The sequence below is a fragment of the Kitasatospora sp. NPDC054939 genome (genome assembly GCF_053610105.1).
The window spans coordinates 1-51,773 of record NZ_JBSGXP010000049.1 but is presented as its reverse complement, the minus strand read 5'-3'; the positions used below and the strand labels follow the sequence as shown (position 1 = coordinate 51,773).

Annotated in this window: 49 protein-coding genes; 25 read left to right on the top strand and 24 right to left on the bottom strand. The window is 73.8% G+C overall.

Annotated features, from left to right (window positions below; translation table 11 throughout):
* Positions 1 to 18: 18 nt before the first annotated feature.
* The 6 genes from ACWGB8_RS16540 to nagA all read right to left on the bottom strand — a co-directional run bounded on the left by ACWGB8_RS16540 (position 19) and on the right by nagA (position 8,238).
* Complete coding sequence (locus ACWGB8_RS16540) at positions 19 to 2,847, bottom strand: TIM-barrel domain-containing protein (RefSeq protein ID WP_452214186.1); 2,829 nt, start codon at positions 2,845 to 2,847, stop codon at positions 19 to 21.
* Positions 2,848 to 3,105: 258 nt separating this feature from the next.
* Positions 3,106 to 3,966, bottom strand: a complete 861-nt coding sequence (locus tag ACWGB8_RS16535) for a class II fructose-bisphosphate aldolase (RefSeq protein WP_452214185.1) — start codon at positions 3,964 to 3,966, stop codon at positions 3,106 to 3,108.
* A 146-nt stretch (positions 3,967 to 4,112) separates the two neighbouring features.
* Positions 4,113 to 5,042, bottom strand: coding sequence for a 1-phosphofructokinase family hexose kinase (locus ACWGB8_RS16530; protein ID WP_452214184.1), 930 nt, complete (start codon positions 5,040 to 5,042; stop codon positions 4,113 to 4,115).
* On the bottom strand, positions 5,039 to 5,956 hold the full coding sequence (locus tag ACWGB8_RS16525; RefSeq protein ID WP_452214183.1) for an ROK family protein: 918 nt from the start codon (positions 5,954 to 5,956) through the stop codon (positions 5,039 to 5,041). Before ACWGB8_RS16525 ends, ACWGB8_RS16530 begins: the two co-directional genes overlap by 4 nt.
* A 43-nt stretch (positions 5,957 to 5,999) precedes the next feature.
* Positions 6,000 to 6,872: an SIS domain-containing protein gene (locus ACWGB8_RS16520; RefSeq protein WP_452214182.1), complete on the bottom strand. Its 873-nt coding sequence runs from the start codon at positions 6,870 to 6,872 to the stop codon at positions 6,000 to 6,002.
* Positions 6,873 to 7,065: 193 nt separating this feature from the next.
* On the bottom strand, positions 7,066 to 8,238 hold the full coding sequence (nagA, locus tag ACWGB8_RS16515; protein WP_452214181.1) for an N-acetylglucosamine-6-phosphate deacetylase: 1,173 nt from the start codon (positions 8,236 to 8,238) through the stop codon (positions 7,066 to 7,068).
* Between the two features lie 254 nt (positions 8,239 to 8,492).
* Between nagA and ACWGB8_RS16510 the strand changes: the two genes are divergently transcribed.
* The 4 genes from ACWGB8_RS16510 (at position 8,493) to ACWGB8_RS16495 (ending at position 13,110) form a co-directional block, all read left to right on the top strand.
* Positions 8,493 to 9,251, top strand: coding sequence for a DeoR/GlpR family DNA-binding transcription regulator (locus ACWGB8_RS16510; protein WP_452214180.1), 759 nt, complete (start codon positions 8,493 to 8,495; stop codon positions 9,249 to 9,251).
* A gap of 606 nt (positions 9,252 to 9,857) precedes the next feature.
* Positions 9,858 to 11,126 (top strand): extracellular solute-binding protein, encoded by a 1,269-nt coding sequence (locus ACWGB8_RS16505; protein ID WP_452214179.1) that lies wholly within the window; start codon positions 9,858 to 9,860, stop codon positions 11,124 to 11,126.
* A gap of 197 nt (positions 11,127 to 11,323) precedes the next feature.
* On the top strand, positions 11,324 to 12,253 hold the full coding sequence (locus ACWGB8_RS16500; protein ID WP_452214178.1) for a carbohydrate ABC transporter permease: 930 nt from the start codon (positions 11,324 to 11,326) through the stop codon (positions 12,251 to 12,253).
* Positions 12,253 to 13,110 carry a carbohydrate ABC transporter permease gene (locus ACWGB8_RS16495; RefSeq protein ID WP_452214177.1) on the top strand — a complete coding sequence of 286 codons (858 nt, stop codon included), beginning with the start codon at positions 12,253 to 12,255 and terminating at the stop codon, positions 13,108 to 13,110. Before ACWGB8_RS16500 ends, ACWGB8_RS16495 begins: the two co-directional genes overlap by 1 nt.
* Before the next feature lie 185 nt (positions 13,111 to 13,295).
* Here ACWGB8_RS16495 and fdxA read toward each other — a convergent pair whose 3' ends face one another.
* Positions 13,296 to 13,619, bottom strand: a complete 324-nt coding sequence (gene fdxA / locus ACWGB8_RS16490) for a ferredoxin (protein ID WP_452214176.1) — start codon at positions 13,617 to 13,619, stop codon at positions 13,296 to 13,298.
* Positions 13,620 to 13,719: 100 nt separating this feature from the next.
* Here fdxA and ACWGB8_RS16485 point away from each other — a divergent pair, with 100 nt between their 5' ends.
* On the top strand, positions 13,720 to 14,010 hold the full coding sequence (locus ACWGB8_RS16485) for a MerR family DNA-binding transcriptional regulator (RefSeq protein ID WP_452214175.1): 291 nt from the start codon (positions 13,720 to 13,722) through the stop codon (positions 14,008 to 14,010).
* Here ACWGB8_RS16485 and ACWGB8_RS16480 read toward each other — a convergent pair.
* Both ACWGB8_RS16480 and ACWGB8_RS16475 read right to left on the bottom strand, forming a co-directional pair.
* On the bottom strand, positions 13,998 to 14,420 hold the full coding sequence (locus ACWGB8_RS16480; RefSeq protein ID WP_452214174.1) for a hypothetical protein: 423 nt from the start codon (positions 14,418 to 14,420) through the stop codon (positions 13,998 to 14,000). The genes ACWGB8_RS16485 and ACWGB8_RS16480 overlap by 13 nt on opposite strands.
* Before the next feature lie 255 nt (positions 14,421 to 14,675).
* Positions 14,676 to 15,563 (bottom strand): LysR substrate-binding domain-containing protein, encoded by an 888-nt coding sequence (locus ACWGB8_RS16475; protein WP_452214173.1) that lies wholly within the window; start codon positions 15,561 to 15,563, stop codon positions 14,676 to 14,678.
* A 397-nt stretch (positions 15,564 to 15,960) separates the two neighbouring features.
* Here ACWGB8_RS16475 and ACWGB8_RS16470 point away from each other — a divergent pair, with 397 nt between their 5' ends.
* From ACWGB8_RS16470 to ACWGB8_RS16460, 3 genes are read left to right on the top strand one after another with little or no spacing between them, the layout of a single operon-like run.
* Positions 15,961 to 16,710, top strand: a complete 750-nt coding sequence (locus ACWGB8_RS16470) for an ABC transporter ATP-binding protein (protein ID WP_452214172.1) — start codon at positions 15,961 to 15,963, stop codon at positions 16,708 to 16,710.
* 1 nt (position 16,711) lies between these two features.
* A complete protein-coding gene (locus ACWGB8_RS16465; RefSeq protein ID WP_452214171.1) occupies positions 16,712 to 18,088 on the top strand; it encodes an FtsX-like permease family protein in 1,377 nt (458 codons plus the stop codon).
* On the top strand, positions 18,081 to 19,427 hold the full coding sequence (locus ACWGB8_RS16460; RefSeq protein WP_452214170.1) for a sensor histidine kinase: 1,347 nt from the start codon (positions 18,081 to 18,083) through the stop codon (positions 19,425 to 19,427). Before ACWGB8_RS16465 ends, ACWGB8_RS16460 begins: the two co-directional genes overlap by 8 nt.
* 67 nt (positions 19,428 to 19,494) lie before the next feature.
* Here the strand turns inward: ACWGB8_RS16460 and ACWGB8_RS16455 are convergent, their stop codons facing one another.
* Positions 19,495 to 20,169, bottom strand: a complete 675-nt coding sequence (locus ACWGB8_RS16455; protein ID WP_452214169.1) for a response regulator — start codon at positions 20,167 to 20,169, stop codon at positions 19,495 to 19,497.
* 165 nt (positions 20,170 to 20,334) lie between these two features.
* On the opposite strand from ACWGB8_RS16455, the gene ACWGB8_RS16450 reads away from it, so the two are divergent.
* The 3 genes from ACWGB8_RS16450 to ACWGB8_RS16440 all read left to right on the top strand — a co-directional run bounded on the left by ACWGB8_RS16450 (position 20,335) and on the right by ACWGB8_RS16440 (position 22,819).
* A complete protein-coding gene (locus ACWGB8_RS16450; protein WP_452214168.1) occupies positions 20,335 to 20,706 on the top strand; it encodes a PadR family transcriptional regulator in 372 nt (123 codons plus the stop codon).
* Complete coding sequence (locus tag ACWGB8_RS16445) at positions 20,703 to 21,272, top strand: hypothetical protein (protein ID WP_452214167.1); 570 nt, start codon at positions 20,703 to 20,705, stop codon at positions 21,270 to 21,272. The genes ACWGB8_RS16450 and ACWGB8_RS16445 overlap by 4 nt, the downstream gene beginning before the upstream one ends.
* A gap of 200 nt (positions 21,273 to 21,472) precedes the next feature.
* A complete protein-coding gene (locus ACWGB8_RS16440; protein ID WP_452214166.1) occupies positions 21,473 to 22,819 on the top strand; it encodes a phospholipase D-like domain-containing protein in 1,347 nt (448 codons plus the stop codon).
* Positions 22,820 to 22,921: 102 nt separating this feature from the next.
* Here the strand turns inward: ACWGB8_RS16440 and ACWGB8_RS16435 are convergent, their stop codons facing one another.
* Positions 22,922 to 23,698: a DJ-1/PfpI family protein gene (locus ACWGB8_RS16435; RefSeq protein ID WP_452214165.1), complete on the bottom strand. Its 777-nt coding sequence runs from the start codon at positions 23,696 to 23,698 to the stop codon at positions 22,922 to 22,924.
* Between the two features lie 163 nt (positions 23,699 to 23,861).
* Positions 23,862 to 24,809, bottom strand: coding sequence for a GlxA family transcriptional regulator (locus ACWGB8_RS16430; RefSeq protein ID WP_452214164.1), 948 nt, complete (start codon positions 24,807 to 24,809; stop codon positions 23,862 to 23,864).
* Positions 24,810 to 25,085: 276 nt separating this feature from the next.
* Between ACWGB8_RS16430 and ACWGB8_RS16425 the strand changes: the two genes are divergently transcribed.
* The 3 genes from ACWGB8_RS16425 to ACWGB8_RS16415 all read left to right on the top strand — a co-directional run bounded on the left by ACWGB8_RS16425 (position 25,086) and on the right by ACWGB8_RS16415 (position 28,048).
* Positions 25,086 to 25,592, top strand: a complete 507-nt coding sequence (locus ACWGB8_RS16425) for a SigE family RNA polymerase sigma factor (protein ID WP_452214163.1) — start codon at positions 25,086 to 25,088, stop codon at positions 25,590 to 25,592.
* Between the two features lie 90 nt (positions 25,593 to 25,682).
* Complete coding sequence (locus tag ACWGB8_RS16420; RefSeq protein ID WP_452214162.1) at positions 25,683 to 26,528, top strand: hypothetical protein; 846 nt, start codon at positions 25,683 to 25,685, stop codon at positions 26,526 to 26,528.
* 290 nt (positions 26,529 to 26,818) lie between these two features.
* Positions 26,819 to 28,048 carry an FAD-dependent oxidoreductase gene (locus ACWGB8_RS16415; RefSeq protein ID WP_452214161.1) on the top strand — a complete coding sequence of 410 codons (1,230 nt, stop codon included), beginning with the start codon at positions 26,819 to 26,821 and terminating at the stop codon, positions 28,046 to 28,048.
* 84 nt (positions 28,049 to 28,132) lie between these two features.
* On the opposite strand, the gene ACWGB8_RS16410 is transcribed toward ACWGB8_RS16415, so the two are convergent.
* Together ACWGB8_RS16410 and ACWGB8_RS16405 are read right to left on the bottom strand one after the other, a co-directional pair.
* Positions 28,133 to 28,972, bottom strand: coding sequence for a patatin-like phospholipase family protein (locus ACWGB8_RS16410; protein WP_452214160.1), 840 nt, complete (start codon positions 28,970 to 28,972; stop codon positions 28,133 to 28,135).
* Positions 28,973 to 29,178: 206 nt separating this feature from the next.
* Positions 29,179 to 29,988, bottom strand: coding sequence for an MBL fold metallo-hydrolase (locus ACWGB8_RS16405; RefSeq protein WP_452214159.1), 810 nt, complete (start codon positions 29,986 to 29,988; stop codon positions 29,179 to 29,181).
* Between the two features lie 292 nt (positions 29,989 to 30,280).
* On the opposite strand from ACWGB8_RS16405, the gene ACWGB8_RS16400 reads away from it, so the two are divergent.
* Positions 30,281 to 30,544, top strand: coding sequence for a hypothetical protein (locus tag ACWGB8_RS16400; protein ID WP_452214158.1), 264 nt, complete (start codon positions 30,281 to 30,283; stop codon positions 30,542 to 30,544).
* 24 nt (positions 30,545 to 30,568) lie between these two features.
* Here ACWGB8_RS16400 and ACWGB8_RS16395 read toward each other — a convergent pair whose 3' ends face one another.
* The gene (locus ACWGB8_RS16395; protein ID WP_452214157.1) at positions 30,569 to 31,543 is read right to left on the bottom strand and encodes an SDR family NAD(P)-dependent oxidoreductase; all 975 of its coding nucleotides are present in this window, start codon (positions 31,541 to 31,543) and stop codon (positions 30,569 to 30,571) included.
* Positions 31,544 to 31,679: 136 nt separating this feature from the next.
* Positions 31,680 to 32,105 carry a MarR family winged helix-turn-helix transcriptional regulator gene (locus ACWGB8_RS16390; protein WP_452214156.1) on the bottom strand — a complete coding sequence of 142 codons (426 nt, stop codon included), beginning with the start codon at positions 32,103 to 32,105 and terminating at the stop codon, positions 31,680 to 31,682.
* Between the two features lie 187 nt (positions 32,106 to 32,292).
* Between ACWGB8_RS16390 and eno the strand changes: the two genes are divergently transcribed.
* Both eno and ACWGB8_RS16380 read left to right on the top strand, forming a co-directional pair.
* Positions 32,293 to 33,600, top strand: coding sequence for a phosphopyruvate hydratase (eno, locus tag ACWGB8_RS16385; protein ID WP_452214155.1), 1,308 nt, complete (start codon positions 32,293 to 32,295; stop codon positions 33,598 to 33,600).
* A gap of 366 nt (positions 33,601 to 33,966) precedes the next feature.
* Complete coding sequence (locus tag ACWGB8_RS16380) at positions 33,967 to 34,611, top strand: dihydrofolate reductase family protein (RefSeq protein ID WP_452214154.1); 645 nt, start codon at positions 33,967 to 33,969, stop codon at positions 34,609 to 34,611.
* A 369-nt stretch (positions 34,612 to 34,980) separates the two neighbouring features.
* Here the strand turns inward: ACWGB8_RS16380 and ACWGB8_RS16375 are convergent, their stop codons facing one another.
* Complete coding sequence (locus ACWGB8_RS16375) at positions 34,981 to 35,739, bottom strand: DUF4232 domain-containing protein (RefSeq protein WP_452214153.1); 759 nt, start codon at positions 35,737 to 35,739, stop codon at positions 34,981 to 34,983.
* Between the two features lie 213 nt (positions 35,740 to 35,952).
* Here ACWGB8_RS16375 and ACWGB8_RS16370 point away from each other — a divergent pair, with 213 nt between their 5' ends.
* From ACWGB8_RS16370 to ACWGB8_RS16360, 3 genes are all read left to right on the top strand, one after another.
* Entirely contained in the window at positions 35,953 to 37,230 is a 1,278-nt protein-coding gene (locus ACWGB8_RS16370; protein ID WP_452214152.1) for a helix-turn-helix domain-containing protein, read from the top strand.
* A 47-nt stretch (positions 37,231 to 37,277) separates the two neighbouring features.
* Positions 37,278 to 37,571, top strand: a complete 294-nt coding sequence (locus tag ACWGB8_RS16365; protein ID WP_452214151.1) for a hypothetical protein — start codon at positions 37,278 to 37,280, stop codon at positions 37,569 to 37,571.
* A gap of 144 nt (positions 37,572 to 37,715) precedes the next feature.
* Positions 37,716 to 39,077 carry a serine hydrolase domain-containing protein gene (locus tag ACWGB8_RS16360; RefSeq protein ID WP_452214150.1) on the top strand — a complete coding sequence of 454 codons (1,362 nt, stop codon included), beginning with the start codon at positions 37,716 to 37,718 and terminating at the stop codon, positions 39,075 to 39,077.
* Between the two features lie 144 nt (positions 39,078 to 39,221).
* Here the strand turns inward: ACWGB8_RS16360 and ACWGB8_RS16355 are convergent, their stop codons facing one another.
* The 3 genes from ACWGB8_RS16355 to ACWGB8_RS16345 all read right to left on the bottom strand — a co-directional run bounded on the left by ACWGB8_RS16355 (position 39,222) and on the right by ACWGB8_RS16345 (position 43,347).
* The gene (locus ACWGB8_RS16355) at positions 39,222 to 40,541 is read right to left on the bottom strand and encodes an RNA polymerase sigma factor (protein WP_452214149.1); all 1,320 of its coding nucleotides are present in this window, start codon (positions 40,539 to 40,541) and stop codon (positions 39,222 to 39,224) included.
* A 1-nt stretch (position 40,542) separates the two neighbouring features.
* The gene (locus ACWGB8_RS16350) at positions 40,543 to 40,893 is read right to left on the bottom strand and encodes a YciI family protein (RefSeq protein WP_452214148.1); all 351 of its coding nucleotides are present in this window, start codon (positions 40,891 to 40,893) and stop codon (positions 40,543 to 40,545) included.
* A gap of 192 nt (positions 40,894 to 41,085) precedes the next feature.
* Positions 41,086 to 43,347, bottom strand: a complete 2,262-nt coding sequence (locus tag ACWGB8_RS16345; protein ID WP_452214147.1) for an MMPL family transporter — start codon at positions 43,345 to 43,347, stop codon at positions 41,086 to 41,088.
* Between the two features lie 177 nt (positions 43,348 to 43,524).
* Here ACWGB8_RS16345 and ACWGB8_RS16340 point away from each other — a divergent pair, with 177 nt between their 5' ends.
* Together ACWGB8_RS16340 and ACWGB8_RS16335 are read left to right on the top strand one after the other, a co-directional pair.
* Positions 43,525 to 44,697 (top strand): sensor histidine kinase, encoded by a 1,173-nt coding sequence (locus ACWGB8_RS16340; RefSeq protein ID WP_452214146.1) that lies wholly within the window; start codon positions 43,525 to 43,527, stop codon positions 44,695 to 44,697.
* Positions 44,672 to 45,334, top strand: coding sequence for a response regulator (locus tag ACWGB8_RS16335; RefSeq protein WP_452214145.1), 663 nt, complete (start codon positions 44,672 to 44,674; stop codon positions 45,332 to 45,334). Before ACWGB8_RS16340 ends, ACWGB8_RS16335 begins: the two co-directional genes overlap by 26 nt.
* 211 nt (positions 45,335 to 45,545) lie before the next feature.
* On the opposite strand, the gene ACWGB8_RS16330 is transcribed toward ACWGB8_RS16335, so the two are convergent.
* Positions 45,546 to 46,070 carry a hypothetical protein gene (locus ACWGB8_RS16330; protein WP_452214144.1) on the bottom strand — a complete coding sequence of 175 codons (525 nt, stop codon included), beginning with the start codon at positions 46,068 to 46,070 and terminating at the stop codon, positions 45,546 to 45,548.
* A gap of 209 nt (positions 46,071 to 46,279) precedes the next feature.
* Entirely contained in the window at positions 46,280 to 47,179 is a 900-nt protein-coding gene (locus tag ACWGB8_RS16325; protein ID WP_452214143.1) for a DMT family transporter, read from the bottom strand.
* A 134-nt stretch (positions 47,180 to 47,313) separates the two neighbouring features.
* Between ACWGB8_RS16325 and ACWGB8_RS16320 the strand changes: the two genes are divergently transcribed.
* The gene (locus tag ACWGB8_RS16320) at positions 47,314 to 48,198 is read left to right on the top strand and encodes an isocitrate lyase/PEP mutase family protein (RefSeq protein WP_452214142.1); all 885 of its coding nucleotides are present in this window, start codon (positions 47,314 to 47,316) and stop codon (positions 48,196 to 48,198) included.
* Between the two features lie 11 nt (positions 48,199 to 48,209).
* Here the strand turns inward: ACWGB8_RS16320 and ACWGB8_RS16315 are convergent, their stop codons facing one another.
* Together ACWGB8_RS16315 and ACWGB8_RS16310 are read right to left on the bottom strand one after the other, a co-directional pair.
* Positions 48,210 to 49,211 carry a terpene synthase family protein gene (locus tag ACWGB8_RS16315; RefSeq protein ID WP_452214141.1) on the bottom strand — a complete coding sequence of 334 codons (1,002 nt, stop codon included), beginning with the start codon at positions 49,209 to 49,211 and terminating at the stop codon, positions 48,210 to 48,212.
* Between the two features lie 45 nt (positions 49,212 to 49,256).
* Complete coding sequence (locus tag ACWGB8_RS16310) at positions 49,257 to 49,406, bottom strand: hypothetical protein (protein ID WP_452214140.1); 150 nt, start codon at positions 49,404 to 49,406, stop codon at positions 49,257 to 49,259.
* A gap of 543 nt (positions 49,407 to 49,949) precedes the next feature.
* On the opposite strand from ACWGB8_RS16310, the gene ACWGB8_RS16305 reads away from it, so the two are divergent.
* Both ACWGB8_RS16305 and ACWGB8_RS16300 read left to right on the top strand, forming a co-directional pair.
* Complete coding sequence (locus ACWGB8_RS16305; protein WP_452214139.1) at positions 49,950 to 51,113, top strand: PP2C family protein-serine/threonine phosphatase; 1,164 nt, start codon at positions 49,950 to 49,952, stop codon at positions 51,111 to 51,113.
* Positions 51,114 to 51,501: 388 nt separating this feature from the next.
* Positions 51,502 to 51,714, top strand: coding sequence for a cold-shock protein (locus tag ACWGB8_RS16300; RefSeq protein ID WP_452214138.1), 213 nt, complete (start codon positions 51,502 to 51,504; stop codon positions 51,712 to 51,714).
* Positions 51,715 to 51,773: the final 59 nt, after the last annotated feature.

Here is a 51,773-nt window from a genome sequence, read left to right as displayed (position 1 = left end):
GAATCGGTCGGCCGGTGGTCAGCCGCCGGCGCCGGCCGGTGACAGCAGCCGGGTGCCGGTGGCCGAGATCTCGGCCGCGCTGGTCCACGGGCCGCGGCCGCCTGCCTCGCTCAGCACGCGCAGCCTGAGGTAGCGGCCGGACGCCGCGGTGAAGGACACCCGTTGCGCGGCGGCGGTGTCGGCGAAGGAGCCGGTGGCCACCGGGGTGCCCCACTCGGTGGTGGAGTCGGAGACGTGCACCTCGTACCGGCCCACCCGGCCGTTGACGCCGCCGTCCTGCCGGGGCAGGTAGCCGAGGCCGTCGACGGCGTGCCGGGCTCCGAGGTCGATCCGGATCTCGTGCGGCAGCGGGTCGGCGCCGCCGGACCACTTGGTGTGCCAGATCGTCGCCGGGTTGCCGTCGATCGCGTTGGCGGCGGCGCCGTTCTCGCCGGCGGTCTCCTGGCTGTCGGCGCCGACGACCTTCCAGTCGGTCTGCGGGATCGGGGCGGACCCCGGGGTGACCGGGGTGCCGGACGGGACGGTGATCCCGGCCGCCGTCACGGTGAACGCCTCGGCCCGGTTCCCGGCCTTGATCCACAGCACGCCGGCACGGTCGGCCGGGTCGAAGTACCAGCCGCTGCCGGCGGCGTCGTAGGCGGCCTTGCCCGCGAGGGCGGGCAGCGCCGTCCCGCCGACCGTCACCGAGGTCGGCGCGCCCGCGCTGTGCACGGTGAACTCGTAGCCGCGCGAGGCGGGCTTGCCGGTGTAGCCGCCGTTCGCCGCGCCGACGGCGATGACGGCGTCGCCCCGGCCGGAGGCGGGCGCGCGGACGTCGACCCGCTGGCGGGCGTAGGCGCCGTTCTGGTGGGCCCGGGTCACCCCGTCGTCCTCGTAGAGGCTGAACGTGGAGTCGCCGCGCGGGTACACGTCGTAGGTCAGGGTGGAGACGCTCTTCTCGCCGGTGTGGTTCATCTGCGGCCACATCGGCACGATCGCGCCGGAGCGGACGAACAGCGGGAGGGTGTCGAGCGGGGCCGCGTAGCCGTCGAGCCAGCCCGGGCCCTGGTGGACCCTGCCGGTCCAGTAGTCGGTCCAGCTGCCGGCCGGCAGGTAGATCCCGTTGCGGACGTTCGTGTCGCTGACGACCGGCGCGACCAGGAACGAGTCGCCGGCCATGAACTGGCCGCTGGTCAGGTTGCCGCGGGCCACCGGGTCGTCCGGGTACTCCAGCACCAGGGCCCGGGTGGAGGGCACGCCGCTCTCGTTGGCGGTCTTGCTCATGGTGTACAGGTACGGCATCAGCCGCATCTTCAGCTGGAGGTACTTGCGGTTGATCGACAGGTACGGCTCGGAGAACCGCCAGGGCTGCTTGTCCTGGTACCCGGCCGCGGGGTTGGTGGCGCCCCAGCCGGACATCGTCATGAAGGCCGGGGTGAAGGCCTTCCACTGCAGGTCGCGGACGTAGGTCTGCGGGCTCCCGCCGAAGATCCCGTCGATGTCGCCGGAGGCGTAGTTGAGGGCGGACAGGCCCGCGCCGGCGATCGAGGGGACGTGCCAGCGCATGGCGTCCCAGGTGCCGCTGGTGTCGCCGGTCCAGACGACGGCGTTGCGCTGGGTGCCGGCCCAGCCGTCGACGGTCCAGACGAACCGGCGGGCGTCGGAGTTGTTCTCGATGCCCTGGACGGCCTGCTTCACGCCGTCGAAGGCGTACTTGTAGCCGCCGCCGATCCAGGCGACGTCGGTCTTCACGGCCCGTGAGCCGGCCGTTGCGACCTCGCGGTCGATGTCGGCGAGGCCGGTGGAGGTCCACAGGCCGGTCCGGAAGCCCTTGGCCTTGAGGGCGGTGACGGTGCCCGGCAGGTCGGTGTACCCGCAGCCGTAGCCGTCGTTGGGCAGGAACCATCCCGAGGGCATGTCGGCGGCACGCGCGTCGGTCGCGTAGCCGACCACGTCGGGCGTGGTCTGGTGGCGGGCGCGGTTGTGGTCGCCCTGGTAGGCGGGGTTGGAGGCGTTGAAGCAGTCGGCGTTGCCGAGTTCCAGGCCCCAGATCGGTGCGAGGAAGGGCTTGCCGGTGACGTCGGTGTAGCCGTCGAGCACGTCCTTGAGCGAGGTGCCCGCGAAGTACCAGGCGTCGAAGCGGCTCTCGTCGTGGGTGAGCGCGGTCGGGGCCCGGAAGTCGTACGAGCCGGGCGCCCAGGTGTTGCGCATGACGCCGTAGCCGTTGGTGGACATGTAGAACGGCGCCGGGCTGGCGTTGGTGCCCTCGGTCCACTTGTTGGAGACCGCCACGGGGACGGTCCGGTCGCGCAGGGCCCATTCGCCCAGGTGCAGGCCGGTGCCGTAGAACTGCTCGTCCGCGGCGCGGCCGAGGTACTGGGTGGTCCGGCCGCCGGTCCAGCTGGTGGGCTTGGACTCGGACCACACCGGGGTGGTGTCGTCGGCCCGGTAGAGCGCGAAGGTCAGCGGCTTCTTGTTGATCCGCAGGCTGATGGCGGAGGTGCCGATCCGCCAGTACGGGCCGGCGTCGGTGAGGGTGGCGCCGACCGTGCCGAAGGAGGTGGTGACCGCCAGGTCGGTGCCGGCCGGGTCGTCGGCGAAGGAGCCGTTCGGGGAGAGCCAGATCCGGAACACGTCGGCGCGGGCGACGGTGATCCGGACGGCGGCGGCGCTCGACGTCCGGACGGTGAAGGTGTCACCGGTGCGGGTGACGGACGTGGCGTTCCCGGCGGTCGCGGCATGGGCGGGCAGGGCGGGGCCGAGCGCGGTCAGCAGGGCGCCGAGCAGGGTGAGGACCACGGCCGCGGCCGTTCGGCGGCGGGCGGCGGTCCGTGGTCGGGGGTCGGGGGGAGCGACGGCAGCGCTCACGCTGTCCTCCTGGGGAGGGAGAGGGGTGTCCCGCGCCATGGGGAGCGGCGGGCGGGGGAGGCTGTGCCCCGCCATGACAGCAAGGGACATGACATGTCGTCAAGTGCTTGAACTGGCGGCGTTTCGAGCAATATTGAGCACGATTTGCAAACTCACGAGCAGGATGGGGCGCGGCGACAGGGCGGATGGCCGGGCCCCCGACCCGGGCCGTGGCACACCCGCCCGACCTGCCGCCGTCCGCGCCGCCGCCCGCACCGGCTACCGGACGCGCCCCTCCCCCGCCTGACGGACAGTCAGTATCGCCAGCAGACGCGCCACTTCGGCGGCGACGGCGTCCCGGCCGGCGCCGAGGTAGACCCGGGTGTCGACGAGCACCTCGTCGGCCCGGAGCGCCGCACGGACCGCGCCGGTGAAGGCCTTGTTGAGGTGGGTGGCAATGTTGATCTTCGTCATGCCGTGGGCGACGGCGGCGGCGAGGTGCCCGTCGTCCACGCCCGAGGAGCCGTGCAGGACCAGCGGCACGGGGACCGCCGCGCGCAGTTCGGCGATCAGGTCAAGGTCGGGTTGGGCGTCACGGGTCAGCATCGCGTGCGAGGTGCCGACCGCCACCGCGAGGGCGTCGACCGATGTCGCGCGGACGAAGGCGGCGGCCTCCCCCGGATCGGTGCGGGCGCCGGGCGCGTGGACGCCGTCCTTGCCGCCGACCTCGCCCAGCTCGGCCTCGACCGCCACACCCGCCGCGTGGCACCGGGCGCTGACCTCGGCGGTGGCGCGGACGTTCTCCTCGTACGGCAGTGCCGAGGCGTCGAACATCACCGAGCCGAAGCCGAGTCGGACCGCCTCCTCGACGAGGTCCACCCGGGTGGCGTGGTCGAGGTGGACGGCCACCGGCACGGCGGCGGCCCGGGCCACGGCGACGGTGGCCGCACCGACCGGGGCCAGGCCGCCGTGGTAGCGGACGGCGTTCTCGCTGATCTGCAGCACGACCGGGGTGCCGGCGGCCTCGGCGCCGGCCACGATCGCCTCGGCGTGCTCCAGCTGGATGACGTTGAACGCGCCGACGCCGTGGCCGTGTCGGACTGCGTGGGCGAGGACCTCGCCGGTTCCGGTGAGGGGCATGGTGGTGGAGGGACCTCTCTCGCGGGGGTGGGTTTCCGGTGCCCGGTCGGTGTTCCGCCGGGCCGGGCGGGGCGGGGTGTGCGGGTCCGGCAGCGGGGCGTGCGCGCCTGCCAGCGGGGCGTGCGGAGTCCGGTACCGGGCCGGCGCTACGGCGCGTGCCGGGGGCCGAGCGCCTCGACCTCGACCACGCCGAGGAGTCGGGCGCGGGTCGCCCGGTCGAAGCGGCCGGCCTGCGGCTCCGGCACCGTGGCGGCGGACAGCGCCGCCGCCTGCCGCAGCCGTTCGGGCCACGGCGCGCCGGCGACCAGCCCCGCGGTAAGGGCGGCGACGGCCGAGTCGCCCGCGCCCGTCGGGTTGCCCGGCAGCCGTTCGGGCAGCCGGGCCCGCCAGCGGCCCTCGGGCGTGCAGGCGAGCAGTCCGTCCGGACCGAGTGAGGCCACGACCGCCTGCGCACCGGCTTCCCGCAGGGCCTCCGCGCCGTCGACCGGGTCGTCGGTACCGGTGGCGGCGGCGAGTTCCGCGGCGTTCGGCTTGACCAGCGCGGGGCGGGCGGTGAGCGCGGCGCGCAGCGCGGGGCCGTCGGTGTCGAGGACGGCCGGGACGCCGTGGCGGTGGGCCGTCCCGATCAGCCGGCGGTAGCTGTCGGCCGCCAGCGTGGGCGGCAGGCTGCCGGCGAGCACCACCGCGTCGGCGCGGGGCAGCAGGCGTTCGTAGCGGGCGACGAAGTCCTCCCACTCGCGCGCGGTGACGGCGGGGCCGGGTTCGAGGTAGACGGTGGTGTCGCCGTGGCGGCCCTCGACGACGGCCACCGTGCGCCGGCTCTCACCGGCCACGGTGACCAGGTCCTCGGGGATCCGGGCGGCCGCCAGGTCGGCGCGCACCGCCCGGCCGGTACTCCCGCCGGCCAGTCCGGTCACGACGGCGGGCCGGCCCAGCGCGGTGAGCACCCGGGCGACGTTGATGCCCTTGCCGCCGGCCTGCTGGGTGACGGCGACCCGGTTGCTGCCGTGCCGGGTGACCTCGTCCAGCCGGTAGGTGATGTCCAGGGCCGTGTTGAGCGTGACGGTGAGGATCATCGCGATCGGACCCCCGCGAGGTCCTCGGCGAGCAGGCCGGCGCCCAGGCAGCCCGCGTACGGGCCGAGCACGGCGGCCACGAGTGCGGGGGCCGGACGGAACGTCAGCCGTTCGGCGAGGGCCTTCCGTACCGGCTCCAGAAGGGTTTCGCCCGCCTCGGCCAACCCGCCGCCGATGACGAGGCGTTCGAGGTCGAGGAGGGTCGTGAGCGCGGTGAGCCCGTCCGCCAGTGCCTCGACCGCCTCGGTCCAGATCTGCAGGGCGGGGGCTTCGCCGGCTGCGGCCCGGCCCCCGACCTCCTCGGCCGTGACGCCCCCGGTGCCGGTGGCCTCGGCGTACCGCCGGGTCACCGCGGTGGCCGAGGCGAGGGTCTCCAGGCAGCCCCGGTTGCCGCAGGCGCAGGGGTCTGCGCCGGGCCGGACGACCAGGTGGCCGAGTTCCCCGGCGAATCCCCGGGCTCCGGCGTGCGGCCTGCCGTCGACGACCAGGGCGGCGGCGATGCCGGTGCCGACCGGGACGAAGGCGAGGTCGCGGCAGCCGCGGCCGGCGCCCAGTCGGCTCTCGGCGAGGCCGCCGGCCCGGACGTCGTGGCCGAACGCGACGGGCAGGTCGAGGTGTTCGGCCACCCAGCGGCGGACCGGGACGTCGCGCCACCCCAGGTTGACCGCGAGGGTGCAGACTCCTGCCTCCTCGTCGACCAGCCCCGGTACGACGACCCCGGCCGCGGTCACCGGGAGGTCTCGCCCGGCGGCGGCGGAGCGGAGGTCGTCGGCGCAGGCCAGGAGGGTGTCGAGCACGGCATCGGGGCCGCGTTCGGCGCGGGTGTGCCACTGCCGGGCTTCGAGCAGCCGTCCGTCCTCGACCAGGCCGCCCTTGATGCGGGTGCCGCCGACGTCCAGGGCGATGACGGTCACGGGCCCGCCCCTCCGTCGCGGGGACCGCCGCGGCGCGGGGCGGTCACGGCCGGTCCAGGACGATCGAGCGCGTCAGGTTGCGCGGCCGGTCCGGGTCGAGGCCGCGCGAGACGGCGATCTCGACGGCCAGCCGCTGGGCCCGGACGAGGTCGGCGAGCGGGTCCAGGCGGGAGACCGAGACGGTCGCACCGAGGGCCCGGACCTCCTCCTCCAGTCCGATGGGCGGGGCACCGAAGAACCAGACGGCGCTGGTCGGGTCGGTGACGCTGACCGGCCCGTGGCGGTACTCCATCGCGGGGTAGGACTCGGTCCACGAGGAGGCGGCCTCGCGCACCTTGAGGGCCGCCTCGTGGGCGATGCCGACGGTCCAGCCGGTTCCGAGGAAGGTGAACTGGCGTGCGGCGGCCGCTCCTTCGGGCAGCGGCTCGACCAGGGCCAGCTCGGCCTGCTGCGGCAGGTCGTCGGGGACGAGCCCGAGATGGGCGCGCAGCAGGACCAGCGCGGTGGTGGCGAAGCGCGTCTGCACGACCGAGCGCTCGTCGGCGAAGTCCAGCACCACCAGGGAGCGCGCGGCGCCGGCGACGGGTGTCGTGCCGTCGGCGGTGAGGGCGACGGTCTCGCCCGCCGTCGCGCGTCCGAGCGCTTCGACGACCTCGGTGGTGGTGCCGGAGCGGGTGATCGCCACCACCCGGTCGTAGCGCCGGCGGTACGGGAACTCCGAGGCCGCGAACGCCTCGGTCTCCCCCAGTCCTGCGCCCTCCCGCAGTGCGGCGTAGGCCTGCGCCATGTACAGCGAGGTACCGCAGCCGATCACCGCGACCCGTTCGCCGCGTTCCGGCAGGCCCTCGGGTGTCAGGTCAAGCGCACGCCGCCAGCAGTCGGGCTGGTCGGCGATCTCCACGTCCACATGGCTCACGCTGTCCTCCAGACAGGTTCTTGCTCGAATATGCTTGATTTATAGACCTTCACTGCAGCTTTGCGCAATATCGAGCATCACTGTGCAGGTAAGGCAGCGCTGCGAGCAGCGGCGCCGCGACGGGCGGGGACGACGCGGCGGACGACGGCCACGGCCCGCCGCTGCGGCGGGCCGTGGCACCCTCCAGGGAGCGTCAGACCGCGGCGACCACGTCGAACCGCTCGGCACCGACCACCCATGCGCCGCGGCGCATCACGGCGACCACGGCGTGGCCGACGGAGTCGAGGACCACCAGGTCGGCCTGCTTGCCCACCTCCAGGGAGCCGATCCGGTCGGCCAGGCCGAGCAGGCGGGCGGGCACGGCGGAGAGCGATTCGACCGCCTGGTTCAGCGAGAGCCCGCCGACGGTGAGGCAGCGCCGCAGGACCCGGTCGAGGGTGAGGGTGGAGCCGGCGATGGAGCTGCCGTCGGGGAGCATCGCGACACCGTCCCTGACCTCGACCTGGAGCGGGCCGAGCGGGTAGCGGCCGTCGCCCATGCCGGCGGCGCCCATGGCATCGGTGATCAGCGCGACGCGGGAGGGGCCGGCGACGCCGTAGGCGAGATCGAGGACGGTGGGGTGCAGGTGGACGCCGTCGTTGATGAGCTCGACGGTGACGCGGTCGTCCTGCAGCAGGGCCGCGACCGGTCCGGGGGCGCGGTGGGCGATCCCCGGCATGGCGTTGAACAGGTGGGTGGCGACGGTGGCGCCCGCGTCGACGGCCCGCAGGGCGGTCGCGTGGTCGGCGTCGGTGTGGCCGACGGCGGCGATGACGCCGAGGTCGGCCAGCAGGCGCACGGAGTCCAGCCCGCCGGGCAGTTCGGGGGCGAGGGTGACCATCCGCGCGTGTCCGCGGGCGGCGCCGACGAGCCTGCGGACCAGGGCGGGGTCGGGGTCGCGCAGCAGGTCGGGGCGGTGGGCGCCGCAGCGGCTGCGGGAGATGAAGGGCCCCTCGAAGTGGATCCCGGCCAGGACGCCGTCCTCGACGAGTTCCGACAGGACGGCGGCCTGGCGGGCCAGGTCGTCGATCTCGCCGGTGACCGTGGAGGCGACGGTGGTGGTGGTGCCGTGCACGAGGTGGGTGCGGGCGGCCGTCAGGGCCTCCTCCGCGACGCCGGAGGAGTAGGACGCACCGCCGCCGCCGTGGACGTGCAGGTCGACGAAGCCGGGGACGACGGTGTGGCCGGCCAGGTCGAGGTCGCCGGCCTGCGCCGGGCCGCCGAGGCCAGTGATCGCCGGCCCGCCGACCGAGATCCGGCCGTGATCGACGACACCGCCGGGCAGGACCAGACGGGCGCCGGACAACGTGATGCGGGTGGGGGCCACGCGGTCACCTCCAGGAAGAGGGCGCGTGCCACCGCCGTCGCCCCTCGCCGCCCTGGTCACGCCGGCAGGGGACGGACACGGCATCGCGCCGATCGAAACTGCTTGATGTGCCGGGTACTCTAATCAGTTCCGAGCACCGGGGCCTCGGTGCAGACCTGCCGCGTACCTGCCGCCCGGCCAGCGCCGGGCCTCGGTCACCGGATCCGCGACACCGTCGCTGCGGTACGGACCAAGCCTCGTCTAGACTCGCGGACATGCTCAAAGCTGACCGGACCGCCAAGATCCTCGCTCATGTCACCGAAGCGGGGAGCGCCGACGTGCACGCACTGGCGGAGTTGCTGGGCGTCTCGACCGCGACCGTCCGCCGCGACCTCCAGGAGCTCCACGACCAGGGCCTGCTGCACCGCACCCGCGGCGGCGCGGTGACCGGCACCGTCAACCTGGAACTGCCGCTGCGCCACCGGCACGGCAAGCGGCAGGCCGAGAAGCGGCGGATCGCCCTGGCCGCCGAGCGCCTGGTGCCGGAGGGGGCCGTGGTCGGCCTGACCGGCGGCACCACGACCAGCGAGCTCGCCCGGGTGCTCGCCGAGCGCGGCGGCGTCACCATCGTGACCAACGCGGTCAACATCGCGGCCGACCTGATCGTCCGCCCGGAGATCCGCCTCGTGGTGGTCGGCGGCATCGCACGGTCGGCCAGCTACGAGCTGGTCGGGCCGGCCGCCGAACGCATGCTCTCGCAGTACCACCTGGACGTCGCCTTCATCGGCGTCGACGGCCTGACCGCGAGCGAGGGCTGCACCACGCACGACGAGATGGAGGCCCACACCGACCAGGCCTTCCTGCGCAGCGCCGCGCGGTCGGTCGTCCTGACGGACAGCACCAAGGTGGGACTGGTCACCTTCGCCGCGATCTGCCCGCTGACGGACATCCACGACGTCGTCACCGACGACGAGCTGACCGGCGCGCAGGAGAAGGCCATCACCGCGTGCGGCGTGCGGGTGCTGCGCGCCTGAGCCCCGCCCCACCGGCTGCACCCGAAGCCCCCGGTCCGTCCGGGGGCTTCGACGTGCCCGCCGACGCCCGAGGGCCGGCTCGCGCGGCGAGCGGGGCGGGGCGGGCGCGGCGGGGCGGGTGTCTCGGCGTGAGGCCCGCACTTTGCGCCTCCTGTGAACAAGTTTGAGCAACGATCGGGGCTCCGCCGGCCTCGGCTTCCGGTCCGGCCCGGCAAGGCCCCGACGAGGTCGCCACGGCACCCGCACAGCTGCGCCGACCTGCAGCAACTCCGCACCCGACGAAGCCTGAGCTGTTCCCTCCCCGGGCCGCCGAACCGTCCAGCGGGAGGCGTGTCCGCAACGGTCCGATAACGCAACTGGACCGCTCGGGCCCCCTCGTGAATACTTCCGAGCACAGCAGGGACTTCACATTTGCGCGAAACTGGCCACCTTCAAGCACAATCAAGCAAGCGCTGGCCGGCTACCTGCCGTTGGAACAACCGACAGGTGCGCAGAGCGGCGGCCTCCCCCAGCCCCGCGGCGTACCGATCCGGTGCACGGCTTCCGAACTCCCAGGAACGAACCCGCCCATGACACGGGTTCGCAGGACGAAGGCGGTACACGGCCATGAACAAGCGACTCCTCACCATCCCGCTGGTCTGCGCCACCACGGCGCTCACCCTCACCGCCTGCGGCAGCGGCGGATCCAGCGGCTCCGCCGGCGGGAACGTCACCCTCAAGCTGGTCGCCGCCGACTACGGCGACAAGGCCTCCAACAGCTCGAAGTCCTACTGGGACGGCGTCGCCACCGCCTTCACCGCGGCCAACCCCGGAATCAAGGTCGACGTCCAGGTCATCAACTGGAACGACATCGACAAGCAGGTCAAGACGATGATCCAGAGCGGGAACGTCCCCGACGTCCTGCAGACCGGCGGCTACGCCGACAAGGTCGCCGACGACCTCCTGTACAAGGCCGACGAGGTGCTCTCCACCGCGACCCAGGCCAACCTGATCACCACCTTCGCCGACGCCGGCAAGGTCAAGGGCACCCAGTACGGCATCCCCTTCGTCTCCTCGGCCCGCGCCTTCTTCTACAACAAGGCGGTCTTCCAGCAGGCCGGCATCGCCCAACCGCCCACCACCTGGGACGAGGTCAAGCAGGCCGCCGAGAAGATCAAGGCCAAGGTGCCGGGTGTCGTGCCGTACGCCCTGCCGCTCGGCCCGGAGGAGGCCCAGGGCGAGAGCATGATCTGGGAACTCGGCAACGGCGGCGGCCACACCGACCGGAGCGGCGCCTACACCGTCAACAGCCAGGCCAACATCGACACCTTCACCTGGCTCAAGTCCAACCTCGTGCAGCCGGGCCTCACGTACGCCAACCCCGCCTCCACCGACCGCAAGACCGCCTTCGCCGACTTCGCGGCCGGCAAGACCGCCATGCTCAACGGCCACCCCTCGCTCATCGCCATGTCGACGGAGGGCAAGGTCGAGTACGGCGTCGCCCCCATCCCCGGCAAGAGCGGCCCCCTCAAGTCCACGCTCGGCGTGGCGGACTGGACGATGGCGTTCAAGAAGAACAAGCACGCCGCGGAGATCAAGAGGTTCCTCGACTTCGCGTACTCCAAGGAGAACACCCTCAAGTTCGTCGAGACCTACAACCTCATGCCCGTCACCCAGGACACCCTGCGGGAGATGAGCGCCAACGGCAAGCACAAGGACCTCGAACCGTTCTTCGCCCTGCTGCCCGGCGCCTCCTTCTACCCCCTGGGCGACACCGCCTGGGACGCGGTCTCCGCCGAACTCAAGAAGGGCATCGGCTCCGCCGTCGCCGACGACCCCGCCACGGTCCTCGGCAGCCTGCAGAAGAAGGCCCAGGACGCGGTCGCCGACAAGTAGCCGCCCGCCGCCGGCCGTTCCCGCCGCACCCGGACCGCCCCGACCACCCGCACCCCGAGCGCCCGCACCCGCCGAAGCACCCGGGCGGCGGCGGACCACCCCCGGCCGCCGCCGCCCCTGACCCGGCACCCCGAACCCCTCACCCCGGCACCCCTTGTCCCGCCAACGCGCAGCTCCGCCCGCCCGGAAGGCACCCCGTGTCCCTCAAGTCCGCTGCCCCACAAGCCCGGAGGTCCGGACGGCGAACGCCGGCCCGCTCCGGCCTCGCCCGGCTCGGCCCGCTGCCGTGGATCGGCCCGGCCGTCCTGCTGATCGTCCTGGTGGTCCTCTGGCCGGTCTACGAGATGGTCCGCACCTCCTTCCTGCGGATCAGCACCAGCGGCTTCGTCCGCGGCTCGGCCGGATTCGACAAGTACCGCAAACTCCTCGACGAACCCGACCTCGGCCACGTGCTCGTGCGCACCGTCGGCTGGACACTGGCCGTGGTCGGCCTCACGATGCTCCTCGCGCTGGCCCTCGCCCAACTGTTCAACCAGCGCTTCCCCGGCCGCCGTTACGTACGCTGGGCACTGATCGCACCCTGGGCCGCGTCCGTCCTGATGACCTCCATCGGCTTCAAGTGGATGCTCAACCAGACCTCCGGGGTACTCAACACGCTGCTCGCCGACCTCGGGCTGATCGACGGCCCCCGCGACTGGCTCGGCGACCCGGCCACCGCCTGGCCGTGGATGATCCTGGTGGCGGTCTTCGTCTCCCTCCCCTTCACCACCTACACCCTGCTCGCCGGCCTCCAGACCGTCCCCGCCGACCTGTACGAGGCGGCGCGGGTCGACGGCGCCTCCCCCTTCCAGGCGTACCTGCGGATCACCCTGCCGCTGCTGCGCCCGGCGTTCCTGGTCGGCCTGGTGATCAACCTCATCAACGTCTTCAACTCGTTCCCCGTCATCTGGGGCATGACCCAGGGCGGACCCGACAGCGACACCGCCACCACGACGGTGTTCATGTACCAGTTGAAGAACACCGACATCGCCGAGTCGGCCGCCATGTCCGTCGTGAACTTCGCCCTGGTCGTCCTGATGGTCCTCCTCTTCCTCAGGGTCAGCCGGTGGAACCAGGAGGAGAACTGATGTCCAACCGCATGCCCGCCACGCGGCGCGACGGGCGCCGGCCGATCAGTCCCCGCACCCTCGTCATCACCGCCGTCGCCTGGGCGCTGGCAGCGCTGTTCCTGCTGCCGTACCTGGAGATGGTCGTCACCGCCGTCCGGCCGGCCGACGAACTGCGGGACGCCACCTACCTGCCGAGCCGCTTCGCCTGGTCCAACCTCGTCGACGTCTGGCGGGAGTCCACCCTCGGCGACAACCTCCGGGTCACCCTGCTGGTCTCCGTCGGCTCCACCCTGCTGGCCCTCGCGGTGGCCCTGCCGGCCGCGTACTACACCGCCCGCATCAGGTACCGGGGACGCAAGCTCTTCCTGCTGCTCGTCCTGGTCACCCAGATGTTCCAGCCGACCTCGCTGCTGGTCGGCCTCTACCGCGAGTTCCACCAGCTGGACATGCTCAACTCGGTGTGGACGCTGATCCTCTGCAACGCGGCGTTCAACCTCGCCTTCACCATCTGGATCCTCACCGCCTACATCGGGTCCATTCCGGTGGCGCTGGAGGAGGCCGCCATGCTCGACGGCCTCGGCCGCCTGGGCACGCTGCGCCGCGTGGTGCTCCCGCTCGCGATGCCCGGCATCGTCACGGCGGTGATCTTCACCTTCATCTCCGCCTGGAACGAGTTCGTCATGGGCCTCACCCTCTCCACCGAGCCCGCCAGCCAGCCCCTGACGGTCGGCATCAGCAGCTTCATCGGCAACTACACCGTGCAGTGGAACTACCTCTTCGCCGGATCCGTCATCGCCATCCTGCCGGTCGTGGTCCTCTTCGCCGTCATCGAGCGCCACGTCGTCTCCGGCCTCACCGCAGGGTCCGTCAAGTAGCGGCACCTCCGCACCGCGCCGCATCACCACAGCCCGAGAGGGCATCGGCCAGGGCCCTCGCACCGTCGACCGGCCCGAAGCCGACCAACCGGAGCGGGGCCGAGATGGTCTCGTCCTCCCGCCTACTCCTGCCCCGCGTCCTCGCGCCGAGGACGCGGGGCGCCTGTTGTTCCCGACCGTCCGAATCAGACGGCGCCCTGCGGGGGCAGCTCGGCCACGGTCGGGTGGTCCCGCCCGATCGGGCCGCGCCTCGCGCTGCCGCCGGGGGAACCCAGGTCGGCGAAGAACTCGGCGTTCACCGCGGTGAAGTGCTGCCACTCCTCCGGGACGTCGTCCTCGAACAGGATCGCCTCCACCGGGCACACCGGCTCGCATGCGCCGCAGTCGATGCACTCGTCCGGGTGGACGTAGAGCATCCGGTCCCCTTCGTAGATGCAGTCCACCGGGCACTCGTCCATGCACGCCCTGTCCTTGACGTCCACGCAGGGCAAGGCAATCACAAACGTCATCGAACCTACCGACCTCTCCGCAATCGTTCACGTCCGCCGTTCCGGCGCGACGCAGCCGACCGTAGGGCCTCAAGTAAGCTTGAGGTCAAGGAGGCTCTGAATGACCAGCGAGCGATCCGACGACGCCCGGGCCACCCCGGACGACTGGCTGACCATCGGCGAAGTGAGCGCGCGCACCGGCGCGGCGGTCTCCGCCCTGCGGTTCTACGAGGAACTCGGCCTGATCGCATCCCAACGCGACCACCGCAACCAGCGCCGCTACCCGCGACACATGCTGCGCCGCGTCGCCCTGGTCTCGGTGGCCAAACGCATCGGCATTCCGCTGCAGGACCTCCGCGAGGCGTTCGCCGACGTGCCGCTCGACCGCCCGCCGAGCCATCAGGAGTGGTAGCGCGCCTCTCGTGGTTGGAAGCACCGCCTGGAGGAGCGCCGGCAGACCATCGAACGCCTCGAAGCCGAACTCACCGGCTGCATCGGCTGCGGGTGCCTCTCCATGAAGGCCTGCGCCCTGCTGAACCCCGGCGACACCCTCGCCGAGGAGGGCTCCGGCCCCCGCCGCCTGTGAACGAGGGCGCACGCCGCGAGGGACAACCGGAACAGGACGATGTCCTCCAGACCGAGCGGGCCGACGGTCCAGGAAGGATCACGGAACGCGGTGTCGGTGCGCACCACGAGGGTGGTCTGCCGGTCGGTGTGGCCGGCCGTGATGACGTGCACGCCGGCCGGGAGCGTGTCCGGGTCCCTGCGCGGTCCGGTGAGCCGGTGGTGGCAGGCGACCAGGTCGTCGTTGTCGCCGGCCACCCGCACCCGGGAGTCGACCAGGACGATGACGTAGTCGCAGCACCGCTCGACGTCGGAGACCAGGTGGGAGGAGCACGACGCTCAGCTCGTGCTCGGCGACGGCCTCCATCAGGTCCTGCATGAACTCCCGCCGGGCGAGCGGGTCCAGGGCCGCGACCGGCTCGCGGGCTCGCGCACGCCGCTGCAGCGCCGGCCGAACCGCGGGCGGCGGGGCGGTATCGGCCGTGCCGGAGGAGGAGGCGCCGCGGGGCTGCGTCAGAACCGGTACGCGCCGAGGTCCCGCACGGTGTCGGCCAGGCCGCGGATGAGGTCGTTCTCGGCTTCGGTCCGCCAGACCAGGGCGAAGGTCATGCCCGTCAGCTCGGGGACGGGGATCCACCGGATGTTCGACATGCCCCAGTGCCTGGTGACGTGGCCGGGGAAGCTGTGGACGATCTCGCCCATGCCGACCATGCTGATCAGATCATCGGCGTTGTCCGCGGCCCCGATGCGCTCGATCGGCCGGCCTCCCGGGCTCTGGAAGGGCAGGTAGCTGTCCTCCCAGTAGTCGGGCAGGCCGAGGGCGGTGCAGTGCGAGAAGTCGGCGAACAGCTCCAGCGGTACGGAGTCCCGTCCCGCGAGCCGGTGGTCGGCGGCCACGGCGAGGACCCGGGAGTCGGTGCAGAGGGGCGGCCCGACGGTGAAGTCCGGCTCCTCCACAGGCAGCCAGGGGACGATGACGTCCATGGCACCGTTGCGGAGCTGGCCGAACACATCGGTGAAGGTCGCCTGATGGATCTGAAGTCCCCACTGCGGGTACCGCGCGCGGAACTCCTTCCAGTACGGGTGCAGGTCCACGACGTTGAACGGCAGCAGGCTGACCCGGAGCTGTGCGGTGATGCCGCGGGCTGCCAGTCGAGCGCGCTCCAGGGATTCGTGCAGGCCCGCGTAGACCGGTTGCAGGTCGTCCCGGAACTGTCGGCCGACCTCGGTCAGGCGCACCGTGCGGCTGGTACGGGTGAAGAGCTCGGCGCCGATGCGCCGCTCCTGCTTCTTGATGGCCTGGCTGATGCGCGCCCCGGAGACGTGCAGCCGCTGTGCGGTCCGGCCGAAGTGCAACTCCTCGGCCAGTACCAGGAATATCTCGATGTCCCGCAGCTCCATTGGCTCCCCCGTCGGCCATCGGTAACCCAGCGGTTGACGAACAGCGCCGAAGTCTACCTTGATCATCATCGCGGACGGGGCAAGGGTTGGGCGCATGCGATCCGACCCCGCCCGACGCGATCGGCCCGACCGTGATGCGGGCGATGGACGACGCCCTGCGCCCGGGTCGACGCACTCCACCAGTCAACTCCGCTTCCAGGCATGCGACTTCCTGCGACGAGAGCGCCCGCGAGGGCTCGCGTGCGCACCGTCCGGACGCGTGGTGCCGGACGGCGTGGCCCGTCGATGGCCCGTCGATCCGCTCGCGTCCCGAGGCGGCCGGGGTTCGGTTTTCCGAACCTCCGAGCCGGGTGCGGGCACGGTCGATCCCGCGGCCACGGCTGCCGAGGATGGCGGCATGGCAATTTCAACATCCCCGGCATCCCCGATCACGGCGTCCGCCCAGGACCTGCACCGCTCGTACGGCCGCGGCGGCGGGGCCGTCCATGCACTGCGCGGGGTGAGCCTGACCCTGCACCAGGGCACCTTCACCGCCGTCATGGGCCCCTCCGGTTCCGGCAAGACCACCCTCCTGCACTGCCTGGCCGGGATGGACCGGCCGAGCAGTGGTTCCGTACGCTGGGGCGACACCGAGATCTCCTGCCTTCCCGAGCGGCGGCTGGCGGAGCTGCGCCGCAGCCGGGTCGGCTTCGTCTTCCAGGCGTTCAACCTCATGCCCGCCATGACGGTCGCCCAGAACGTCGAGCTTCCCGGTCGCCTGGCCGGGCGGCGGACCGACCGGGCGGCCGTCGGCGCGGTGCTCGCCCGGGTCGGCCTGGCCGGACGGGAGCGGCACCGGCCCGGACAGCTCTCCGGCGGCCAGCAGCAGCGGGTGGCCATCGCCCGCGCGCTGCTGGCCCGGCCCTCGGTGCTGTTCGCCGACGAGCCCACGGGAGCGCTCGACCGTGCCACCGGCCACGAGGTCCTCGCCCTGCTGCGCGAGGGCGTCGACCGGGACGGGCAGACCTGCGTGATGGTCACCCACGATCCCGTCGCCGCCGGGTACGCGGACCGGGTGGTGGTGCTGGCCGACGGCCTGGTGACCGACGACCTCGACCGCCCGTCGGCGCAGCTCGTCGCCGACCGCCTGAGCCGGCTGGGGGGCTGACGTGCTGCGTCTGGCCCTCGGGCAGCTGCGTCTGCGCCCGGCCTCCTTCCTCGGCCTCGCGGCGGCCCTCCTGCTGGCGGTCGCCACCGTCACGCTGTTCGCCTCCCTGGTGGCGGCCCATCTGGCGGCGCCCCCCGGCACCGGGGAAGCGGTAGCAGGGCCGGGCCTGGTGCTGATCGCCGGTGCCTTCGGTGAGATCGCCGTGCTGGTCTCCTTCTTCACCGTGGTGAGCGCGCACGGCTTCACGGTCCGCCAGCAGTACCGCGAACTGGCGCTGCTGCGCACCGTCGCCGCCACACCCCGGCAGGCCAGGCGGCTGGTGCGGCACCAGACGGCGGTCGTGGTGGTCGCCGCCGCGCCGCCGGGCTGGGTGGTCGGGGCGGTGGCCGCGCGGTGGTTCCTGCGCGAGCTGAAGGACCGCGGGATGGCCCCGGCGGGGCTGTCGGTGCCCGGCACTCCGGTGCCGATGCTGGTGGCGCTCGTGGCCGCGTTGCTCGTGGGACTGGTGTCCACGGCCGTGGCCGTGCGCCGGATCTCCCGGGTCGCCCCGGCCACCGCCCTGGCGGCGAGCGGCACCGACCGTGCGCGGACCGGCGTGCTGCGGATCCTGGCCGGGCTGGCCGCCCTGGCCGGCGGCGGAGCGCTCGTCCGCCTGGCGGCCACCGCGGGGCCGGAGGACTCCGGCCAGGCCGCACTGCTGGCGACGCTCGTCCTGCTGGTGTCCATCGGCCTGCTGGGCCCGCTGCTCGCCCGGGCCGTGGTCGCCGTCCCGGGCGTGCCGGTGCGGCTGTCCGCCCGCTGCACGGGCTGGCTCGCCGACGCCAACCTGCGCGGCTATGCGCACCGGCTGTCGGCCGCGGTGGTCCCGATCGCCCTGCTCACGGGGCTGGCAGGCACCATGGTGCTCATGACCACCACCGTGGAGCACCTGGCCACCGCCCCTGCGGCGGGCAGCGGGCTCGAAACCGTCACCTCGTCGACCGACACCTGGCTCCGGCAGGCCGAGTTCGTGATGCTGGCGGGTTTCGCGGCCGTCGCGACGGTCAACACGCTGGTCGCGCTCACCGCCGACCGGCGCCGCGAACTCGCGCTGCTCACCCTGGTCGGGGCGACGCGCCGGCAACTGGCCCGGATGCTCGGCACCGAGGCGCTGCTCACCGCGGCGGCCGGGGTGCTGCTCGGCGCAGTGGTGGCCTTCACGGCGGCGGGTGCGTTCAGCTTCTCCGTCACCGGGTCCGTCCTGCCGACGGTGCCCTGGGGGACGTTCGGCTGGATCGCGGCCGGTGCGGTCGCGCTGACCGTGCCGAGCATCCTCGGTCCCGGCCTCGCGGCGATGTCCGGTCCGGCGATCGAGGCGGCCGGAGGGCGGCGTGACTGACACGGGAGCGGCCCGCGACGCCGACGAGGGAGCGGCGAGCGACGCGACCGGCACGGGCCCTCGTGGCAACTCCGCCGGCACGGGAGCAGCGAGCGACGCAGCCGGCACGGGGGCGGGTGGCGGTGTGCCCGGTGTGTGGTCGGGTCGGTGGCGCCGGTTCGTGTTCGCGGTGGCGGGGCTCCCGCTCGCGGTGCTCGGCGGCGTGTACGCGCTGGCCGTGCTGTACGCCGGCACTCTGCTCTCGCTCACCGTGCTCGGGCTTCCCCTGGTCGCGGCGGGCCTGTACGGCGCGCGCGGCCTCGGCGGGCTGCACCGGCGGCTGGTGGGACGGCTGCTGGACGAGCCGGTGGAGGCCCCCGCCCCGCTGCCCGGCGGCGGGCGGGCGACCGCCCGACTGCGGAGCGCCCTCACCGACCCGGTGGGCTGGCGCTGCCTGCTCTACCTCGGATTCCGCCTCCCGGTCGGTGTGCTGACCTTCGCCGCGGCCGTCCTGCTCCCGCTGGGAGGCGCCTGGCTGCTCGCCTTCCCGCTGGTCGCCCTCGGCATGGCCCCGGGCGACCGCCCCGCCTGGTGGTTCACCGCCGCCGGTCTCGTACTCGGCGTCGCGGTGCTCGCCGCCGTGCCCCCGGCCGTCCGTGCCACGGCCCGGCTCAACCGCTACCTGGCCCGGCAGCTGCTCGGCCCGGCCCGCTCGCAGCGCCGCCTCGTCCAGCTGGAACGGGCCCGCTCCACCCTGCTCACCGAGGCCACCGACAACCTCCGCCGCCTCGAACGGGACCTGCACGACGGCACCCAGGCCGAACTGGTGGCCATCGCCATCACCCTCTCCCTGGCCGACGACGCCCTGGCCCCGCAGACGGACCCGGACCGGCTGCGCACCCTCCTCGAACGGGCCCGCGCCCAGACCGACGTGGCGATCACGGGCCTGCGCCGTCTGACCCGCGGCATCCACCCGGTGGCCCTCGACGACGGCCTCGCCGCCGCCCTGCCCACCCTGACCGCCGCCGCCCCCGTTCCGGTCACCACCACCCTGGACCTGCGCGAACGCCCGGCCCCGGCGATCGAGCGGGCGGTCTACTTCTGCCTGGCCGAACTCCTCACCAACCTCGCCAAGCACAGCGGAGCCGACCGGGCCACCGTCGACCTGCGCTCCGCCGACGGGCGGGTCCGGCTCCGGGTGAGCGACGACGGCCGGGGCGGCGCGGTGCTCGGCAGCGGCGGCGGTACGGGGCTGGCCGGTCTGAACGAACGGCTGGCCGCCGTGGACGGCACCCTGCACCTCAGCAGCCCGCCCGGCGGCCCGACCACCGTCACCGTCGAAGTCCCGACCGCACTCTGACCGCCCGCCGCCGTTCGTTCGCGGAGGGACCACCCGCGAGGGCCGTCCGTGGCGTGGCGGTCACCCGTCAGGCGCCGCCGTCGAGCTCCGTGAGGAAGGTGAGGACGGCCTTGACCCGGCGGTTGTCCGCCCCGCTCGCGGGCAGCCCGAACTTGGTGAAGACCGCCGCGACGTGCTTCTCCACCGCCCGTTCCGACACCACGAGCGCCTCGGCGATCGACCGGTTGGAGCGGCCCTGCGCCATCAGCTCCAGGACCTCCCGTTCCCTGGCCGTGAGCGCGTCGACCGGGCTGCGCCGCCGCCCCTCCCGCAGGACGGCCGTGAGGATCTCCGGGTCGAGCGCCGTGCCGCCCGCCGCCACCCGGTGCAGCGCCTCCACGAACTCCGACGTCCGGGCCACCCGTTCCTTGAGCAGGTAGCCGACCCCGGACGCGCCGCCGTCGAGCAGGCGGGCCGCCCACGCCGCCTCCAGGTGCTGCGAGAAGACCAGGACCGGCCGCCCCGGCCTGGCGGCCCGCAGCTCGACGGCCGCCCGGATCCCCTCGTCGGTGTGGGTCGGCGGCATCCGGATGTCGATCACACACACATCCGGCTCGTGCTCCGCCACCGCCGCGGTCAACTCCGCCACCGTCCCCACGGCGGCGACGACTTCGCACCCCCGCGCACCGAGCAACTCCACCATCCCCTCCCGCAGGATCACGGAATCCTCGGCCAGCACCACCCGCAACACACCCAAACTCATGATCCGATTATCGCGCCTGGCGCCCCGCCAACCGAACCGGCCGCACCCAGAACTCCGCACCAAGCACCCTCCCCGCCGGCGCCGAACAGGCGGCGGGCTCGACGCTCGGCCGTCCCCGAGGCACTACCTTGCCACGCAAGACAGTGGGTGACTATCTTGTACCGCATGACAAAGGAGGCGTCCGCCCGCGACCAGCGGCGCAGCCAACTCCTGCGCGGAGTGCTCGACCTCTGCCTGCTCGCGCTGATCGCCGAACGACCGCGCTACGGCTTCGAGTTCACGCAGGGGCTGGCCGAGAGCGGGTTGGATCTGGTCAGCGACGGCAGCATCTATCCGCTGCTCACCCGGATGGAGCGGACGGGGCTGATCACCGCATTCCGCGCGCCCTCCCCGAGCGGGGGCGCTCCGCGCAAGTACTACCGCCTGACCGAGGCGGGCCAGGCGGAACTCGCCGCCGGACGGGCGGGCTGGCACGCCTTCGCCGGCCCGGTCGGCCGGATCCTGAACGACAGCCAGTCCCCGGGGGGAAGCACATGACGAACGAGAAGGTGCTCGCGGCCTGCCGCAGCAACTGGGAGTACCGCGGGATCGACGAGGCCTCCATCCGGGAGATGCTCGACGAACTCGGCGCACACCTGGAGGACGCCGCAGCCGCCGGACGCACCCCCCAGGACGTCGTCGGCCAGAACGTCAGGACCTTCGCCGCCTCGTGGGCCAGGGCCCGCACCCCGCTCCCCCGCCGGGCGCTGCGGACGGCCGCGATGGTGTCCTTCATGCTCGGCACCCTCCTGCTGCTCACCCATCTGATCCGGCGCACCACCGAGGTGAACGTGACGGCCCAGCAGGTCGCGTTCTACGCGGTCATCGCCACCGTGACGGTCGTCTGGGAGCTGCGCCGGGGCAACCTCGGCCTTCGCCGCAGTTGGGGCGTCGCCCTGCTGGCCGGGCTGCCCGCCATCGCGCTCACCCACTACCTCGCCGGCGACCGGCCGCTGCTCACCGTGCCGCTGTGGGTCGCCCCGATCCTCGTGCTGCCCGGCCTGCCGTACGCCCAGGCGGACGCCCGGGCCAAGAAAGCCGCCGCAGCCCCCGCCTCGCAGTGAGGGCGTTCCGGCGTCGTCCTGCCACGGAGAGGACGACGCCGGCCGCCGACCCCACCTGCCGACTCCGACCTGCCGTCGCGTCCTCCGCGCACACGGCCCGGACGTTTCCCATCCGGCGACCCGAAGCCGCTGCACGGGCGGTCCGCCCGCCAGGCTAGATTGTCCCCTCGCAAGATCGTTTGCATGAACGAGGGGGAAACATGCGACTGCGTCGCACCATGACCACAACCGCCGCCCTGGCCCTGGGCGTCTCACTGCTCGGCGCCCCGGGCGCACTGGCCGCCGAGGACACCGTCCCGCTGACCACGACCTTCAACAACCCGACCGGGACCGGCGCCCAGCGCAACGCCATCCGCGACCACCTGGTCTCGCTGATCAACCGCACCGACAAGGGCGAGGAGATCAAGGGCAGCGTCTTCCTCTTCACCGACGAGACGGTCCGCGACGCCCTGCTCGACGCCAACATCCGCGGGGTGAAGGTCAAGCTCATCCTGGACCGGAAGTCCGACCCGACGCCGCTGCCGCCCGTCCCCACCCCGTACACGGACGAGCCGGAGGAGGTCCCCGCATCGGACGGGGGCGTGTCCAACGGACAGTTCCTCCTCCTGCGGGACGGCGTCAAGGACGCCAAGGGCAAGGTGCTCAAGCGCGGCCTCGGCAGCCCGGCACCCGGCGCCGGCTCCTGGGTGATGACCTGCCCCGACACCCGCGGCTGCATCGGAAGCGCCGACCTGGACGGCGCGGGGGGCGGCCGAGCCATCAACCACAACAAGTTCCTGACCTTCTCCAGGGTCGGCGCGACCGCCGACGTGGTGTTCCAGTCGTCCGCCAACCTGACCGGCAGCCAGCGCAACACCTACTACAACAACGCCGTGACCATCCCGGACAAGGGGCTGTACCGCAACTACAGCGAGTACTTCGACGCGCTGGAGTTCCACAGCAGGACCTGGCCGGAACTGGACCACTACTACGTGGCCGAGGACAGCACCACCGGCCCGTACAAGACCTACTTCTTCCCCCGCGGGGCGGAGGGCACCGACAACGCCGACCCGGCGACCGACACCGTGGTCTCGCTGCTCTCCAACGTGGACTGCAAGGCCGAGAAGGGCCGTATCCGGGTGGCGATGTACGCCTTCACCCGCAACGAGGTGGCCAAGGCGCTGGTCCAGAAGCAGCAGGACGGCTGCAGGGTCGAGGTACTGGCCACCAACGAGAAGGACCCGCAGAAGGACAAGGGGACGCTCGGCAAGGCCGTGAAGAAGACGCTCGGCGAGGGCAAGCTGGAGCACTACGCCACCTGCATGTCCAGCGCCACCAACAGCGCCGGGGAGACCCGGCCGATCGCGATCCACTCCAAGTACATGCTGATCGAGGGCACCTACCTGAAGACCCCGGGCCGCAAGGTCGTCTTCACCGGCAGCCACAACTACACCATCCCGAACCTGCGGGCGAACGACGAGACCCTGCTGAAGATCAGCGACTCCGCCGTGTACGACGCCTTCGCCGCCAACTTCGAGACCATGAAGAAGGCGCCCGTCTGCGCCTGACGCTCCGGTAGCGAAAGAAGAGCCGGCCCCGGCCGCCCACTCCCCCCGCGCCCGGCAGGACACCAGCGGGCCGCCGCCCGACAAGGGGCGGCGGCCTGCTGGTCAGCGGGAGCGGCGGACCGTGCCGCGGCGCTCGTGTTCGAGGACCGTCTCGGCGAGGACTGCGTTCGCGCTGCCCAGGTGGCGTTCGACCAGCCACAGCGCCAGGTCGATGCCGGAGGTGACCCCGCCGCAGGTCACCAGGTCCCCGTCGTCGACCACCCGGCCGTCCACCACCAGGCCGCCCCGCTCGCGCAGTTCCTCCTTCGCCGCGTGGTGGGTGGTGCAGGGCCGGCCCCGGGTGATCCCGGCGGCGGCGAGCAGCAGCGTGCCGGAGCAGACGCCCGCCAGGACGAGCCCCGGACGGCGCGCGGCGGCCAGTGCGCGGGGCAGCACGCCCAGCCGGATCTGCTCGGCGACGGCCGACTCCTCGCCCACGCCGCCTCCCGGCACCACGATCAGGTCGGCGGAGCCCGGTGCCCATGCGGCCCGCACCACGACCTCCAGACCGGCGGCGGTCCGGACCGTGCGCGGGCCCTGGGCGGTGACGTGGGTGTGCTCGATGCCCGCGCCGTCGCCGAAGACCCCGAAGACCGCGCCCGGCCCGGCGAAGTCCTGGTCCTCCACGCCGTCGTACAGCACGGTGTGCACGCGCAGCGGGCGGCGCGCGCCGGAGGCGGCGTGGTCGGATGCGGCAGGGTCGGTGTGGGCAGGGCCGGGGTCGGTGGGACCGTCGGACGAATTCGCCGGGGCGGCGTGCGCAGTGCGGGCCTGGGCGGCGGTGACGCCGAGGCCGGCCGCGGTGGCGGCGCCGGTGCGGAGCAGGGTGCGCCTGTGCATGGGTGTCCCTCCGGGAATACGGGGTCGGAATGGCTGGTGCCAGTCTCGGCGCGGGCCCGGTCGGGCAGGGAGAGGCGGCCGGGCCAACGGGGCGCAGGATGCGGCCAGACGGCGGAGGCGTACGGCCCCGCCGGCTCAGACCCGCCGAAGCAGACCCGCCGACTCAGCCCCGGAAGGCGGCCCGGTACGCGGTCGGGGTGGTGCCGACCTGCCGCGCGAAGTGGTGGCGCAGGGTTTCGACGGTGCCGAAGCCGGTCTTCCGGGCGATCCGGCCGACCGGCGCGTCCGTGGTCTCCAGCAGCTCGCGGGCACGCTGCAGCCGCTGCTCCAGCAGCCAGCGCAGCGGCGTGGTACCGGTCTGCGCCCGGAAGTGCCGGGCCAGGCTGCGCCGGCTCAGGGCCGCGTGCGCGGCCAACTCGTCGACGGACAGCGGTCGGTGCAGGTTGTCGCGCATCCAGCGGAGGGTCGGGGCGAGGCTGCCGGAGTCGTCGGCCGGGGTGCGGTACTCGATGAACTGGGCCTGCCCGCCGCTGCGCTGGGGAGCCATCACGACCATCCGGGCGACCCCGGCGGCGACCGCTGCGCCGTGGTCGCGGCGCACCAGGTGCAGGCAGAGGTCGAGGCCGGCCGCGATCCCGGCCGAGGTCAGCACCGGGCCGTCGTCGACGAACAGGACGGACGGGTCGACCTCGACGGCGGGGAAGTCCCGGGCGAGCCGTTCGGCGAAGTGCCAGTGGGTGGTGGCCCGCCGTCCGTCCAGCAGGCCGGCCCGGGCCAGCAGGAAGGCCCCGGTGCAGATCGAGGCGATCCGGGACCCTCCGCCTGCCGCGGAGCGCAGCAGCCGCAGGACGTCCTCGTCGGGCGCCGCCTCGGGTGCGGTCCCGGGGACCATCACGGTGTCGGCGCCGAGCGCCGCGTCGAGCCCGTACGGGGCGGTGATCCGGAACGGTTCGGCTTCGCCGGCGGACGCGGTGACCGACGGTTCGCCGCACACCCGCACCTCGTACAGCGGCTTCCCGTCGGTATCCCGGGCGAGCGCGAACACCTGGCACGGGATGGCCAGGTCGAAGGCCGACACCCCGTCAAGGGCCAGTACCGCGACGACATGCATGCCCCGCACCCTACGCGGGTGCGCGTGGGGTGCGGGAACGCCCAGGGCGCACCGCCGAGAGCGTCGGCCCCCGGTGGCATCCACGGGTGCCGGGTTCCCCGGCGGGCAGTGCCGGATCGGCCGTGAGGTCAGATCTCCGGCCGTCGGCCCGATCCGCGGGTGAACCGCGTCGCCGGGGGCGGGATTCGCAAAAGGTGCAGCAGAACCGGGGGCCCACCCCGTCCTACTGTCGGGGGACGGCAACGGAGTCCCCCGGTCGGTTCAGAAGGGGGCGGGATGTTCGGGGGCAGCGGTGACGCCGGGTTCGAGGAGTTCGCGGCGGCGCGGTATCCGGCGTTACGGCGGACGGCCTATCTGCTGTGCGGCGACTGGCACCTGGCGGAGGACCTGGTGCAGGGCGCGCTGGTGAAGCTGTACGCGCGGTGGCACCGGCTGCGGGATCCGCAGCGGGCCGGGGCGTACGCCCGGACGGTGATGGTGCGCGAGCACATCGACGGGCTGCGGCGGCGGGCCAGCACCGAGGTGAGCGCGGCCACCCTACCGGAGGCGGCCACCGCCCCGCCGGACAGCGACCGGCAGGTGGCGCTGCTCGCGGCGCTGGCCGAACTGCGCCCGCAGTACCGGGCGGTGCTGGTGCTGCGCTACTGGGAGGACCAGACCGTGGCCGAGACCGCCCGGATCCTCAACCTGGCCGAGGGAACGGTGCGCTCGGACGCCCACCGCGCGCTGGGCAGGCTGCGCGAGGTGCTCGGTGATTCGCTCCATGACCTCACGGCCGGCTGACCTCCTGCCGGAACCGCAGCACCGCTGCAGCAGCACCGTACCGACCATGACGGCATGTGACGACACGTGCCGACGAGCGTGGAGGGGAACATGACCGCACCCGAACCGGACCAGGACGGCAGGCTGGCCACCGCCCTGTTCGACGACCTGCTCAACCACCCGGAGCCGCCCGTCCCCGCGCTGCCGCCGTCCGTCCGGGAGCGCGGACGCCGGCTTCGCCGGGCACGCAGGGTCCGCACGGCCCTGGTCGGGGCGGCCGCCACGGCCGCCGTCGCGCTGGTCACGGCGAACCTCACGGGCGGGCCCGGCCCGACCACCGATGCCCTGACGACCGGCGGCCCGAACGCCACCGCCGTCACGACCGCCGGCCCGACCGGGACCGAGGACCCGCTGACCCGCGTCTGGACCGCCGTCGCCGGAGCGATACCGAAACGCTTCTCCGGGATCGCCATGCGTGGCGGCCCGTCCGAGCGAATCCTGGTCGAGCGCGGGAGCCCGTCCCCGCCGGCGGGCCAGTGGGCGGTCGGCGTCCGCCTGAACGTGATGGGCGGTCAGCCGCTGGACCCGGGGCAGGCTCCGACGTCGCCCTGCGGCCCGGCCCGGTCCCGGCCGGCCACCCAGTGCGTGCAGCGGGTGCTGAGCGACGGATCCACCGGCTGGTTCGCCGCCTTCGACGGCCCGGACCCGCGCCTGGAGGCGATCTTCGCGAGCCCCGAGGGCACGGTCTTCGGCCTCTCGGCCCTCCTCGTTCCCGACGGCCCGACCCTCAGCCTCGCCGAACTGGAGAGCATCGTCAGCCACCCGTCGGTCGCGGCGGCCCTGCTCGGACGGTCCGAATCCATCCCCGGCCGGGGCGCAGCAACGGGGTGGCCCAGCGGATCGCCCCTGTCACCCGGCAGCACACCCCCTGCGTCGAACGGGCCTTCCAGCCCCTGACCGCATCCACCCGCGCCTCGGCCCTCGACACCGTCCCACCGCGTCCGACCACGTCCCACCGCGACCGGAGCGCCGGCGCATCACGGCGGACGTCCAGGACGGTGGACGTCCAGGCCGGTGGACGTCCAGGCCGGTGGACGTCCAGGCCGGTGACCGACGCGGGTGGAGGGTCGCAGTCGACCGCGGCGTCTGCGATCAGGGCGCCGCGGTCTCGGCTGGACACGCCCGCACTCTACAGTTGTAGAGTGAGCTCCGCAGTCCGGAAGTACGGACGTTCCCGACGAACGGAGATGAGCCCCGTGCCGAATCGTCACGCGGTCGTGGTGGGAGCCGGGATCGGCGGACTCACGGCCGCCGTCGCACTGCACCGCCGCGGCTGGCACGTCACCGTCTGCGAACGCGCCCCCGAACCCCCCACCACCGGCGCCGGCATCGGCCTCGCCCCCAACGCCCTGCGCGCGCTCGCCGCCATCGGCATCGACGTCCCTGCCGGTCCCGCGCCCGCCACGATGGGCCTGCGCCTGCCCGACGGCCGATGGCTCACCCGGTCCCGTACCGCCGACATGGCCGCCCGCTACGGCATGGCCCCGGTCGCCGTCCCGCGCCCGGCGCTCACCGCCGTCATGGCGGCGGCCCTGCCGCCCGAAGCCCTCCGGTACGGCACCGCGGTGACCGCCGTCGACGATGCCGCGAGCCGCGCCACCGTTCGCACGGCGGCCGGCCCGGACCTGCCCGCGGACCTGGTCGTCGCCGCCGACGGCATCCACAGCCCGCTGCGCAAGGCGTACTTCCCCGCACACCCCGGCCTGCACTACACCGGCGAGACCGCCTGGCGGACCCTCGTGGACGCCCCGGCCCTCGGCATCACCGACATGAGCGAGACCTGGGGGCGGGGCGAGCGGTTCGGCATGACCCCGCTCTCCGACGGCCGCCTGTACCTCTACGCCACCGCCGTCGTTCCGGCCGGCGGCGGACGGTCCGCCGACGCACGCGCCGAACTCCGCCGCCGCTTCGGGTCGTGGCACGACCCGATCCCGGCACTGCTGGAGCACGTCGACCGCCTCGACGCGTCCGCCGTCCTGCGCAACGACCTCCACGACCTGGCCGCCCCGCTCCCCCGCCTGCACCACGGCCGGATCGCCTGGCTCGGCGACGCCGCCCACGCCATGGCCCCCAACCTCGGCCAGGGCGGCTGCCAGGCCATCGAGGACGCGGTGATCCTCGCCCACCTACTGCCCGACGCGGTCCCGGACGCAGACTCAGCCGGCGACGCGGACGCCGGCACGGGCGCCGACGCAGTCCCGGCCGCCCTCGCCGCGTACAGCGCCGCCCGACGCGACCGCACCGACGCGGTACGCCTGCGCGCCCGCAGGCTCGGCCGGCTCGGCGCCCTGCGCAACCCGCTCCTGGTGGCCGCCCGCAACCTCGCCGTCCGCGCCACCCCCGCCCCGCTGGCACTGCGCGGCATGGACGACCTCTTCAACGGCTTCCGCCTGCCCGCCCGACCCACCGGGTCCTGACGGCGGCTCGGCCCACCGCACCCGTGGCCCCCGGCGGGCCGGCCCGCGCGACTCGATCGCCGCGGCGACCGGCAGGTTCGGACGCTAGGCCGGCCAGGTCCGGGCGACCGCGGCGGCCAGGGCCGTTCCCTGCCGGTGGCCGGCCCGGGCCGCGGCCGGACGGCGGGCGTTGGCGGTCAGGTTCCGCCCCATCGCGCGGCGGGCGGCGGGATCGGGGGAGATCAGGGTGACGTGCGCGCCGGCCGCGCGCAGGTGCGCCGCCTGCTGCTGGGCACCGGGGTGCGGCCCCACCGCGGTGGGGACGGGTGAGAGGGCCAGCACCTGGCGGTGCCCGGCGGCCAGCTGGAGGTTGCCGGTGGAGCGGGTGCCGCCGTCGATCCACCGTCGCCCGAGGGCGGTGGTGGGCGGCCAGAGCAGCGGGACGGCGCAGCTGGCGGCGACCGCGTCGGCGAGGTCCAGGCCGCAGTTCGCGTCGAAGGCCTCGACGCTGCCGCTCTCCGCGTCCACGGCGGTGATCCGCAGTGTCCGGGCGGGCCAGGCGGTGGCGTGGCGCAGCAGCGTGCGGACGGTTTCGTGGAGGTCGTGGGCGGGGGTTTGCGTCGCGGTCAGGGCGGCGCGGCCCAGGCGGCGGATGGAGCGTTCCGGGTTGCGGGTGGCGACGGCGGCCCACAGGAAGCGCAGGGTCTGTGCGGCGGTGACGCCCATCTCGATGCGGTCGAGGTCGGCCAGTTGGCGTTCGTACAGCTCGCGGGCGGGTTCGCCGCTCGCGAGCCGGGCGCCGAAGACGGCTCCGGCCGAGGTGCCGATGACGGTGTCGGCGGCCGTCAGGTCGATCCCGCTGTCGGCAAGACCCGCGAGTACGCCGGTGAGCCACGCGCCGCCGACCGGTCCGCCGCCACCCAGTACCAGTGCCGTCCCGTTCATGGCGTCCGTCTCCCCCGTCCAAGTGAAATGGGGACTGATCCCCGTTTTAGGATACACGGGGACGGCGGTGCACGGCCCGGTCGGCGGCCCGCTGCCGGTCGAGGCGATCCCGGCGCTGCGCGAGGACGGCACGGCGAGCCGCCGGACCCGGTGCCTACGCTGCGTTCCGCGAGGCGGGCGGCCGGTCCGCTGAACCGCTCACACCCTCACGGTCGGCCCGGGGGCTCGAATCCCGCGAGCATCTGCTCCAGCGCGGCCTGGTCCGGACCGACGAACGGGGCGAGTCCGGCGACGGCGCTGAGCGTGTCGACCATCGGCCCGGTGATGCCGCGTGCCGCCGGCAGGTGCGTCGAGAGCACGAGGTCCGGCGCCCGGTCCCGCAGCAGCTGCCAGCTGTGCCGGAACTTCTGCGGGTCCACGTTCTCGACCCACGGGCTGTCGACGCTCGCCCACAGCACCTGCGCATCGCGCAGGCCGCCCGGGTCGACGCTCCGCGCGTCCGGGCCCTCCGCCAGCTCCGCGCTGGGCATCAGGCCGCCGAAGCAGTCGGAGGTGAAGCAGACCCCGGTGCGGTCGTCGAAGAAGCCGACCGTCGCCGGGTTGTCGAACAGCGGCGGGCGGAACGCCGTGAGCGTCCGGTCGCCCACGTCCAGCGACTGCCCGGGGTTGAGGAGGTGGATCCGGTCCAGCGGCAGCGGGCGCTCGGTGGACATGATCCCCGCACCCACGAACGTGGTCACCACCCGCGCCCGCGGTGCGGCGTCGAGCAGTGCGAAGATCCCGCCGGTGTGATCGCGGTCGGGGTGGGTCAGCCAGATCCACCGCACGTCGGCGGGGTCGAGTTCGGCGCTGAGCGCGGCCACGAAGTCCCGGTCCGGCAGCCCCAGACCGGTGTCGACGACGACGGGTTGGGCGGCATGGAGCACGAAGGCGTTCACGGGGAGGTGGCCGAACCCCGGTACGTCGAGGCAGTCACTGAGGACGCCGACCTCGGGGTGGACTTGGTGCACGGGCATGAGCGATCTCTCCCTCCGGGCGGACAGATCGCTCGCGGCCGCTCCCACCCATCGTAGGCACCGCCACCGCATCGGGCCCTGCCGGAATCCGCCTCGGCCCGCGACCGGACGTCGGGGCCAGCACGAGAGGGTGTCGGGACCGGCACCAGGGGGTGCCGGGCCCGGCACGAGGGGGTGTCGCGCGCGAGCCGATGACGGGGCTGCTGCGACACGCGACGGTGGCGGGGTACGGGGTGGCGCACCGGCTACCGATGATCTTGCTGGCGGCGGCGATGCGACCGATGATGTTGCGATGACCGACCTCCCGGACAGCGGATTGCCCGTCCTCGCTCTGGCCAAACTCACCGAACTCCAGCACCTGGCCGACCAGGCCGTGGAGCACTGGCACCGCGGCGACCTCCCGAACGCGCTGGAGGCCGCCGGCAAGGCGATGCCCGCGGCCGGGGGTGCCGCAGCCGCACTCAACGCGCTGGTCAACCTCGAACGGGCACCCTCCGCAGCCGGGACCGGGGACCGCGGACGCGGCGAGCAGCCCGCCTCCCAGTGGTGGGGCTGACCCGCCGCCGGCCTCGCCGTTCCGTCAGGCGGTCGTGATGCCGCTGATGGCGGTGAGGTGATCCCACAGCTCCTCGCGGGCGGTGCGGGGGTCGGGGCCCGGGCCCAGGGGGTGGGTCGGGGGGCGGGGCCGGCGGTCGTGCCACAGCAGGCCGCCGGACCGCAGGGGTTCGGCGGCGGAGCCGAGCCAGACCACGGTGTCCGCGCCCTGCTCGGGGCTGCGGATGACAGGACGGGTCAGCGCGCGGAAGAGCGGCATCCAGCGGCGCACGCCCTCGGTGTCGGCCCAGCCGGGGTGCATGGCATGGACGTGCACTCCGTCCGGGGCCAGCCTCCGCGCCCATTCCTCGGTGATCACGAGCTCCTCGCGCTTGGTCCGGGCGTAGAACGTCTTCGGGCCGTACCGGCTGTCCCGCGACTGCGGGTCCCCGGCGGGGACGCGCGCGCCGTACTGGCCGCCGGAGACGACGTTGACCACCCGGCTCGGCGCGGAACGCGCGAGCAGCGGGGCCAGCCGGGCGGTGAGGAGCCAGGGGGCGAGGACATGGGTGGCGAAGCACAGTTCGATGCCGTCGGCGGTACGGCGACGGTGTTTCGGCATCACGCCGGCATTGTTGACCAGGACGTCGAGGCGCGGCTCGCGGCCCAGGAAGTCGTCGGCGAAGGCGTGGAGGGCGGCCAGGTCGGCCACGTCGCACACCTCGGGCGCAACGGCCACCGGTCCGGGTGCGGCGCGCTCCCGGGTGAGTCGGGCCGCCTGTTCGGCCCGTCCGCCGTCGCGTGCCAGGACCCGCACCGAGGCACCGAGCCGGGCGAACCCGACCGCTGCGGCCAGCCCGATGCCGGAGGCCGCACCGGTGACCAGCACGACCCTGCCGTCCATGCGCGGCGGATCGGACGGCCAGGACTTCAGGTGGCGCCGCAGCAGTAGACCGGGACTGCCGTAGCCGAGCACCACCGTGCGGTCCAGCACGGTGTCGATCATCGGGGCCATCGCCATGCCGGGCTCCTGCCCGCAACAGCGGCGCGCACACCCAGGGGCGGGTCACGGGGCCGGATTCACCGGGGCAGGCGCTCCGGTCCCGGCCGGAGCGGGTTGCGGCCGACGCGGAGGCGGCGGCCTGCTCGACGCAGCCCTACCCGCGTGCGGCGAGCCGCTCCAGCAGAGCGGTGGTCCGCGCGAGCAACGCCCGTTCCTCGTCCGTGAGTTCCGCCTCGATGGCCTGCGCGAGCCAGCCGGCCCGGCGGCCCCGCTCCGCTTCGAGCGCGGCCCGGCCCTCGTCCGACAGCTCGACGAGCGACTTGCGGCCGTCCGTGGGGTGGGCACGGCGTGTGATCAGGTTCTGTTCCATGAGGAGCCCCACCGACCGGGCCATCGACTGAGGACGTACGCGCTGGTCGGCGGCGAGGTCGCTGGTGGTCATGGCGCCGTTGCGGTCGAGGGCGCCGAGGACGGCGGCCTGGCCCAGCGGGATGCGGTCCTCGTCCTTGACGCGTCGGGTGAGCCTGCCCATGGCGGTGCGCAGTTCGGTGGCGATGGCGGCGGCTTCCGAGGTGGGCATGGGACACCCTACCGCGCTGGTCAGCACCGCTGCACAGACGGCCTGCACAGCATGACTGTACAGCAATCCTGCACAGCAATGCTGTACAGCCAAACTGCGCAGCAATGCTGTACTGTTTGCCGAGTCGGGCTCAGCGCCAACGCTGTCGCAACCGGGGGCCGGCACACGACATCGGGGAGGCACCACCATGTCCACCAAGCCAGTCGGAACCGTCGACGCCGACATCCGGACCGTCACCGCCCGCCGGATCATCGACAGCCGGGGCAACCCGACCGTCGAGGTCGACGTCGTCCTGACGGACGGCTCCCTGGGGCGTGCGGCAGTCCCCTCCGGCGCCTCCACCGGCGCCCGGGAGGCCGTCGAACTGCGCGACGGAGACCCCGCACGCTGGCACGGCCAGGGCGTCGACCGCGCCGTGGCCCACGTCAACGGGGAGATCGCGGCGTCGGTACGCGGCCGCGACGCAGCCGACCAGGCGGGCCTCGACGCCGCGCTGGTCGCCCTCGACGGCACCGCCACGAAGTCACGGCTCGGCGCCAACGCGATCCTCGGCGTCTCCCTCGCCGTCGCCAAGGCCGCCGCGGCGGCCCACCGCCGCCCGCTCTACCGACACCTCGGCGGGGCCGACGCCCGCCTCCTCCCGCTGCCGATGATGAACATCGTCAACGGCGGCGCTCACGCCGACAATCCGCTGGACTTCCAGGAGTTCATGATCGCGCCCGTGGGCGCGGACACCTTCGCCGAAGCCGTCCGTATGGGCAGCGAGGTCTTCCACACCCTGCGCCGCGACCTGCTGGCCGCCGGCCACTCCACCGGCGTCGGCGACGAGGGCGGCTTCGCACCCGCCCTGCGCACCGCCGAGGAAGCCCTCGACTTCGTGATGACCGCCATCGAGCGCACCGGCTACCGCCCCGGCACCGACATCGGCCTGGTCATGGACCCGGCGTCGTCCGAGTTCTTCCACGACGGGATGTACGACTACTCGGGCGAGGGCGTGCGCCGTACCCCCTCCGAGCACGCCGACTACCTGGCCGGACTGATCGACGCCTACCCCATCGTCTCCATCGAGGACCCGATGGCGGAGAACGACCTGGACGGCTGGCGCGAGCTGACCGCCCGCGTCGGCAACCACTGCCAGCTCACCGGCGACGACGTGTTCTGCACCAACGAGAACCTGCTGCGCGAGGGCATCCGCACCGGAGTCGGCAACTCGGTCCTCGTCAAGGTCAACCAGATCGGAACCCTGACCGAGGCGCTCGCCGCCGTGGCCACCGCCCACCGGGCGGGCTGGACGGCCGTCATGTCGCACCGCTCGGGCGAGACGGAGGACACCACCATCGCGGATCTGGCCGTGGCGACCGGCTGCGGCCAGATCAAGACCGGCTCACTCTCCCGCTCCGACCGCACGGCCAAGTACAACCAGCTGATCCGGATCGAGGAGGAACTGGGCGACTCGGCACGCTTCGCGGGCCGCTCCGCCCTGCACCGGGCGTGAACCGCGGGCGGAGGTAGCGGGCGAGCGGGCCCCGGATCGATCGGGGACCCGCTCGCGTGCTGTGCCGCCGGATGCCGCCGCAGTTGGAACGGCCCGCTGCGGCGGCGCGGGAGCATCTGAGGGGGAGGCAACCACGGTGCGCGGGTCGGGTCACCGTCCCGTCGTCCTCATGTCGGGTGTCAGGTGTCAGGTGTCACCTGCGATCCGGCATTCCCTTCGAGTCCTCCGAGTTCCTTCGACGACCGACGAGATTGTGAAAGGCTCGGTCGGGGCGGACGACCTGCACTCCAGGTGCCTGCCCGAACCGCCCGACCGCCACCGGTCCGGCAGGTCTTCCCACGGTTGTCGACACCACAGGAGGAGCACGTGGCTCAGCTGCTGAGAGTCCAGAACTTCAACGTATCGAGCGACGGGATCGGCGCCGGTGAGGACCAGACCCTGGAGCGGCCGTTCGGTCACGTCGACCCCGGGAGGCTGTTCTCCTGGGCCGGCGCCACGGCGAGCTGGCCCATGCGCACCGATCCCGGGGGAAGCCGCGGCCTGGACGACTACTTCACCCGGGACTACGCCCACAACATCGGCGCCGAGATCATGGGCCGCAACAAGTTCGGCCCCCAGCGCGGCCCCTGGCTCGACCACGAGTGGCAGGGCTGGTGGGGCGACGAGCCGCCGTTCCGCACCCCGGTGTTCGTCCTGACCCACCACAAGCGCCCTTCGATCACCCTCTCGGACACCACGTTCCACTTCGTCGACAGCGACCCCGCAACCGTCCTCGCACAGGCCCGGGAGGCCGCCCAGGGCAAGGACGTCCGACTCGGCGGCGGAGTCACCACCATCCGGGAGTTCCTCGACGCCGACCTCGTCGACACCCTGCACGTGGCGGTCTCGCCGGTCAAGCTCGGATCCGGACTCCGGCTGTGGGAGTCCCCCGACGACCTGCTCGACCGGTTCCACCTCGACGTCGTACCCAGTCCGAGCGGAGTGACGCACCACCTGTTCTGGCGGAAGTGACCACCCCTCAGCGCCGGCCCCTGCCGCCCGAGCCGCCCCCGGGGCCGGCCTGAGACGCACCGCGGAGGCGTGCCCCCGGGCCAAGGGCCCTCCGGCCTCGGCACCGGCTGCCGGCGGTCGTCGCGGAACCGGGCCTCTGCAGCGCGTCCCCACGGGAGCGTCGCGACAGTGCGCCGCGCGGCGCCGGCCGAGGACGGCGGTGTCTCGTAGAACACCGGACCGGCGCGGGGGGTGAGCAGCGTGGGCAGGGCGGGTGTGTCCTGCCCGTGGCGCCGGTAGAGGGGGGTCAGGGCGGGCCCGATGTCGGTGTCGCAGAGCTGCAGGAGCACCGGGCCGAGGCCCTTGTCCGCCGCGTACTACGCCGGGTGGTCACCAGGAGACGGCGAGGTCCATGGACTGCTGCCAGTAGGTGACCTTGAGGGAGTCGTCCACGTAGACGCCCTTCGCGGGCAGCGACGGGTTGGCGGCCGCGCCGACGCTCTCGTTGCCGGACGGGCCGTGGAAGTAGACGGCCAGGGACGTCGCGGTGTGGCCGTTCGAGCCGTTGCTGCCGTCGGTGGAGGACAGGTTCACGGAGGCGTAGCCGGATTCGCCGGGCTTGAGCGAGACGACGGCCTGCGGCCGCGATTCGGCGATGACCGGGGGCACGGACTGGGCTTCGCCGAACCGCACGGCCGGGTAGCCGTAGAGGAAGCAGATGCCCGGGCCGGTGTTGGTGACCGTGAGCAGCAGGTGGTTCACGGGACGGTTCAACGGGGCGGCGATGGTCTTGGTGTTGGAGCCCTGACAGGTGGTCGGGGCGGCGGGCGCGGGGGCTGCCGGGGTCTTCGGCGAGGTGGTGCCGGCGGCGGGCTTCGGGCTGGTGGACTGGGGCCCGCCGGCCGGGGCCTTGGCGGTGGAACCGGCGGCGCCGCTGCCGCCGGCGGGGGCCGGAGCCTGCGGGGCGGGCGCCGTGGCGGGCGGGGTGGTCGTAGTCGGTGCGGCGGTCGACGGGGCGGCTGCCGTCTTGACGTCCCCGTTCCCGCTGCACGCGGTCAGGGAGAGGGCGGCGAGCGTGGCGCTCGCGGCGACGGCTACCAGACGGGCGCGGGAGGTACGGGAGGTACGGACGGAGGTGCGGACGGACATGTGGTCGGGCCCTTTCGGCAGGCAGGGAGATGGTGCGTCAGATCGCTGCGGTGGTGCGTCGATCGGACGACCGAAGCTTGCGGAGCGATCCGTCCCGGTCGCCAGGGCCGACGGCACGATGGGTAGGGTGGAACGGCGAACGGGGCTCTGACCAGCGGGGGTGGGCCGGGCCTGGAACGCTGGAACGGGACGCCGGGGTAACGGAGGGGACAGGTGTCGGAGGGTTCGGGGGCCGCGGAGACGGAGGAGTTCGCGCGACTGCTGCGCGCACTCAAGGACCGCTCGGGCTTGAGCTACGGAACGCTGGCCAAGCGGCTGCACATGAGTACGTCGACGCTGCACCGCTACTGCAACGGGACGGCGCTGCCCAACGAGTACGCGGCGGCGGAGCGCTTCGCACGGGTGTGCCGGGCGACCCCGGACGAACTCGTGGAACTGCACCGGAGCTGGATCCTGGCGGACGCGGCCCGCGAGCGGCGCCGGACGGACCGGGCCACGGAACCGGAGCGCGGGCCGGTGTCCGAGCCGGTGCGCGAGTTCCGGCCGGACCGGCCCCCGGCTCCGGTCGTACAGCCCCACCCCGGCCCGACCGCTCCGCTCGCCGCAATGGTGGCGGAGCCCGCACCGCAACGGCGCCGCCGTACCGCGTTGATCGTCGGCGCCGCGGCCGTCGCCCTGCTGACCGCCGTGGTGATCGTCGTACGTCCCGACATCGGGGGTGGCGGCAGCGGTGCGGCCGGCCCGCAGGGGGCCGGCGCCACGGCGAAGGCCCTGCCGGAACCGTCCGGTTCCACCCCCACTGCCTCGACCGCCGGGCCGGCGACCGCCCAGCCCTCCACCGCAACCCCGACCCCAACCCCGACCGCCACCGCCACCCCGCCCGGCGACGCACCTGCGCCGCTCACCGTCGGCACCCGCCCGTACGTCTACGCCAACCCGTGCAGCCAGCACTTCCTGGTCAACAGCGCGCCCGCCCAGGTCGGGCCGCCGGCCCCCGAGCGCGACGCCACACGCTGGGCCGCCGCCTACGGCGCGGTCTCCTCGCACGAGCAGCGGCTCGCCCTCACCGTCCAGGGCACCGGGGCGGAGACCGTCGTCCTGGAGGCACTGCACGTACGGATCACCGCCAAGGGCGCGCCGCTCGCCTGGAACGACTACTCGATGGGCGTCGGCTGCGGCGGTGAGGTCGACACCAAGTCCTTCGACATCGACCTCGACCGGGGCAGTCCGGTGATCACCGGCAAGGGCGGGCAGCGCGACTTCCCGTACAAGGTGAGCAAGTCCGATCCCGAGGTCTTCTACGTCACCGCCCGCACCAGGGCGCACGACGTCCGCTGGGACCTCACGCTGGACTGGTCCAGCGGCAGCCGCCGTGGCACCATCCGGATCGACAACGGTGGCGTCCCGTTCCGTACCAGCGCCAACGTCAACCGCCCCGGCTACGACTACCCGTTGGGCACCAGCGAGTGGATCGAACGGACCGACGGATAGTTCCGTCCCGCCCTGCGGCTGCTCCACCCGTTCACCCCTCCGGGGACGTGGCCCCGGACCCGCGCGACGGCGACCGCGTGGTGATGGCCCACCCCTTCGCCTCCGTACCGCTCGGCTTCTCCGTGATGGGGGCGCACACCCTGTGGTGGGGCGGCTGCGCCTGGGACTCCGGGCGCCTCGATCCCGGCTACACCCGCCGCGACCTCGCCACCGCCGCCGCTTCCTTCGCGGAGGTCGGCCTGCACGGGTCCTTCTGCGGGCTGCCCGACCCGGGGCCTTCCCGACCGAGGTCGTCCAGCAGTAGTGGACCGGCCAAGTCAAGCTCCTCCAAGATGATTTGACGTTCCGTCTCCTCCGCTGATCGACCGAGGGGCCCCGTCCTCAGGTCTCACCGCCGATGACCCCGGGAGGACGATGCGCCGCCGGTGCGGCCGGTGCGATCGTGGTGGCGACGGCCCGGGGCCGGGCCGGAAGGGGCGGGCACGATGACCATCGTTCAGGCTCGGACACCGCACCGGCGCGGCAGGCCGGCGACGCGGCTCGCCGCCCTCGCCCTGGCCGCCGCCACCGTCGTCACGCTCGCCCCCGCGGCAGCGGCGGCGGGCGGGACGGGCGCGCCGCTGTCCGGTAGCGGGTCCGTGGAGGAGCGCCGGCCCCGCGTCGACGGGCAGCAGGAGCTGCGGGACCTCGTGGAGCACGGAGGGATGACCGCCGCGCTCGCGGAGATCCGCATCGCCGGCCGCTCCCCGTGGCGGGGCGCCGCCGGGGCCGCCGACCTGGCCACCGGGCAGCCGGCCAGGTCGGACGGCCGGTTCCGGATCGGCAGCGTGACCAAGACCTTCGTGGCGACGGTCGTCCTCCAACTGGTCGGCGAGGGCCGGCTCCGGCTGGACGACCCGGTCGAACGGCACCTGCCGGGGGTCGTCCCGAACGGCGCCGCGATCACCGTCCGGCAGTTGCTGAACCACACCAGCGGCCTGTTCAACTTCACGGAGGACCCGCGGTTCCTGATCACGAGCGAGGCCGATCTGCAGGACTTCGCGTACGGCGGCTGGCGGTACCGGAACTACCGCCCGCAGCAACTGGCCGCGGTCTCCGCCGAGCACCCCCCGTACTTCGCCCCCGGGCAGGGCTGGCACTACTCGAACACCAACTACGTGCTCGCCGGGATGATCGTCCAGAAGGTCACCGGGCGTACCTGGCAGCGCGAGGTGGAACGCCGGATCGTCCGGCCCCTGCACCTGGACGACACGGTGTTCCCGGGCTCCGAGACCGGACTCGGCGGCCCGCACGCCCGCACCTACCTCGACATGCCGGCCGGGCCGGCCGACATCACGCGGCTCAACCCGACGGTCGTCGACGCGGCCGGCAACGGCATCTCCACCACCTCCGACCTCAACCGCTTCCACGCCGCACTGTTCGGCGGGAAGCTGCTGCGGCCGGCCCAGCTGGCCGCGCTGACGGACACGGTGCCGACCACGATCGAGGGCGGGCGGTACGGGCTCGGCGTGCTCCGGATCGACCTGGGCCCGGACTGCGAAGCGGCCTGGGGCCACGACGGCGGCCTGCCCGGCTGGAGCACCCTGCTGCTGGGCAGCCGCGACGGCCGGCGGCAGTTCGCCCTGTCGCACAACCCGTACGTGGGCACGGACCAATCCGCGAGCGGTGCGGCGATCGGCTCGCTCATCGCCAAGACGCTGTGCGGCCCGGGAACGGGCACCGGCACCACCGCGGGTCCCGCCACACCGTCGGCCCCGGGCGCGGTCCCGGTCCCGGTCCCGGTCCCGAGAACGCTCCCCCTCACCGGCCCCGACCTCCGTATCGCGCACGGCCCCGCCACCCGCTGAACCGCGCCGGACGGCGGCAAGCGGTCGGCCGGAGCGGCGGCGCCCACCGGCTGCAGCGGCGCGCGGCCGTGAGCGCGGCGGCAGCCGGTTCGGCCCGCAGGATCCAGGCGCCTACGGCAGCGGCTGGACGAGCATGCTCCACCGTCATGCGCCGCTCTTGTCGGCAGGGTTGGGCGGTTCGATCTCGGTCAGTTTGCGTCGCAGGTGGGCTCGTTCGGGTTCGGTGCCGGCCAGGCCGAGTGCTTCCCGGTAGGCCGTCGCGGCCTCGGGCAGTCGGCCGAGCCGGTGCAGCAGCTCTCCCCGGGCGGCCGGATAGGGGTGGTGACCGCGCAGCTGCTGCTCGTCGGCCAGCTCGTCGAGCAGCGCCAGGCCCGCCTGTGGGCCGTCGCGCATCGCCACCGCCACCGCCCGGTTCAGCGCGACGACGGGGGACGGCGTGAGGGCGAGCAGCACCTCGTAGAGCGCCACGACCTGCGGCCAGTCGGTGGCCGCGAGGTCGGCGGCCTCGTCGTGCAGGGCGGCGATGGCGGCCTGCACCCCGTACGGGCCGGGCGGCCCGCCCGTCAGCGCGCGGACCACCAGGCCTCGGCCCTCCTCGATCATCGTGTGGTCCCAGCGGCTGCGGTCCTGGTCGTCGAGGAGCACGAGCTCGCCGGCCGGACCGGTGCGGGCGTCGCGTCGCGCGTTGGTCAGCAGCATCAGGGCGAGCAGGCCGGCGACGTCCCGCTCGGCGGGCAGCAGCCGGCGCAGGACCCGCGCCAGCCGGATGGCCTCCTCGGCGAGGTCGAGCCGTTGCAACCGAGGGCCCGAGCTTGCCGCGTAGCCCTCGGTGAAGATCGAATAGAGGACCTGGAGCACTCCGGGCAGCCGTTCCGGGAGCTCGTCGGCGCCGGGTACGCGGAACGGGATGCGGGCCTCACGGATCTTCTTCTTCGCCCGCACGATCCGCTGGGCCATCGTCGCGGTCGGGACCAGGAAGGCCCGGGCGACCTCGGGTGTCGTCAGACCGGCCAGGCAGCGCAGGGTCAGCGCCGTGCGGTCCTCCGCGGCGAGAGCGGGGTGGGCGCAGGTGAAGAACATCTGCAGCCGCTCGTCGGGCAGGTCGCCGGCGGCGTCCGCGGGCGGGGCGGGGCCGGCGCGCTCCGCCTCCACCTGCAGGACGGCGAGGCGGGCGGCGTAGGCCTGGTCCCGCCGCAGGCGGTCGACGGCCTTGCGCCGCGCCGTGGTCAGCAGCCAGGCACCGGGCTTGGCCGGGACGCCGTCGACCGGCCAGTGGACCAGTGCCGCCTCGACGGCCTCGGAGGCGGCCTCTTCGGCCAGGTCGAGGTCGCCGAAGCGGCGGACGAGGGAGGCGAGCAGCCGGCCGCGTTCCTCCCGGAACACCCTCTCCACGGACGACTCGCCGGGCGACTGCCGGGGTGACGAGGTGGGTGCGTCGGGTCCTGGAGCTCCCTCGTCCGTCATGTCAGGCCCCGAACTCGGCGATCGGACGCACCACCACGCACCCGCTGCCGCGCGCGCCGGGGCAGCGGGCGGCCCAGTCGAGCGCGACATCCAGGTCCGGTACGTCGATGACGTAGAAGCCGCCGAGGACCTCGCGACTCTCGGCGAACGGCCCGTCCGTGACAGCCCGCCGACCGTCCTGGCCGACCCGTACCGTCGTGGCGGTGACCAGGTCCGCCAGCGATTCCCCGGAAACCCAGATCCCCGCGTCCTTCACCTCCTTGTCGTAGCTCATCCAGTCCTCGACGGTGCACTCGGCGGCTGCGCCGTGCTCGTCGATCGCACCGGCGTTGATCAGCAGCATGTACTTCACGGTCCGACTCCTGTCAGGTTCTGTGGCTTCCTCGCGCGGCGGGTCGCCGTACACCATGACGACGAACGGGACACCCTCGGATCGACAGCTCCCCGAAGATTGTCTCCGGGACAAGCTCAGTGCGAGGGGCCGGCACCCCCGAGCCCAGCAGGACGCCCTCCCGCGCGGCCGGCTCAAAGGGCAGGAGTCGAGTCAACGGTCGACCAGCCGTGGCCGCGGGGCCTCACCCGTGGAGTCCGCGTCGGTGCCGACCGGGCCGCGGGGAAGTATCCGGTCCAGCCACGTCGGCAGCCACCAGTTGGCCCGGCCGAGGAGTGTCATGGTCGCCGGTACCAACACCATGCGGACGACCGTGGCGTCGATGAAGATCGCGGTGGCCAGGCCGAGCCCGAACATCTTGGTGGAGGGGTCCTCGGCGACGGCGAAGGACACGAAGACCGCCACCATGATGAGGGCGGCCGAGGTGATGATCCGGGCGGTGCCCGAGACGCCCTCGACGATCGCCGTGCCGTTGTCGCCGGTGCGCAGGTACTCCTCGCGTACGCGGGAGAGGAGGAACACCTCGTAGTCCATCGACAGGCCGAACAGGATGGCGAAGAGGAACATCGGGATGAACGACACGATCGGAACCGTCGCTTCCAGCCCGATGAGTGCGCCTCCCCAGCCCCACTGGAAGACCGCGACCATGATGCCGTAGGCCGCGCCGATGCTCAGCAGGTTCAGCAGTACCGCCTTGAGCGGTACGAGTACCGAGCGGAAGACCAGCATCAGCAGCAGGAACGACATCGCCAGCACGGCGGCGACGAGCGCCGGCAGGCGTTGGCTGGTGCGTTGGCCCACATCGGACAGGCTCGCGGCGGCGCCGCCGACGTGGGCCCTGGCCGGGCCGTGCCCGATCGCCGTGGGCAGCACGTCGGTGCGCAGCCGGGCGATGGTGTCGGCCGTGGCCTTGTCCTGAGGGCTGGTGGTCGGGAACACCACGAGGGTCGCGATGCCGGTGGCCCGATCGATGTGCGTCGGCGCGACGGATGCGATGCCCGGATCCGCCGCGACCGTTGCGACGAGTCGGTCCAGCACTCCCGGATCACCGGCGGGGTCCGCGGCGATGACGAGGGGACCGTTGGTGCCCGGGCCGAACCCCTCGGCGACGAGGTCGTAGGCCCGGCGCTCGGTACGGCTCTGGGGCAGTGAGCCGTCGTCGGGCAGGCCGACGCGCAGGCCGAGCACGGGCAGCGTCGCGGTCAGCAGCAGCCCCGCCGCGCCGACCGCGTACGGCACCGGGTGCCGGCTGACGTGCCCGATCCAGCGACGCCACCCGGCGGCGTGGGCGGCGGCTGCCGCCGGGTCCCGCCGCCGTGCGAGTCGGCCCGGCTTCCTGGTCTGCAGAGCCCGGCCGATCCGGCCGACCCGGGCCAGGCGTGGGCCGGCGGCGCCGAGGAAGGCCGGCAGCAGCGTCACCGACGCCACCACCATGATCAGAACGACGATCGAGACGGCGAACCCGCCCACCGTCATGAACGGTACGTTCGCGACCGCCAGGCCGAGGATCGATACGACGACGGTGCCGCCGGCGAAGACCACTGGCCTCCCCGCCGTGGCCACCGCTCGCCCCGCCGCCTCGCGGGGATCGAGCCCGCGCGCGAGGTACTCCCGGTGCCTGGCGAGCACGAACAGCGCGTAGTCGATGCCCACTCCGAGCCCGACCATGCTGCCCAGGACCGGTGCGAAGGTGGGGACGTCCGTCACCCCCGCCAGTACCGTCATCGTGGCGACCCCGACGGTCAGTCCGAAGACCGCCATGCCGATCGGCAGCGCGGCGGCGACGAGCGAACCGAACGCCAGGAACAGGATCGCGGCCGCGGCGAGGAGGCCGATCAGCTCGCTCGCGCCGCCGTCGGGGTCGGAGAAGGCGTAGAAGAGGCTCCCGCCCATCTCGATGCGCAGGGGCAGTTCGGCGCGCAGCCGGTCGCCGAGATCGACGAGGGCGTCGAGGTCGTCGGCCGACAGCCGGCTCTGGTCGGGGTACTGCACCCGGACGACCGCGATCCGCCCGTCGGCCGAGACGAGGCCGCCGCGCACGGCGGTGTCCCCGCCCGCGTCGAGTGCCCCCGCCGGGTCGCTCGTGCCGAGCACGTGCGGCAGCAGCTGCACCTCGGTCTGCAGCCGCGTGAGAGCGGTGCGCGCGCTGTCGTGGTCGAAGAACGTCGCAGCGCCGTCGAGGGGGGTGACGACCACTTGGGCGGTCATCCCCTCCTGGCCGGTGCCGGCCCGCTCGATCAGTTGCGCGGCCCGTTGGGAGTCCAGTCCCGGAGCGGTCATCGAGTCCGCATTCCGCCCGCCGAAGGCGACGGCGGCGAGGACGGCGAGCGTGGCGACGATCAGCCATGTCGCGATCACCCGCCAGGGATGGCGGGCGGCGCTTGCGCCCAGGCGCAACAGGGCTTTCGAGAGCATCGGGTCCTCCAACCACGTCGTCGGCCGTCCTTGTACGGCCGCCGATGCCGAGGTTCGTCGCCACGGCGCTCCGCGGCATCGGCCCGCGGGCCGCGGATCCGTCGGCCGCAGGGCGGAGTGACGACCCGTCCTTTCGGCCGATGCGCGCGGCAGGCCGCGGTCCCTAGGCTGAGAACCGTGCTCCGAGACGACGTGCGAACCCTGTGGACCGAACCCCGGCCGCCCGACGCGCCTGCCCGGGTGCGGCGGGACTGGGCCCTGCTCGCCACGGGCCTGGCCGGTGTGGCGCTGGAGGCCGCCCTGCGCGAGAACGTCGTGTGGCGGCCGGTGGCGGTGGTGTTCGCCGTATGGCTGTGCCTGCTGCCCCTGTGGCGCCGGACCCGCCCGCTGGCGATGGTCACGCTGGCGTTCGGCTCGGTGATCCTGCTTCAGGTGGCCTCGCTCGTTCCCGCACCGCGCGAGCCCGTCGGCCTGTACACCGGCGCGGTCGTGCTCGTGCTGGTGTACGCGCTGCCCCGGTGGGGATCGGGACGCGAGATCGTGCTGGGCAGCGCGATGATCGTCGCGGCGTGCACGCTGTGTTCCGTCACGGACGAGACCCCGGTCGGCGAAAATATCGTGGGCTTCGTCTTCCTGCTGCTGCCCGGCGTGATCGGGGCTGCCGTGCGGTTCCGGGTGACCGCTCGCGAGCGGCTGTTGGAGCAGGTGCGCTCCCGCGAGCGTGAGCAGCTCGCCCGGGAACTGCACGACACGGTGGCCCACCACGTGTCGGCCATGGTGATCATCGCCCAGGCGGGCCGGGTGCTCGCGGGCACCGACCCGTCCGCCGCCGTCGGGGCGCTGGAGGGGGTCGAGGAGGAAGGGGCGCGCACGCTGGAGGAAATGCGCGCCATGGTCGCCGCGCTGCGCGACCGCGGGGTCGGCGCCGAGCTGGCGCCCCCTGCCGGCGTCGCGGATCTGGAGCGCCTGGTGCGCACCCCCGGCGGTCGCCTCAGGGTCGACCTGGGGCTCGACGGCGAACTGGACGCGCTGCCCCCGGCCGTGGACGCCGCCGTCTACCGGATCGTGCAGGAGTCGGTGACCAACGCCATGCGCCATGCGGTCGACGCGACCGAGCTCGTCGTCCGGGTCGCCGCGGAACGGCACACGGTACGGGTGAGCGTGCGCGACGACGGCCACCGCACCGGCCGAGGCCGTGCCGGATACGGACTGACCGGACTGCGCGAGCGCGCGACCCTGCTCGGCGGCACACTACAAGCCGGCCCCGGCGCCGACCGGGGCTGGCGTGTCGAAGCCGAGCTGCCGAGAGGGAGGACCGAGAGCGGTGCCCATCCGCGTCCTCGTCGCTGACGACCAGACCATCATCCGCACCGGGCTGCGGATCATGCTGAACGCCCAGCCCGGCATCGAGGTGGTCGGCGAGGCCGCCGACGGACAGGAAGCGGTACGTCTGGCCCGCGAACTGCGCCCCGACGTCTGCCTGTTCGACATCCGCATGCCCGTGATCGACGGGCTCCAGGCCACCCGGTTGGTCGCCGGCCCGGGCGTCGCCGACCCGCTGGCCGTGGTCGTCATCACCACGTTCGACCTCGACGAGTACGTCTACGGCGCGCTGCGTGCCGGCGCCCGCGGATTCCTCCTCAAGGACACGGGACCAGACCTTCTGGCCCAGGCCGTACGGTCGGCGTCCGGCGGTGAGGCGCTCATCGCGCCCAGCGTCACCGTCCGTCTGCTCCAGGCATTCGCGGACCTGCCCGCCGGCCGGCCCGTGGCCCAGCCGGTCTCCCCCGTCACCACCCGCGAGGAGCAGGTGCTCCTCGCCGTCGCTCGCGGGCTGACCAACACCGAGATCGCCGATGCACTGCACATCAGCCTCAGCACGGTGAAGACGCATCTGGCCAGCCTGATGGCCAAACTCGGCGCCCGCAACCGGGTCGAGATCGCGATGTGGGCCTACGAAACGCGCCGTATCCTCCCCGGCACCTGAGCCGGGTGCCGGGCCTCTCCGTGCTGATCGATGCACGTCGAGGTGACGTGGAGTGGGCCTGCCGCCGCTCGTCGCCGCAGTCCGAAGCCGGGTGGGCGCAGCCGGGCGCCCGCTGCCGCGGTCCCCGTGCGCTGCGTGCCGGGCTGTTCGGTGGGACGCCCGAGCACGCAGCGCACGATTCCCGGCGGGTGTCGTGGCCGGGTTCGGGCCTTCAGCCCTGCCGGGCTGTTTCGACGACCTGCAGGGTGAACGGCGTGCTGTTGTTGCCGGGGTGGAGGACGTCGTCGCGGCCGCTGACGCTGACCCGTCCTCCGTTCAACTCCCCGAGGGGGAGGTCGGGGGAGAGCCGCACCGGGACGAGCGCGGTGGCGCTCTCGGACGCGGGGAGCCCGGCCGGGAAGACGCACCGGACGGTCCAGATGCCGAGCAGGCCCTTCGTCGGCTCGCAGTCCTCGGGGAAGTACGGCTCCTCGGGTTCGACGCCGCGCGGCAGACGGACGGTGACGGTGAAGCTGTTCGCGGTCGTCTGGGGCCCGAGGTTGGCAACGAAGGCGTGCAGCGTCGTCGTGCCGCCGGGCGCCGCCGCGTCCGGGTCGATCCGAACCACTTCCAGGTCGGAGTCGGACGGCAGGGCCGCCTGGGCCGTCGTCGTGGGGACCAGGGCGGCCATGAAGGCCGCTCCGATCACCAGGCCCAGGCGTCCGGCCTTGCTGCGGCGGGCTGTCGTGCGGGTCACGTCCGGTTCCTCCTGCTGGTGGCGAGGTGGTCGCAGCCGTGCGGCTGCGCCTCGCGTCCATCGTCAACAGGCCGGGCCGCCCCCGCGCGGCCGCACCGTTCGCGGTCATCCCATCGAGTGAGCGGATGCCTTCGGTCGTGGCCACCGGGAGGGGCCGGACCGCACGGAACGACGCATCAGCCCGCACCGCGCCGCCGGCCCCCGGTTCGTCAGGCGCGCCGCGAGACGGCCACACCCGCCAGGCAGAGCGCGCCGCCCGCCAGCGTCAGCAGCCCCGGCACCTCGCCCAGCAGCGCCCACGCCATCAGCACGACCAGCGCCGGCACCGAGTACGTCGTCGCCCCCATCCGCCCGGCCGTCGTCCGCGACAGCGCGTACGCCCAGGTGGTGAACGCCAGCGCGGTCGGGAAGAGCCCGAGGTAGACCATGTTCAGGGTCGCCGACGCCGGGGCCGCCGCCAGGTCCGACACCAGCTCCGGGGCGAACGGCAGGCACGCCGCCGCCCCGATCAGGCATCCGAAGGTCGTCACCTGGAGCGGACTCGCGCTGCGCAGCGCCGGCTTCTGGCTCACCACCCCGGCCGCGTACGCCGCCGCGGCGAGCAGGCACACCAGGATGCCGACCACCGAACTGCCGCCCCCGCCCGACATGGACAGCCCCACCACGCCCGCTCCCGCCAGCGAGACCGCCATCCCCGCCAGCAGCTTCGCGGGGAATCCCTCGCCCAGCAGCAGGCCGCCCAGCAGTGCGATCAGCACCGGCCCGACGCCGACCAGCATCGCCGCGGTGCCCGCGTCGACCTGCCGCTCGGCCCAGTTCAGCGCGACCATGTACAGCCCGAACCAGAGCACCCCGGCGGCGATCGTCCCCGGCCAGGCCGACCGCGGCGGGATCCCCTCCCGCCGGTACACCAGCAGCGCGAGCAGCGCGACCGCACCCACCAACAGCCGCCCCAGCGCCAGTGAGCCCGGCCCGAAGTGCGCACCGGCGCTGCGGATCGCCACGAACGCCGACGCCCACAGCACCACCGTCGTGCCGGCCGCCGCCAGCGTCCTGCCGTCGATCCGGGCCGCGCCCGCCGTCGTCGTACTGGTTGTCGAAAGATCCATGCCGGCGAACCTATGCCCGCCGAGGTGCGGCCCGCACGGAATTACCGACCGGCTGCCGCACGGCCGAGGCCGGGCAGGGGGCGGGCCGGGGTCGGGCCTACCGGGCCGCCGGAGCGCCGTGGTGGAATGCCCCCGTGACAACGTTGATCGACAAGGCCCGCCTGTTCCGCTCGCTCCACGTCCCGGGACGCCCCGTCGTCCTGCCCAACGCATGGGACGCCGCGTCCGCCCGGGTGGTGGCCGCCGAGGGGGCGCGGGCGATCGCCACGACGAGCGCGGGCGTGGCCTGGTCGCTCGGCCACGGCGACGGCGGGCACCTCGACCGCGACCAGGCCCTCGCCGCCCTCGCCCGCATCACCGCCGCGGTGGCCGTCCCCGTCACCGCCGACATCGAGCGCGGCTATGCGAACGACCCCGCCGGAGTGGCGCAGACCGTACGGGGTGTCCTGGCGGCCGGCGCCGTGGGCATCAACCTGGAGGACACGCTGCGGCCGGTCGGCGAGCAGGCCGAGCGGATCGCCGCCGCCCGGGCGGCGGCCGACGGGGCCGGTGTCCCGCTGTTCGTCAACGCCCGCATCGACACCCACCGGCTGCCCGAGGCCGACCGCGGGGCCTGGCTCGACGAGACCCTCGCCCGGGCCCGCGCCTATGCGCAGGCCGGCGCCGACGGGATCTTCGTCCTCGGGTTGCTGGACCTCCCGATGGTGCAGGCGCTGGTACGGGCCGCGCCGCTGCCGGTGAACGTCCTGGCCGACCACCGCACGCCCGCCGTCCCCGACCTCGCCTCCGCGGGAGTGGCCCGGGTCAGCGCGGGGTCCTCGATCGCCGAAGCCGCTTACGGCCTCGCCCGCCGGGCCGCCCGCGAACTCCTCGGGCCGGGCACCGCGACCACGGTGGCCGAGGGCATCTCCTGGGCCGACCTCAACTCCCTGCTCCTCGCCGACCCCGAGGCCGGGGCCGCACCCCGTACCGGCTCCGGCACAGGCCCCGGCGCTGGGGCCGGGGCCACCAAAGGCTGACGCCCGGCCGGTCACCCCTCGGTGAGGGGCCACCACCAGAGGCTGCCGGAGATCGGCGGCAGCCATACCGGCGGTACGGGGCGGCGGTCGGTGAGCGGCTGCGGCCAGCGGGCGAGCGTGCCCGCGGTGCGGAAGCGGTCGGTGCCGGCCGTCCAGTCGAGGTGGCCCCGGATACCGGCGGTGAGGTTCGCGAGCAGCGCCCGCAGCGCGGGCCCGGCGGTGGCCGCCGTGCGGTCGCCCAGCCGCAGGAACCGCGCGAGGACCTCGTCGCGCAGCCCGAGCCCGAGCCGGACGGCCTCGGCGGGCGCGCAGCCGAGGGACCGGACCAGGACATCGGGCAGGTTGACGCGGTCGAGCGTGGCGGCGGCGTGGTCACGGGCGTACCCGTAGACGTCGTTGTCCCAGCCGGTGACCAGGTTGGTCATGTCGATGAGCGCCCGGACGGCCGGCCGGTCGAGTTCGGCCGGCGCGGGTTCGGTGCCGTCCGCCACGGCGAGCACGTCGGCGATGGGGACGAACCAGGTGGTCGCCCGGCGGTGGCGCAGGTACGCGTCCAGGTCGGGGACGAGCCGGCTCCGGGCGAGGTGCTCGGCCAGGTTCGCGGCGAGGCTCTCGTCGATCGCCCGGGCCAGGTGGCCGTTCAGACCGCGGGAGGCCAGCGCGGCGTGGGAGGACAGCACCCGCTGGACGGCCCGGCCGACCGGGTCGGTGCTGGGGGTCGGCGTGTGCACGGCGGCGCGCAGGACGGCGTTGCGGTCGGCCAGTCCCGGGGCCGAGCCCGGCGCGTCGTACAGGTCGTCGACCACGAAGGTGACGGTGAGGAGGTCGGTGAGCGCGAGCAGGCCCGGCAGCGTGGCGCGCGGCGCGAAGCGGGCGGCCAGTTCGCCGATCCGCTGACGGGCCAGCGCGGCCCGGCGAGCGCTTCGGCGGGCACTCCGGCGGCCGTCATCCAGGCGACCTGGTGCTCGTGGACGAGCCGGTGGTCGGGGTGCAGCGCGGGCGGCAGCGGACACCAGAACGGCGGGATCAGCAGCGGACGCGTCATCGGCGGTCCCTCCTCAGCGACGGGCGACGGCGGCGACGAGGGCGGCGAGCCCGCGGCAGGTGAGGGCGTGGTTCTGGACCGGGACATCGGAGAGGAACGGCCGCGGCCCGAACATGGCCGGACCCGGCTCGGGCCAGCTGCCGTCGTCGCGCCGGCTCTCCACGAGGAACCGCAGCGCCCGGCGGGGCCGGGTGGCGGCTGTGTAGCAGCACGGTGACGGCGAGGGCGGTCGCCGCCGGGCTGGCCGAGTCCTCGCCGTCCAGGCGCGGCCAGCTGCCGTCCGGGCGCTGGGCGGCGGCCAACCGCACGGCCTCCCGGGCGAGTTCCGGGGCGTCCCGGCCGAGCAGCGGCCCGACCTCGGCCGCCGGGTAGGCGGGATAGCCGTACCAGTCGGCCCGCCAGCGCCCGTCCGCCCGGTACCGTTCGAGCAGCCAGCGCCGGGCGGGGGCCGTGTCAGGCGCGGGGCAGGTGCCCCGGCTGCCCCGCCCGAGCGCACCGAGGCGCCGGCGAGCCCCGTCGCCCGGCGGCCCCGACAACGCCGTGACCCGCAGTGGCCGGTCCTGCCGCCGGACCGCGGCCACCGGAGAACGCCCGCGCCGATCGGCCGGCTGCGCGGCTCGCACGGTACCTCCCCTCCGCCGACACGGCCGAGGGTGCACGGGCAGCGCGCCCGTGGTGCGAGGGCTCGACGAGGTATGCAGGAGGTATGGATTCCCGGTGGCGCTTCGACCTGCGGTGGCCTCGACAACAGAGCCGCGCGCTGATCCTCATCGCGCTCGTGCTGATCGTGGTCATCTCCGTCGTCGACATGCTGGCGCCGCCGGAGGTGCACCTCGGGCCGCTCCTGGTCGCCGCCCCGGCGGTCACAGCGTCCTTCGCGGGCCCGCGGACCACCCTCGCCGTCGGTGCGGCAGCCGTCCTGGCCCAGGGAGTCGTCGCGGCGGTACGGACGACACTGGTCGATCTCAACCACTCCGTGCAGATCGTCGCACTGGCGTTGATCTCGTTGCTCGTGGCGCTCTTCGCCCATCTGCGCGAGCAACACGAGCAGCAGATGACGCAGCTGCGTTCGGTGGCCGAGGCCGCGCAGGCCGTGCTCCAGCAACCCGTTCCCCCGCGGATGGGCCCGCTGCGGATCGCGTCGGTCTACCTCGCGGCCGAGGCCGAGGCCCGGATCGGGGGCGACCTGTACGCGGCGGTGCGCACCCGGCACGGGAGCCGCTTCCTGATCGGCGACGTCCGGGGCAAGGGCCTCGAAGCGATCGGGGAGGCGTCGCTGGTGCTCGGCGCCTTCCGGACCGCGGCCTACCGGCAGGTCGACCTGCCCGTTCTGGTCACCCACCTGGAGGGTGCGGTCTTCGGGGACACCGGGGGAACCGGGGACACCGGGGGAACCGGTGACCCGGCGGACGGCACGGCCGGAGCCGACGCCGGTGAGTCGTTCATCACCGCTGCCGTTCTCGACATTCCCGACACCGAGCCGGTGATCCGCCTCGCGGACTGCGGCCACCCGGCCCCGCTGCTGCTGCGCGGCGGACGGGTCATCCCGCTCGCGGCCGCCCGGCCGGCTCCTCCGCTGGGCCTCATCGCGCTGGGCGGACCATCCGGTGTCGAGGTCGAGACGTTCGCCTTCGAGGAGGGTGACATCGCCCTGCTGTACACGGACGGTGTCATCGAGGCGCGCGACGAGGCGGGGGCCTTCTATCCGCTCACCGACCGGCTTGCCGCCTGGCCGCACAGCGATCCCCACACCCTCCTGCGCCGCCTCTGCCAGGACCTCCTGGCCCACGCGGGCGGGCGGCTGGGTGACGATGCGGCCATGGTCGCGATCGAGCGCACGACCACCACGGAGGACGGGCGGCCGGCGTGAACCGGCCTCCCGGGGCGTCGTGCGGTCCGGGTTTCGCTCCCGCGGCCCGTACGCTCGTCAGGAACGCCGAACTCGCCGGCTGCACCACCGGGTTCACGACGATCGCCCAGCGGGTCGATCACGCTGCCGCCGCCCGCGGTGACCGCCGGGGAACGGGATCCGGTGGCGGCAGGCCGCGCACGGTCACCGGCGGCCCGGCCGCGTCCACGCCGGCGGGCCACGAGCGGCGCCGGCCCGCCCCGTACTGCCGAGCGGGAGCCGGGAGGGGCACCGGCCAGGACGCCACCGCATGACTCTCCGCGGTTTCGCCACCACGCAGCGCTCATCCGTGCCATGATCGGCTCGCTCGAACCAGAAGTGACAACCGACTGCCCCTGAGGAGGCAACCGTGGCCGAGCGCCAGAACGGCACCGTGAAGTGGTTCAACGACGAGAAGGGGTACGGATTCATCACCCCGGAGTCCGGACCCGACCTCTTCGTCCACTTCCGCGCCATCGAGGGCACCGGCTTCAAGTCCCTCGTCGAAGGCCAGAAGGTCACCTTCGAGGCCGTACAGGGCCAGAAGGGACTGCAGGCCGACAAGGTCCAGCTGGTGCAGTAGAACTCGCCCCGCCGACCGGCCGAACCGGGATCAGGCGGCCCGACGCGAGAGGCCCGCCC

What these genes read in the sequence shown, in the direction of transcription:
- ACWGB8_RS16420 (WP_452214162.1), top strand. Translation starts at nt 25,683, where the DNA reads ATGACCGCACCCGAACCGGACCAGGACGGCAGGCTGGCCACCGCCCTG.
- ACWGB8_RS16395 (WP_452214157.1), bottom strand. Translation starts at nt 31,543, where the DNA reads ATGGCGATGGCCCCGATGATCGACACCGTGCTGGACCGCACGGTGGTG.
- ACWGB8_RS16390 (WP_452214156.1), bottom strand. Translation starts at nt 32,105, where the DNA reads ATGCCCACCTCGGAAGCCGCCGCCATCGCCACCGAACTGCGCACCGCC.
- ACWGB8_RS16495 (WP_452214177.1), top strand. Translation starts at nt 12,253, where the DNA reads ATGTCCAACCGCATGCCCGCCACGCGGCGCGACGGGCGCCGGCCGATC.
- eno (WP_452214155.1), top strand. Translation starts at nt 32,293, where the DNA reads ATGTCCACCAAGCCAGTCGGAACCGTCGACGCCGACATCCGGACCGTC.
- ACWGB8_RS16535 (WP_452214185.1), bottom strand. Translation starts at nt 3,966, where the DNA reads ATGCCCCTCACCGGAACCGGCGAGGTCCTCGCCCACGCAGTCCGACAC.
- ACWGB8_RS16345 (WP_452214147.1), bottom strand. Translation starts at nt 43,347, where the DNA reads ATGCTCTCGAAAGCCCTGTTGCGCCTGGGCGCAAGCGCCGCCCGCCAT.
- ACWGB8_RS16355 (WP_452214149.1), bottom strand. Translation starts at nt 40,541, where the DNA reads ATGACGGACGAGGGAGCTCCAGGACCCGACGCACCCACCTCGTCACCC.
- ACWGB8_RS16400 (WP_452214158.1), top strand. Translation starts at nt 30,281, where the DNA reads ATGACCGACCTCCCGGACAGCGGATTGCCCGTCCTCGCTCTGGCCAAA.
- ACWGB8_RS16375 (WP_452214153.1), bottom strand. Translation starts at nt 35,739, where the DNA reads ATGTCCGTCCGCACCTCCGTCCGTACCTCCCGTACCTCCCGCGCCCGT.
- fdxA (WP_452214176.1), bottom strand. Translation starts at nt 13,619, where the DNA reads ATGACGTTTGTGATTGCCTTGCCCTGCGTGGACGTCAAGGACAGGGCG.
- ACWGB8_RS16430 (WP_452214164.1), bottom strand. Translation starts at nt 24,809, where the DNA reads ATGCATGTCGTCGCGGTACTGGCCCTTGACGGGGTGTCGGCCTTCGAC.
- ACWGB8_RS16440 (WP_452214166.1), top strand. Translation starts at nt 21,473, where the DNA reads ATGCGACTGCGTCGCACCATGACCACAACCGCCGCCCTGGCCCTGGGC.
- ACWGB8_RS16505 (WP_452214179.1), top strand. Translation starts at nt 9,858, where the DNA reads ATGAACAAGCGACTCCTCACCATCCCGCTGGTCTGCGCCACCACGGCG.
- ACWGB8_RS16475 (WP_452214173.1), bottom strand. Translation starts at nt 15,563, where the DNA reads ATGGAGCTGCGGGACATCGAGATATTCCTGGTACTGGCCGAGGAGTTG.
- ACWGB8_RS16530 (WP_452214184.1), bottom strand. Translation starts at nt 5,042, where the DNA reads ATGATCCTCACCGTCACGCTCAACACGGCCCTGGACATCACCTACCGG.
- ACWGB8_RS16415 (WP_452214161.1), top strand. Translation starts at nt 26,819, where the DNA reads ATGAGCCCCGTGCCGAATCGTCACGCGGTCGTGGTGGGAGCCGGGATC.
- ACWGB8_RS16325 (WP_452214143.1), bottom strand. Translation starts at nt 47,179, where the DNA reads ATGGATCTTTCGACAACCAGTACGACGACGGCGGGCGCGGCCCGGATC.
- ACWGB8_RS16360 (WP_452214150.1), top strand. Translation starts at nt 37,716, where the DNA reads ATGACCATCGTTCAGGCTCGGACACCGCACCGGCGCGGCAGGCCGGCG.
- ACWGB8_RS16405 (WP_452214159.1), bottom strand. Translation starts at nt 29,988, where the DNA reads ATGCCCGTGCACCAAGTCCACCCCGAGGTCGGCGTCCTCAGTGACTGC.
- ACWGB8_RS16445 (WP_452214167.1), top strand. Translation starts at nt 20,703, where the DNA reads ATGACGAACGAGAAGGTGCTCGCGGCCTGCCGCAGCAACTGGGAGTAC.
- ACWGB8_RS16470 (WP_452214172.1), top strand. Translation starts at nt 15,961, where the DNA reads ATGGCAATTTCAACATCCCCGGCATCCCCGATCACGGCGTCCGCCCAG.
- ACWGB8_RS16425 (WP_452214163.1), top strand. Translation starts at nt 25,086, where the DNA reads ATGTTCGGGGGCAGCGGTGACGCCGGGTTCGAGGAGTTCGCGGCGGCG.
- ACWGB8_RS16410 (WP_452214160.1), bottom strand. Translation starts at nt 28,972, where the DNA reads ATGAACGGGACGGCACTGGTACTGGGTGGCGGCGGACCGGTCGGCGGC.
- ACWGB8_RS16510 (WP_452214180.1), top strand. Translation starts at nt 8,493, where the DNA reads ATGCTCAAAGCTGACCGGACCGCCAAGATCCTCGCTCATGTCACCGAA.
- ACWGB8_RS16450 (WP_452214168.1), top strand. Translation starts at nt 20,335, where the DNA reads ATGACAAAGGAGGCGTCCGCCCGCGACCAGCGGCGCAGCCAACTCCTG.
- ACWGB8_RS16455 (WP_452214169.1), bottom strand. Translation starts at nt 20,169, where the DNA reads ATGAGTTTGGGTGTGTTGCGGGTGGTGCTGGCCGAGGATTCCGTGATC.
- ACWGB8_RS16305 (WP_452214139.1), top strand. Translation starts at nt 49,950, where the DNA reads ATGGATTCCCGGTGGCGCTTCGACCTGCGGTGGCCTCGACAACAGAGC.
- ACWGB8_RS16435 (WP_452214165.1), bottom strand. Translation starts at nt 23,698, where the DNA reads ATGCACAGGCGCACCCTGCTCCGCACCGGCGCCGCCACCGCGGCCGGC.
- ACWGB8_RS16485 (WP_452214175.1), top strand. Translation starts at nt 13,720, where the DNA reads ATGACCAGCGAGCGATCCGACGACGCCCGGGCCACCCCGGACGACTGG.